This window comes from Rhodococcus sp. IC4_135 (genome assembly GCF_011602025.1).
Classification (GTDB): Bacteria; Actinomycetota; Actinomycetes; order Mycobacteriales; family Mycobacteriaceae; genus Rhodococcus_F; species Rhodococcus_F baikonurensis.
In genome coordinates this window covers 1-56,694 of record NZ_JAAOLG010000002.1, presented here as the reverse complement: position 1 = coordinate 56,694, position 56,694 = coordinate 1, and the positions used below count along the sequence as shown (strand labels likewise).

Sequence of the window (56,694 nt, the reverse complement as noted above, 5' to 3'; positions counted from 1 at the left end):
TCCGCATCCCGTCAGCCCGGACAAGCGCATCCTCTGGCATCAGTCCAACCCGACTCTGTTCGGTAGGCCGGCGATCTTCGAGCCCTATGCAGGCTTGCTGGAGACGGTGACGGGCGAGAACATGACAGCGATCTGCGCAGCCGGTGTGGGCGGCGGATCGCTTGTGTACCAAGGGATGACACTGCAACCGGAAGAAACGGTCTTCAACGCACACTTTCCGGAGGAACTCGACTACGCACGAATGGACCGCGTCCATTACCCGCGGGTGGCGCGGATGCTGCGGGTGGAAACTGCACCCGACGAACTGATTTCCAGCCCCAACTACGAGGCGGCACGCGTATTCGCGCGTAACGCAACGCGTTCCGGTCTACCCGTGTCGAAGATTCCGATGCCCATCGACTGGAACTACGCGCTGGCCGAACTGCGGGGTGAGATGAAGCCGTCGTACACCAACGGTGACGGCGCACTCGGGGTCAACAACGGCGGCAAGCATTCGGTGGACGTCACCTACATTGCGGCTGCGGAAGCGACCGGATTGGTCGAAGTGGAGACTCTGCACCAGGTCACCGACGTCGAGCGGGCAACCGACGGGCGGTGGCGTGTATATGTGGACCGGACCGATATTTCGGGCAAAGTTCTCGAGAACAAGATTTTGACGACGGAAGCGCTCGTCATGGCTGCGGGCAGCATGAACACCACCAAACTCCTGGTCCGCGCAGCGAAAACGGGGCGGATCACGGATCTGCCCGACGAACTCGGCGCAGGATGGGGGACCAATGCCGATCGGATCTACATCTGGTCGGATCTCGCCGAGAATTTCGGTGCGACCCAGGGTGGACCGGTCGTCTACGGCAGTCGGAATTGGGAGGACCCGCACAACGCGTTCACCGTCATTCAGGCGTCGTTCCCGCCGGTGGCGTTCGACGCTCACAGCACGGTAATGGTCGGATTCGGTGTCAGTACCGACCGAGGTCGGTTCGTGTACGACTCGGTGCGGGGTGAGGCGGTGCTCCATTGGCCGAAGGACGGGGATTCGGCGATCCAGCAACGCCACATCGGGCCGGCGGCCCATCGGATCGCGGCCGGAGGTCTCCTGACCGACACGAACGCGATACTGCCGTCCACCTGGCATCCTCTCGGCGGCGCCTGCATGAACTCGGTGTGCGACCTCGATGGCAGGGTTCTCGGTCAGCGTGGGTTGTACGTGCTCGACGGTGCTCTGCTGCCGGGCAACTCCGCCGCGTGCAATCCGTCGATGACCATTGCCGCCGTCGCGGAGCGTGCGCTCGAGAACATCGTGAAAGACGATGTGGGAATCCTCTTCTGAGTCTGCACAAACGCCACGGACGGCGTACCCGAAGGCACGCCGTCCGTGACGGTTCGATCGACTTTCTCAGACGCTGGCAACGCCAGGCGCGAGGAAGCGCTTGCCGTTGACGGCTTCGGAGGTGCCGGTCCGGTCCAGGTACGGCGTGATGCCGCCGTTCCAGAATCCGAATCCGCCGCCGAGCAGCAGGCAGAGGTCGATGTCCTCGGCTGCCGCTACGACGCCCTCGTCGAGCATGATCTGAATTTCCTCGGCGAATGCACGACGTGTGCGCTCGAGGACCTCTTCCGAGGTGGACACCTTGTCACCCTGCGGCCACAGCGCGGCGACCTCGGGATCGACGGCCTGACCGTTCTCGCCCCAGGTCCACACGCCGGGCTTGCGAGCCTCGACGAGTGCTTCGAGTCCCGGTGAGCTCTTGAACCGGTCAGGGTACGACTCCTGCAGGGTCTCACCGGTGTGCAGAGCCACTGCGGGTCCGACGAGGGCCAGCAGCGTGAACGGCGACATGGGCATGCCGAGTTCGGCGATGGCATTGTCCGCGACGTCGAAGGGTGTGCCTTCGTCGACGGCGGACATGACCTCACCCAAGGTGCGGGTGACGAGGCGGTTGAAGACGAAGCCGGCCTTGTCGCCGCAGAGGACGGCGGACTTCTTCAGCGACTTCGCGGTAGCGAAAGCCGTTGCGAGAGTGGCATCGTCGGTCTTGCTGCCCTTGATGATCTCGAGGAGGGGAAGAACGGCCACCGGGTTGAAGAAGTGGAAGCCGACCACGCGCTCGGGATGCTCGAGCCCGGACGCCATCTCCGTGATGGAGAGCGAGGAGGTGTTGGTCGCGAGGATGGTTTCGGGAGCGATGAACTGCTCGAGTTCCGCGAAGACCTTCTTCTTGACGTCCATGTTCTCGAAGACGGCTTCGATGACGAAGTCGGTCTTGGCGAACGCGGCCTTGTCGAGGGAACCGGAAACGAGTGCCTTGAGGCGGTTCGCGGCGTCGGGGGACAGACGCCCCTTGCCCTGGAGCTTCTCGATCTCGGTGTGGACGTAGCCGACACCCTTGTCGATGCGCTCCTGGTCGATGTCGGTCAGGATGACCGGCACCTTGAGCTGGCGGACGAAGAGCAGCGCGAGCTGGCTGGCCATGAGGCCGGCACCGACGATGCCGACGCCGCTGACCTTACGAGCGAGTGAGCGGTCGGGTGCTCCCGCGGGACGCTTGGCGCGCTTGTTCACCAGATCGAATGCGTACAGACCCGCACGAAGCTCGTCCGTCAAGAGGAGATCGGCGAGAGCCTCGTCCTCGGCCGCGAAGCCCTTGTCGAGCGAAGCGGCATCGGTGATGTCGGTGCTGCGAGCCAATTCGAGCAGCTCGACAGCCTTGACCGCGCCGGGAGCGTTGCCCTTGGTCTTGCCGTCGACGATTGCCTTCGCACGAGCGATCGCGTCGTCCCAGCCCTGGCCACGATCGATCTCGGGGCGAGCGGGGGTCACTGTGCCGGCGAGGACCTGCGACGCCCAGGCGAGAGACTGCTCGATGAAGTCGGCGGAGTCGAGAACGACGTCGACCACGCCGAGTTCGAGTGCCTTCTTGGGGGAGAGCACCTTGTTCTGGTTCAGTGCGTTTTCGATCACCACGGTGACGGCGTTGGACGGGCCGATCAGGTTGGGGAGCAATTGCGTTCCGCCCCAACCTGGGACCAGACCGAGGAACGCTTCCGGGAGACCGAGCGCGCCCGCGTTGGCGGCAACCGTGCGGTAGTGGCTGTGCAGGCCTACTTCGAGTCCGCCGCCCAAGGCGACGCCGTTGATGAAGGCGAACGTGGGAACCGAGGACTCACGTAGGCGTCGGAACACCTTGTGGCCCAAGCGACCCAGTTCGAGTCCCTGCTCACGTGAGGTGATCGCGGGAACGCCCTTGAGGTCCGCGCCGGCGGCGAAGATGAAGGGCTTGCCGGTGACGGCGACGGCAACGGGGTTGGCTGCAAAGGCTTCGTCGAGGGCAGCGTCGAATGCTGCGAGTCCGCCGGGACCGAAGGACGACGGCTTGGTGTGGTCGAAGCCGTTGTCGAGGGTTATCAGTGCAAACGGGCCCTCGATGCCGGGGACCGAGATGATCTTCGTGTAGGCGTTCGTCACGACCTCGTCGGCGAATGCTGTTGCAATATCAGACATTTAGTTAACTCCTGCCTGGTAGTCAGCGTGGTTCGGGTTCTCCCAGATGACGGTTCCGCCCATGCCGAGGCCGATGCACATGGTGGTCAAGCCGTAGCGCACGTCGGGACGCGTCGCGAACTGGCGGGAGAGCTGCGTCATCAGGCGAACGCCCGAGGAAGCGAGGGGGTGGCCACACGCGATGGCGCCGCCCCACTGGTTGACGCGCGGGTCGTCGTCGGCGATGCCGTAGTGCTCGAGGAATGCGAGGACCTGAACGGCGAACGCCTCGTTGATCTCGAAGAGTCCGATGTCCTCGATCTTCAGGCCGGTGCGTGCCAGCAGCTTCTCGGTGGCGGGAACCGGGCCGATTCCCATGACGGCGGGGTCGACGCCCTGGTAGGCGAAGCCCACCATGCGCATGCCGACCGGCAGTCCGAGCTCGGCTGCGGTGTCCTCACCGGCGAGCAGGGCGGCGGTGGCGCCGTCGTTGAGTCCGGCGGCGTTACCGGCGGTGATGCGTCCGGCCGGGCGGAACGGCGTCTTGAGCTTCGCGAGATCTTCGACGGTGGTTCCGGGGCGCGGCGGCTCGTCCTCGGTGGCCAGGCCCCAGCCTGCAGAACTGCGGGTGGCGACGGGGACCAGGGTGTCGGCGATGAAGCCGGCCTTCTTGGCAGCGTCGTACTTGTTCTGGCTGTTCACGGCGTAGGCGTCCGTGCGTTCCTTGGTGATGGTCGGGAACCGGTCGTGCAGGTTCTCGGCGGTGTTACCCATCACGAGGGCACTCGGATCGACCAGGCGATCGGCGAGGAAACGCGGGTTGGGGTCTGCGCCCTCACCCATCGGGTGGTGACCCATGTGCTCGACGCCACCGGCGATCACGACGTCGTACTGGCCGAAGCCGATGCCCGACGCGGTGGTGGTGACAGCGGTCATCGCGCCGGCACACATGCGGTCGATGGCGAAGCCGGGAACGGTTTCGGGGAGACCGGCGAGGATCGCGGCCGTGCGGCCGATGGTCAGGCCCTGATCACCGGTCTGCGTGGTGGCTGCGACGGCCACTTCGTCGATCCGCGCGGGATCGAGCTGCGGGTTACGACGAAGCAGCTCACGAATCGCCTTGACGACGAGATCGTCTGCGCGTGTGTCGGCGTACATGCCTTTCGGGCCGGCCTTGCCGAACGGGGTGCGAATGCCGTCGACGAAGACGACGTTGCGTTGGTTGTTTGTGGATGGAGCCACGCGAATTCCTCCTGATGGAGCTGCCCACCGCACCGAAGGGCGGTGAGACGTTGGTTCGGCGATCACGGCCAGGCGTCCGGCCTCGTATCGAGCGTACTACTGCCCATTACTGACCGGTAACTTAACGTGCCGAATTGCTCCAACTTCACACCGGGGTCAGGTCAGGATTCAGGCGCTTCGGCCTCGGGTTCGGCCGGGACCACGGAGTTCAGTGCCTCGGCGAGGACAGGAACCGTCAAAGTGCGTTGCCAGCCACGTGCGCCTCCCGAAGTGAGCTTGGTCTCGATCGCACTCTCGACTTCGGCGATGTCCGAGTCGGGTTCCAATTTCCAGTCCCAGCACAGGCGCCTGACCAGGTCGGGTTGGAGCAGATTCTCCACCGGTACCGACACCTCTTTGCTCAGGTCCGACAGTGCGGCTCTGGCCGCCGTCAAGCGGTCCGCTGCCGCCGGATCCTGGCGGGCCCAGCGACCGGCGGCCGGAGGTCCGACGATGGGCGGGGTCTTCGGCGGAAGCTCGCTGTCGGGGAGCCTGCGCGCAGCTTCCAATGCGTCCATCCAGACACGTGAATACCGGCGTTGACGTGGTCCGCCGAAGACGGGAAGCGAGCGGAGCGCGTCCAACGACTGGGGATCTTTGAGGGCGGCATCGATGATCGCGGAGTCGGGAAGAACTCGGCTCGGCGACACGTCACGCTTGCGTGCGAGATCCTCACGGGCTTGCCACAACGCCCGCACCGCCGCCAACTGGCGCGTGGTCTTGAGCGAGGTGATGTGCGATGTACGACGCCAGCGGTCCGGTTTGGGCTTGGGTGGTCCGGCCAGACGGATGTACTCGAACTCTTCCTTCGCCCATTCGAGCTTGCCTTGGGATTCGAGTTCGGCTTCCATTGCGTCGCGCAATTCGAGAAGCACTTCGACGTCGAGGGCGGCGTAGTTCAACCAGGCGTCCGGCAGTGGACGTGTCGACCAGTCCGCAGCCCCGTGACCCTTGCGAAGTTCCACTCGCAGAGTTCGTTCCACAATCGCGGCGAGTCCAACTCGCTCGAATCCGGCCAGTCGTCCGGCAAGTTCGGTGTCGAACAGCTCGGCCGGTGTCAGGCCCAGTTCGGCGAGGCCGGGGAGATCCTGATCGGCGGAGTGCAGCACCCATTGCAACGGGTTGATCACCTCGGCCAAGGGCCGCAGGTCTTGCGCTGTCGGAATCGGGTCGAGCAGGAACGATCCTGCTCCTTCGCGTCGGAGCTGGATCAGGTACGCCCGTGCCGAATAGCGGAATCCGGATGCCCGCTCGGCGTCCACCGCGAGCGGGCCGTGACCGGAAGCCAGCGCGGCCGCGGCACCGGAGACGCCGGCGGCAGTGGTGATGACTTCCGGAACTCCGTCACGCGGTACGAGCAGCGGAACTACGTCGGAGGTGGGCTCGGTCGCATCATCGGTGACTTCGGACATGGTCATTGACTCTACGTCGCAGTGGGGACAGTGGTTGTCACCTCAGCGTCGAACAGTTCGTCGAGAGCTGCCCCGAAACCTTGCGCGAGCTGGTCCAATTCGGGTGCCAGATCGGAGCAACTGACGATGCCGACGTCGAGTTTTCCGTCGAGCGACATCACCGTGACGTTCAGGCCCGCCCCGTGGAAGATCGGGCCGAGCGGGAACATTCCTTTGATCTGTGCACCGAGGAAGTAGAGCGGGACCGGCGGCCCGGGCACGTTGGAGACCACCAGGTTGGACACGACCGGATGACGCTCGGCGAGCTTGAGTGACGAGTACACGCGCATGGCGGCGCCGAATACCGCCGGTGATGCGAACTGTGACCAGTCCTGGAGCATGTTCGCGCCCAGGGCTTCGTTGTGGTCCTTCGAGGTGGCGTTGTAATCGCTGATCGCGTGCAGGCGTTCGACGGGATCGGCGATCTGGGTGCCCAGTTGCGTGAACATGCCCGAGATCTGGTTCGTGCCCGGCCGGTCGGACTTGCCGTGAACCGAGACGGGAACCATGGCGACGAGGGAGTCCTCCGGTAGTTCGTCCCGGTCCTCCAGATACTTACGCAGAGCTCCGGCGCAGAGCGCCAGGACCACGTCGTTGACCTTCACGCCGTGGCGGTCTTTCACGGCTTTCACCTTCGCGAGATCGAGTTGGCTGAACGCGACGTTGCGGTGGCCGGTGATAGCGCCGTTGAACGAGGTTCGCGGCGCGGTGAACGGCGCAGGCATGGCTTCACCCTTGCGTGCACGCGTCACCCACTTGGGGAGCATGGCGATTCCGCCGGGGACCAGACGGGCAATTCGTGCGGGCCGTGCGATGACAGCCATGAGTCCGCCGATCGCGATGTCGAGAGTTCCGGCGTCGCCCGCGCCCTGGGCATCGGGATCCACGAGAGCCGGCGAATCCGGTTCGAGGCTGCACAGCTGAGCCAGGATGTTTGCGCCGGTGACACCGTCGGCGGCGCTGTGGTGGATTTTCGACATGACGGCGATCTGCCCGTCGGCGAGGCCCTCGATGACCCACATCTCCCACAGCGGACGGGACCGATCCAGCGGCTGGCTGGCGATGTGTCCGGCAAGTTCCGCCAGTTCCGCGTGCGTTCCCGGCGCGGGTACCGCGGTCCGATGGCAATGCCGCTCGATGTCGAAATCGTGGTCGTCGACCCAGACCGGGTAGTCGAGATTGAGGCGAGAATCTTTGAGTTTGCGCCGGAAGGTCGGCATGGTGGCCATCCGCGAGTCCAACTCGCGGAGGAGCTTCCGGTAGTCGTAGCCGCCCGGAATGGTTGTCGGGTCGAGCAGGACAAGTCCACAAACGTGCAATAGCTGGGTCGGTGTTTCCAAGTAGAGGAAGGTCGCGTCGAGTCCGCTGAGACGTTGCATGACTCATTCTAGAACAGGTTCTAGTAATTTTCCGGGGAAATGCGTAAACGAGTAGCGGAGTCAGTCGCTCTGCCGCGACAGCGTGGTTATCCCGGCGGGCGGAAGCCCTGCCGCGTATGCCAGGACTTCGCAGAAGGCCTCCACGTGGTGAGACAGTTCGGAAGAAGTTGCAGTCCAGGACGCTCGCAGCTCGAGCTGATGGGCCCGGGGCGGCCCGGCGATGTCGCCGTACCGCACCGACGTGGTGGCCGTGACCGTACCGCCCAGGGCGACAAAAGGTTCCGGGCCGGCCTCGAGTGCATCCACCAGCCAACTCCAGGCTACTTCGGGAAGCAGCGGATCCGCTGCGACGGCTTCGTCGAGATCGGCTTGGATGTAGGCCACCAATCGCATGGTCCCGTTCCACGCCTCGTCGCCGTCCGGATCGAACAACAGGATCAGGCGGCCGAAGGCGTCACCTTCGGACTGCTCTGCCACGACGTCGGAGTCCGGGTGCAGAACCTCGGCTCCCACGGCGTGACTGTACGGAGCGAGACGCTGCGGCGGACGGATGGGACCGACCTCTATCTCGGGCCGAACCCGCGCAGCGGTCATCGCCTCCACGGCGGCACGGAACTCGGCCGGGTCGGCTGTCGATCCGGATGTCGTCACAGGTCAGGACGTTAGTCGGGGATGTGGGCGGGGAGGTGGAGGCGCGCCGACCGAGAGTGGCCCGGGTGTGTGGCCGCTCACGAACCGCTCGGGTGTCCGATCCGGAGTGTCGGGCATGGCAGCATTGAGTCGATCGAAGACACACGTTGGCGGAGAGCGCGAGGACTGATGAGCGGGTTGGACAACATGAATTCAGGCACCACCGGGTCGGCGGAATACAGCGCTCGGCGAGTCTTGCCCGACGCACCGTTGCTTGCCGCGGCGACCGGACGCACTCCGAGTCGGCGGCCGGTGTGGTTCATGCGTCAGGCCGGGCGTTCGTTGCCCGAGTACCGCGAGATCCGCGCAGGGATCGGCATGTTGGAATCGTGCTTCGATCCGGCGCTGGTCTGCGAGATCACGATGCAGCCGGTGCGTCGTCACGACGTGGATGCGGCAATTCTGTTCTCGGACATCGTTGTTCCGCTCAAGGCCGCGGGAATTGATCTCGACATCGTTGCCGGTGTCGGACCCGTGGTTGCCAATCCGATCCGTTCGATCGCCGACGTCGCAGCGCTCCCGCGACTGGTCCCCGAAGAGGTCGGGGCGATCGCGCAGGCCGTTCGACTTCTCACCACCGAGTTGGGCTCCACGCCGCTGATCGGCTTTGCCGGAGCACCGTTCACCTTGGCGTCGTATCTGGTCGAGGGTGGTCCGAGCCGGAACCACGAGAAGACCAAGGCGCTCATGCACTCCGATCCGAAGACCTGGCACGCGCTGCTCGGAAGCCTGGCCGACACCACGATCTGCTTCCTGCAGGCGCAGCTCGAGGCTGGTGTCGACGCGGTTCAGCTGTTCGACTCGTGGGCGGGCGCCCTCTCGCTCGCGGATTACCGGGAATTCGTACTTCCGCATTCCGAGCGAGTGTTCGCCGAGGTTGCCGCTGCCGGCGTTCCGCGTATCCATTTCGGTGTCGGTACCGGTGAACTCCTCGGGGCGATGGGGGAGGCGGGCGCCGACGTCGTGGGTGTCGACTGGCGGATTCCGCTCGACGTCGCCGCCGGTCGTGTCGGCCCCGGCAAGGCTCTGCAAGGCAATCTCGACCCCGCCGTCCTGTTCGCCGGCCCCGAGGTGATCGATCGCGAGGTGCGTCGGATCGCCGCCGAAGGTGACCGCGCGATCGAAGCCGGCGCGATCGGCCACATCTTCAATCTCGGCCACGGCGTTCTGCCCGACACCGATCCGTCGGCGATCACGTCGGCGGTGGAGCTGGTGCACTCGCTGTGACGACCACTCGGCCGTCGGTCGCGGTGATCGGAGGCGGAATCTCCGGTCTGGTTGCCGCGTACCGGCTTCGGCGCAGTCTGGGCTCCGACGCCGACATCACGGTTGTCGACGACTCGCCGCGACTGGGCGGGAAGCTGCGGACGATAGATCTGGGCGGCGGCCCGGTCGACATCGGTGCCGAGGCGTTCATCGCCCGGCGGCCGGAGGTGCCTGCGCTTCTCGCCGAGCTGGGACTGACCGATCAGATCGTTCATCCTGCTGGGCTGAGCCCGTTGATCTGGTCTCAGGGCTCACTGAACCGGTTGCCGGCCGGAACCCTGATGGGAATCCCTGCGTCGGCCGAGTCGGTGAGAGATCTTGTCGACGGGCAGACCTTGGCGCGCATAGCCGCCGAGGCAGGCGTCCCGTTCGAGTGGACCCGGGGTTCCGATTGCAGTGTTGCCGAACTGGTTTCAGGGCGATTCGGCGATCAGGTGGTCAGCCGATCGGTGGATCCACTGCTGGGCGGGGTGTATTCGGGGCTGGCGGACACCATCGGCGTGCGAGCAGCATTACCGACGCTCGCTGCGGCGCTCGATGCGGGGGCTCGTAGCCTCACGGCTGCAGTCACGGCGGCATTGCCGACGCCTGCACCCGGACCGGTATTCGGAGCGCTCAGGGACGGTTACGGCATCCTGCTCGATGCGCTGCGGGAGGCCGCCGACGCGAGGTTCGTCCGAGGAGAGGCCTCGGGGTTACGCAGAGACGGGACGGGGTGGAACGTCGATCCGCTCGGAAGCGTCGACGCGGTGATTCTGGCTGTCCCGGCTCCGCGGGCAGCGACGTTGTTGGCCGGAGTCGATCCGGGGATCGCGAGTATCGCGGCGCGGATCGAACTGGCGTCGTCCGTGGTGGTCGCGCTCCGCTTGTCCGGGCAGGTCGAACTTCCGCAGAATTCGGGGATCCTGGTTGCCACCGACGCCGACCTGACCGCCAAGGCGTTCACGCTGTCGAGTCGAAAGTGGACGCACCTCGCTGATCGCGGCGAGCATCTCGTTCGGGTCTCGTTCGGTCGATTCGGTGCATCGGAGATCGTCGATCGGCCGGATGGGGAACTCATCGAACTCGCGCGCGCCGATCTCGAGACCGTGACCGGAATCACCGAGGTGCCAACAGCGAGCTTCGTGCAGCGGTGGCACGGAGGTCTTCCCCAGTACGCCCCAGGTCACACGGAAATCGTGGCCGAAATCGAGTCCGGGATGGCGCAGTTCGACGGCCTCGAAGTGGCCGGGTCGTGGCTGCACGGCGTCGGGGTTCCGGCGTGTGTCGCAGTCGGCACGACGGCGGCTACACGGATATTCGAGCGAGTGGCACGATAGACCCATGGCACGCCTTGATTTCGACAAACTGAACTCTGAAATCCGTTACCTCATGTTCTCCGTGTTCCAGGTGGAACCCGGTGTGCTGGGCGATGATCGGGAAGCTGCGGTCAAGGACGCCCGCTTGTTCTTCGAGGGTCTCGAAGACAAGGGCGTCGTGGTTCGCGGCATCTACGACGTCGCCGGCTTGCGCGCCGACGCGGACTTCATGATCTGGACCCACGCGGCCAGCATCGAGGAACTGCAGGCCGCGTACGCGGATTTCCGTCGCACCACGGTCCTCGGTCAGGCGAGTGCTCCCATCTGGAGCAACTCGGCGGTGCACCGCCCCGCGGAGTTCAACAAGAGCCACGTGCCCTCTTTCATCGCGGGTGAGGATCCGGGCGACTACATCTGCGTCTACCCGTTCGTCCGCTCGTACGAGTGGTACCTGCTCCCCGACGAGGAGCGTCGCAAGATGCTCGCCGATCACGGTATGGCTGCTCGTTCGTACAAGGACGTTCGCGCCAACACGGTCCCGGCCTTCGCTCTGGGGGACTACGAGTGGATTCTCGCGTTCGAAGCACCTGAGCTCATCCGTATCGTCGATTTGATGCGCGACCTGCGTGCCACCGAAGCGCGCTTGCACGTTCGCGAAGAGGTGCCGTTCTTCACCGGTCCGCGCGTGGACATCGAGAAGTTGGTTCTTTCCCTTCCCTGATCTACCTCGAAAGTAGTTTCTGTGACAACTGCACCGAACCGGCGTCGTCAACACATGTCCCATTGGGGAATGTTCAGCGCCGAATCGGTCGCCGGCGAGGTGACCGCCGTGCATCCGTACGAGGGTGATTCGAATCCTTCGCCGATGCTCGGCAACCTCGCCGGTTCGGTGCGCAGCCGGTCACGCGTCACGGGTCCGGCGGTGCGTCGGGGTTGGCTCGAGAACGGGCCGGGTCCCAGCGACCGGCGTGGAGCCGACGAATTCGTCTCGGTCACCTGGGACGAGCTGACAGAACTGCTCGCGCGTGAATTGCGTCGCGTGGTCGACACGCATGGAAACAACGCGATCTTCGGCGGCTCGTACGGCTGGGCCAGCGCCGGTCGATTCCATCACGCGCAGAGCCAGGTTCACCGATTTCTCAATCAGCTGGGTGGATACACCAAATCGGTCCACAGTTACTCGCTCGGAGCCACCGGCGTCATCATGCCGCGAGTGGTGGGAACACACTGGAAGTTGTTCGCGCGCTCCACGTCGTGGGACGTCATCGCGAAGCATTCCGATCTCCTCGTCTCGTTCGGGGGAGTTCCGATCAAGAACACCGGCGTCAATGCCGGTGGTACGAGCGGTCATCCGACACTCGGGGCGCTCGACGCGTTTCGGGCTCGCGGCGGAAAGATCGTCTCGTTCAGTCCGCTGCGTGACGACGTCGAGGGTGACTGTGAATGGATCGCACCCGTCCCGGGAACCGATGTGGCGATCATGCTCGCAGTGGCTTTTGTCCTGGCGTCGGAGGGTCTGCACGATCGCGAATTCCTGAACCGCTTCTGCGTCGGTTACGAACGCTTCGAGGATTACCTGCTGGGTCGCGCCGACGGTGTACCGAAGGATCCGCGCTGGGCGCAGGAGATCTCCGGGGTGCCCGCCGAGTTCGTCACCGAATTGGCTCGGCGAATGGCGTCGGGCCGGACGCTGGTCACGGTCACGTGGTCGTTGCAGCGCATCAAACACGGTGAGCAGGCGCCCTGGATGGGGGTGACCCTCGCCGCGATGCTCGGCCAATTCGGGCTTCCGGGTGGCGGTTTCGGGCACGGCTACGGTTCGATGAACGAGCCGGGTCTGGCTCCGGTGCCGTATCCGTTGCCGACCTTCTCTCAAGGTGTGAATCCGGTGTCGGATTTCATTCCGGTAGCCGCGATCTCCGATCTGTTGCTCTCGCCCGGTGAGGAATTCGACTACGACGGCAGGCGCCTGACCTATCCGGATATTCGGTTGGTCTACTGGGCTGGTGGCAATCCGTTTCACCACCACCAGGATCTCCCGAGGCTGCGACGGGCATTTGCGCGTCCGGACACGATCGTCGTTCACGATCCCTACTGGACGCCGATGGCTCGCAGCGCCGACATCGTCGTCCCGTCGACCACTTCGCTCGAACGAAATGACCTGAGCTGCACACGAAATGATCCGCTTCTGGTCGCGATGCAGCAGGTCGTTCCTCCCTTCGCGAACTCGCGTGACGACTATGACACGTTTGCCGATCTGGCTTCCGCACTCGGATTCGGGGAGCAGTTCACCGAGGGGCGATCCTCACAGGAGTGGATCGAGCATCTCTACGATCAATGGCGCCCGTTCGTCGATGCAGACGGCGGCAACACACCGACGTTCGAGGATTTCTGGTCCGACGGGCACTACCGGATGCGAACCGAAGACAACCTCGTGCTCTTCGGTGACTTCCGCGAGGACCCCGAGAAGTATCCGCTCTCGACTCCGAGTGGGAAGATCGAGATCTTCTCCGAGACCATCGAGTCGTTCGGCTACGCCGACTGCGCCGGCCATCCGCGCTGGTACGAGCCCGACGAGTGGTTGGGCGGACCGCGGGCCTTGCAATACCCGCTTCACTTGATCGCCAACCAGCCCAAGACGCGACTGCACAGCCAACTCGATCACGGTGCTGTCAGTCAGGCGTCGAAGGTCAAGGGACGCGAGCCGATTCGTATGCACCCCGATGCCGCGGCCGCGCGCGGCGTGTCGGCTGGGGAGGTCGTGCGCGTGTTCAACGATCGCGGGGCATGCCTGGCTGGTGTGATCGTCGATTCGGATTTGCGGAGCGACGTCGTCCAGTTGTCGACCGGTGCGTGGTACGACCCACTCGATCCTGCCGATCCCGACTCTCTGTGTGTTCACGGAAATCCCAACGTTCTGACGCCGGACATCGGTACGTCTTCGCTTTCGCATGGGTGCACCGGCCAGCACGTTCTGGTGCAGATCGAGAAATTCGAAGGGGTACTGCCACCGGTCAAGGCGTTCGATCCGCCGGTGCTTGGTTCGCGCTGACGGAACCGATCGGGCACCTCCCGCGTCGAACCTCGTGAGCGCCTGAATCAGGCGTCACGATCTATCGAAGGTGGGGGCCATCGTGAATGCAACGGATGTTGGTTCGATGCGGGGGCGGGTCGAAGTTCTTCGGGCCCAGATCGATTCGATGCAGGTCGAACTGTTGGAGCGAACACGATCGCTGGCGGACTTGCAGGAGAAGATCGCTCGAGCGACGGCGACCGTGCATTCGAGCGACGGTAGCGTGGAAGTGGTCGTGGACGCTTCGGGCGCGACCGTGGGAGTCACCCTCTCGGGGAGCGCCTACGGCAAGCATTCGCCGGCAGCGTTGGGGAATCTGATCCTGGCTACCGCCACATCTGCGGCGGAGGACATGCGCCGACAGGTCGCCGAGATGTCGAGTCCGTTCACGGAAGCGGCCGGAATCGATTTGCCTGACCTCGTCCCCGGTGTGCTCGGATTGCGTGAGATTCTCGCCCCTCGTCCGGCGTCGGTGCCGGCAGGCAGCGACGAGAACTGGGACCGCACCGTTCTGCGGAGCTCCGGCAATGTCTGAACTGGGCGTGGACGTAGCCGCGATGAAAAGTGCTGCACCTGCATTCGAGGCAGTTTCTGCCGATCTCGACGAGGCGCGGAGTGCTCTGGAAACAGCGGCAGGCGCCGAAGAGGGTTGCTGGGGAGCTGACCAGTTCGGAACCGCATTCTCGGACGCATATGTTCCCGGTGCGTCGTCAGCGGTCGGTGGGATGACATTGGTCGCGGGTGCGCTTCGAGAATTGACCGCCGCGCTGATCGAGATCACCGATCGGTTCGAAGCGATCGACACCTCGCTTGCCGACGACCTGGCGGGTGGGCTCTGATGGGACTCGAGATTCCGGGCTGGTTACAGGCGGTTGCGTCGGTCGCGGTGGGCAGTGACTGGCCGCAAGGAGACGAAACGGCACTGTGGAGGTTGGGTGATGCCTGGTCAGACGCGGCTGATCGGATCGAGGCTTCGGCCGCTGCCGGTGGTTATGGTTTGCAAGCAGTACTGGCTTCGATCGACGGTCGCGCCGGCGACTCGTTGTCTCGGTATTGGTCGGAGGCCGGGGGAGTTGCGGAGGTCTTCGAGCGGTTGTCCTCTGCTGCAGCCGAACTGGGGCAGTCGTGCACCGATACGGGCACGGACATCGAGTACACCAAACTGTCGATCCTCGCGGCGCTGAGCGCACTGGCGCTCGAGATTGCCGCCATGGTGGCGGCTGCTGTCCCGACACTGGGTGCGAGTACAGCCGGAATCGTGGCGGCTGAGGTCGCAACAACACTCACGGTCCGAATGTTGTTGCAGCAATTGTTGATACGAGTGATCGAGGCTGCAGCAGTGGAAGCTGCCGCAGCCGTCTTCTCCGGTCTCGCCATTCAACTGGGTCAGATGACGATGGATCATCGCCAGTCGATCGACGGTGGCAAGGTCATGACCGAAGGGCGCGACGGTTTCGTCAAAGGACTGGCGAACGGGGGGTTGAAGACGACGCCGGATCGTGTCGGGCCTGACCCGAACCCGCTCCCGACCGGTTCGAGGTTGCAGGAGATCGCACGGGGCGCTTTCGACGACGCGGTGTCGGGAGCGTCCGCTGCGATCGTGACGAAGGAAGTCACGGGCGGCGATGCCTCGTTGACGGACATCACGTCCGGCGCAATCGGTGGTGGGATCGGGTCAGTCAAGGACGGTCTCGTCGCTCGCAACGAGGACCTGAACGCGGCCGGTCTGAGCCCGACCGCGCTGAACTGGGACTTCTGAGTCGAAGTCTCGATCCGTGGGCTACTCCCGTGATTGGGGGGTAGCCCACGACCCGGCTACTGAGCGGGCTCGAGAACCAGCGAGATCGAGTTGATGCAGTACCGCTGATCGGTGGGCGTCGGGTATCCCTCACCCTCGAAGACGTGACCGAGGTGGCTGTGGCACTTCTTGCAGATGACCTCGACGCGGCGCATCCCGAGTGAGCTGTCTTCCTTCAGTATCACGGCATCCGAATCCGCCGGATCGAAGAAGGACGGCCACCCGCAGTGCGATTCGAACTTCTCGGTGCTGCGGAACAGTTCGGCTCCGCACGCCCGGCAGGAGTAAACACCTTCCGTGGTGGTGTCGGTGTACTCGCCGACGAAGGGGCGTTCGGTGCCGGCTTGGCGCAGGACGGCGAACTCCTCCGGAGTCAGCTTTTCGCGCCACTCGCTCTCGGTGTACGTGACCTCAGGTGTGCTGTCGATGCCATCGTGTGAAGAACTCATGCCTCCACGCTAATGCTTTGTCGCCGTTTCGGCTTCGTCGGCAGGTGAGACGGTATCGAGCGGGCGATCGAGGAGGTACGCGGGATCGATTCCCTGATCCAAGCGGCCCTCTCGACGCGCGACCAGATACCGATATCCGAGGACACAGAAGATCACGATCAGCAGAAGGCTCCAGCCGAGGGTGCTCTTGGTGTATTCGGCTGCCCGGCCGAAGGTCGGCCAGCGGTTCGACCACCAGTTGTCGAATGTCATGAAGCCGTAGACGGCGAGCCACGCCGGCCAGTTCCGCATGACCGAGTTCTTGAGCACCACGGACATCAGGAGCGGCAACAGCATCATCGAGTAGTACATCTGGCCGAGCGAGGGCAGTAGGAACGACGCGGTCATGATCACGCCGGTCGCGGTGGTGAGGAAGAAGAGTTCGTCGTTGCGGTAGTAGCGGTACAGAAGCCACAGAGAGACGACGACCATGGCGGCAAACACGACGCGCAACAGCAGGATCAACCATTCGGGCAGACCGAAGTACGCGCCGTTTCCGACAATCGAACTGTTGAAGTAGTCACGGGATTCGAGCAGGTACGGCACGGTGCGGCGGACGAAGTCCATCGGATCCGACGCAAGCGGCCACGCCACGACCGTGAGAATGAACGGGATGCCGAGGGCGGTGACGAACACCTTCCACTGACCGCGGACGAGTGGCAGCAGGAGCAGCGGCGCGAGAGTGGGTTTCACTGCGATGGTGAGACCGATCGCGGCGCCGGCCCACAGATCCTTCTTGCGCATCAGCAGCAGGAGGAAGGCAACTTCGCCGAGCAGGACGAGACCGTTGATGTTGGTGAACACCAACGTGTTGGTGACCGTCTCCGACATGAAAGCGCCGAGTATCAGAATCGGCGCGGCGATGGAACTGATCGTCAGGTCGAACAAGCGCAACAGCAGGTAGAGAGCCACGAGGATGGCGACGGCATTGACACCGATGAACAGCCACCGCGAGCGCTCGGGATCGAGGATCGCCAGGGGCGCCATCAACAACGAACCCGATGGTGGGTACAGGTAATGGGGGTCTACCGAGTTGAAATCTGCGGTGTAGACGTCGCGACCGTTCCAGAACGCCAGCGCGGCGTTGTAGACCGGTCGGAAGTCATCGGTGATGGCGCCGTTGACGGCTGTGACGATGACACGATTGAGCACGGTCATCACGGCGATCGGCCACAAAACGAAGTTGACGACTTGTTGGGTTGTCCGCCCGGTACGCGGCTCGAGCTGTCGAAGGAACACTTCGGCACGGTACACCGGAGCAGGGTGTGATCGGGGGATGCACCCCTTTTCGGTCGTGGTGGACGAGCGCCCGAGTCAGGCCGGGCACACGCTTCCGTTGCTGGGCAGGGAGGCGTCGGTGAGGTATGCCCTCATCGCCTGCTGCGCACAGGTGGATTGTGCCGCGGGGTGACCCGCACCCTGCCAGTCCAGGGTTGCGAAGCGCGACCCTGCGTTGGTGACGACGCCGGTGACGGTCGAGAGTCCGGAGTTTCCGACGGCCGGGTCACCCTGACCGCTCAGCACGAGGACGGCGGGCTTCAACTGGTTGGGCAGGGGAGAGTTGGCGGTCGACGGCCAGCTGGCGCATGCGAGCAAACCGAGCGCGGCTTCTCGCCCGAATACCGGATAGTTGGTGCCCCACGTGTCCGCCAGTTCGCGGGCACGCCCGATCCCCGGCCACTGCGTGCCGTCGGTGCATCGTCCGATGAACTGGCCGTCACCGTCCACCTCGTTCTCTGCCCGGGCGGCACGCTCTCGAATCGGCGAAGCGTTGCCGGTACCGAGCGCGGACAAAGCGTCAGACAGTGAGCGGGTCTCTTGCTCACGGTTGGTTCCGGCAGTCCACAGACTCGCCGAAATCGCGTTCGACACCGCAGCGGCGGACAGCGGCTGGAATTCATCGCCCCGCGCGCGTTCCATCAAACCCGTGACCGATTTCTTCGGATCAGGTCCGAGCGAGCACCCCAGCGCCACACATCGCTGAGCAAATGCGGTCAACGCGGCTTCCTCGCCCTGCACGCGGCTCTCTGCCTCGGTGGCAGCGTCGGTGGCCACCGGAGCGGGAGAATCGAGGATCAACCTCGCGAGGTTGTCCGGGTGGGCCGCCGCATAGCTCAGCGCGATGTCCGAGCCGGACCCTGCCGACCACAGAGCGATGGTCTCGACGCCCCACCGTGCACGTAGAGCGTCGATGTCCTCGGCAGCGGAGTCCGCGCCGAACTTCAGTTCTTGAGGATCGAGGTAGTCGGTACACGCGATGGTTGCGTCGTGACCGAGTGCGGAGACCGCGTCGGCGGCGTCGCCGGTGGAATCCGTGTCGTACTGGCCCAGATCGTGAAGGCCGCGCCGAATCTCCGGCGTCATGCAGTCGATTGCGGTGGACCTGTCGATTCCGCGTCGATCCAGGGCAACGACGGGGTGATCCGCAAGTACCGTCGTCAATCCGGTTGCAGCGAGCATGGCCAGAGACTCTCCCGACGAACGGTCGGTGCCGGAAGTGAACACGATCGGATACGCGTTTGCAGGTGTCGACGAGGTCCGCGCGCGGGTCAAGCCGGCAGTGAAGTTGCCGTCGATGGCACCGGTCACGTCGATGGGGGCACTGAATTCCGCGCATTCGAGGATGACGCCGGCGCTCGACGCCGCGAGAGCCTGGTCCGCTAGTGACGTGCCGGTGCAGTCCCGCCACGGTAGGTCGTCGGTCGGGACGCCAGGGTCAACCGGCGGCGCATCGGGCGACGGTCCCTCGCTCTGGGCAGGGCTGCCGTCGGTGCGGCCTTCGACCGCGACGGCGGGCCGAAGCGACGGTCCGGCGCCGCACGCACAACACGTCGCGAGGACGACGGCCATCAAAGCAACTCTGCGCATGCCGACCAGAGTGCCAGGTTCACCGACGTGGCTGCTGACGAACCCATCGAGTGAGAATCGTGCCGTCCGTATCGCCGAGGATGTGTGCGGGACGCATTGCTGTGGGCATTGCGTTGGGGGAGAGCGAGATTCGGCCGACTTTGCTCCCCACCAGTTGAGGTGAGGTGGTGACGCAGAGTTCGTCGACGGCATTGTCCTCGATCAACTGTCCGAAAAGTGACGGTCCGCCCTCGCACAGCACGCGGCGGAGCTTGCGAGCCGACAAGGCCCTGTCGATGTCGCCGCTGCTGACGTTCGGCGAGTCCGTCACCTCTACCTGCGCTCCGGTAGATCTCAACGCCGAAATCGCTGCAGTGTCCGCGGCGCTACCGACAACAAGGATCGGCGGAGTTTCGGTATCTCGCAGGAGACGACTTTCAGGGTCGATCGACGCGTGCGCCGAGACGACGAGGATCGGTGGGACCGGAGAGAGACCGCCGGCCGAGCGTCGCGCGCGGGCTTCGTCCGAGATCTGCACACCCCCGTAGTTCTCGGCTCGCGCTGTGCCGGCGCCGACCACGACGACGTCACAGAGTTCGCGCAAGATCCCGAATACCGACTTGTCGGCAGGTGTGCCCAGTCCATGGCTCACGCCGTCGACGGAGACGCACCCGTCGATGCTGGAAACGAAGTTCACACGCATCCAGGGTTGCGAGAGATTCTCCGGATAGGCGTACAAGCTGCGGAGCTCGTCTTCTCTGCCTGGTGTGAAGTAGGTCGCAATATCCATACGGTGCACATGAGAGATCACATCACGTAGATACCCTTGACGGATGCATGAACGTCTTGTCGATCGCAGCCCGGTGGTACCCGCCGATCAACTGGTAGCTCAAATGGTGCCTCCCGCAATGTTCGACGAGGTGAGTTTTGCGTCCTACATTCCCGATCCTAAGGAACCGAGCCAGGCAGCTGCTGTCGCCAAGGCCGAGGAATTCTCCAAGCGCGTCACCAAGATCCGCAGTGGTGGACGCCGCGGCCTGTTCGGCAAGAAGACCCAGGCAACCGGCGCCGGCCTGTACCTCGACGGCGGATTCGGTGTCGGCAAGACTCACTTGCTGGCGTCGATCTTCCACAGCGTTCCGTCGCCCAAGGCGTTCGGAACCTTCGTCGAGCTGACGCACGTCGTCGGCGCTCTCGGCTTCAACAAGGCCGTCGAAGCGCTCGCCGACCACAGCGTTCTCTGCATTGACGAATTCGAGCTCGACGATCCGGGCGACACCATGCTCGTCTCCCGCCTCCTCTCGGAGCTCTCCGCACGCGGCGTATCCATTGTCGCGACGTCGAACACGCTTCCCGGCCAGCTCGGTGAGGGCCGCTTCGCCGCGCAGGACTTCCTGCGCGAGATCAAGAAGCTCGGCTCGATCTTCGAGACGATTCGCGTCGACGGTCCCGACTACCGTCACCGTGACCTTCCGCCCGCACCGGAGCCCATCTCCTCGGAGGAGTTGGTCTCTCGGGCCGACGCCATCGACGGCGCCACGCTCGACAACTTCGACGAGCTGTGCAAGCACCTCAGCACACTGCATCCGTCGCGCTACAACAAGCTGGTCGAGGGTGTGAAGGCAGTCTTCATCGACGGTGTTCACCCCGCAACGGATCAGTCGGTCGCTTTGCGCATCGTGGTTCTCGCCGACCGCTTGTACGACGCGAGCATCCCGGTCACCGTTTCCGGCGCACGCCTCGACGAGATATTCACTCCCGAGATGCTCGCAGGTGGGTACAAGAAGAAGTACCTGCGCGCGACCTCGCGTCTGCTCGCGCTTTCTCGTTTCGAGGTCGCGGCCGGCTGATCGGCAGGCCTGTCAGCTGACGGGGCGCTCCATCACGAAATCGTGGTGGAGTTGTGCGCCCACGAGAAAAGTCTTGGTGCCGACCTGCGTGAAACCGTGCTTGGCGTAGAACTTCTGTGCGCGCAGATTCTCCTGATTGACACCCAGCCAGATCCCGGCACTTCCGCCGCGTCGCGCATGGTCGACAACCGCGTCCATCAAGGATGCCGCCGCGCCGGTTCCGTGGTTTCCCGGAAGCACGTACAACTTGCTCAGTTCCGTCGTCGGGCGAAGTGTCACAGCAGCTTTGACGTCCGGATCGGCGGGCTCGTCGTCGACAAGCATCGCGTAACCGACGATCGAGCCGTCACGAATGACCTTGAGAACCGTTCGTGTCGGGTCCGTCAGATACTCGGAGAACTTGTCGACCGAGAGAACGTTGTCGATGAAGGCGCTGATGTCGTCGTCGGATGCGTCCGGTGGGCAGGCCAGCGGAAAAGTCACCGCAGCCACATCGGCGATTGCTTCGGAATCCCAGATCCCGGCCCGGTCAACGGTGATCATCACGTCAGTTTCTACCTCTCGCGCACATGATTCGGTCGATCAAGTACACCACTTTCCTCGGGCACAACGCTCAAGCGGCGTTCTCGGTGACCGGCGTTGTGGCTCGTTTCGGAGCGAACGCGGGAGCAAGAACTATCAAGATCGCGCAGAACGCCAGCGGAATCAGGAACCCGATTCGAAGGTCACTGAAGGCAGCGACCGCGCCGACGATGCCGCCGCCGACCACTGTGCCGACGTAGTTGAAGAGGTTGATGCGTGCGATAACCGCATCGACCTGATCCGGGGGCGCCATTCGCCCGGCGGCGCTGAAGCAGATCGGGGCGATTACCGGTACGCCGAGGCCGACGATCAGGAAGCCGGCGATGGCAACGGCGGGAGATTGTGCGAGGACGACGATCGTCATGCCGAACACGCCGATGAGAGAGCCGATCCGCACGACGGTGGTCTCACCGAACTTGCCGACCCAGTAGTCGCCGGTCAGTCGTGCGATCAGTGCCGCGATTTGGTACGCCGCTACGGAGAGTGCAGCCGTCCCGGCGTCGGCGAGCAGTTCGTCCTTGACGTAGAGCGTCGACCAGTTTCCGACGCTGAAGTCGACCGCGTAGAACAGGGCCATCGCGACGCCGAGGAGGACGAAGGCGCGGGTGGGGACGGTGAATTTCGCGGTGCTCGTGATGTTTGCATCGGCAACCGGAGACTCGGAGCGATCGAGCAGTTGCGGACCGAAGGCCAGAAGCATCAGTCCGACAACAACTCCCGCGATCACCTGCGTCACGCGGATCGAGACGTCGAGGCCTGCGGTAGCAGAGATGAAGAGAGCGCCGACAATCGCTCCGACGCTCCAGGAAGCATGGAAGGAGGAGAGGATGAAGCGGCCCTTGGCGTGTTGGATCGAGACCGCCTGCATGTTGGCGGCCGCGTCGACCATGCCGAGTCCGATGCCGTAGATCGCCAGGAAGACGAAAAACATCGCCGCGTTTGGCGCAATTCCGGTTGCCCCGCCGAAGACTGCGATGACGGCAAGTCCGGTTCGTAGAGTCATCTTGCTCGACGTCCGTACGGCCAGCATTTCGGCGAGCACGCTGCCGAGCCCGGCGATGACGGACACGGTGACAACCGCAACCACAACCAGTGTCTCGCTCAGCTCGAACAAGTCCTTGTACTGCGGAAGCTGCGTCAGTATGGCGGCGAGCAGGAATCCTTGAAGTCCGAAGGCCACCGAAGTGGCGATCCGGGCCCTCGTCAGGGTGCGGGTGTTATCCGTCATCAAGCAGGGCCTTTGTCTCGTTCGTTCGGGTAGGCCGAACGGTACTGGATCTTGATACTGGTCGAGTGTCCAACAAACCTGCGTGTTTTGCACGGTTCTTTGATTAACTGACCGACATGACTCGGCAGCCGACACCAGAATTTCCGTCTTCTTTCGTCTGGGGAACCGCAACTGCGGCCTATCAAATCGAAGGAGCTGTGGCCGAAGACGGTCGCGGGCCGTCGATCTGGGACGAGTTCTGTGGCCGTCCCGGTGTTGTCGTCGGGGGCGACACCGGGACTGTCGCTGCCGATCATTATCACCGCTGGGAATCGGACATCGACCTGATGAAACAGCTCGGGCTCGACGCTTATCGGCTGTCCCTGTCGTGGTCGCGAATTCTGCCCACCGGATCGGGGGCAGTGAATGCGAAAGGGCTCGACTTCTACGACCGACTCGTCGATCGACTGTGTGCGGTGGGAATTACCCCCGCTGTGACGCTTTTTCACTGGGATCTGCCCCTCGCATTGCAGGAGCAGGGCGGCTGGATGAACCGCGACACCTCGTATCGACTGGGGGAGTACGCGCAGGTAGTCGGTGAGCGACTGTCGGATCGAGTCGGAATGTGGATGCCGCTCAACGAACCGGTGGTGCACACGCTCTACGGACATGCCTTGGGAGTTCACGCCCCCGGACTCGCTCTGGGGTTCGAGGCTTTCCAAGCCGCACATCACCAACTGCTCGGGCACGGCCTCGCTGTCGAAGCGCTTCGGGCAACCGGATGCACGAACATCGGAATCGCCTCGAACCATGCGCCGGTGCGCGCCGCTTCGGATTCCCCGGTAGACGTGATGGCTGCCGACATCTACGACCACGTCGTCAATTGGATGTTCGCCGACCCGGTTCTGGTCGGGAAATACCCCGCCGACGAATTCGCTCAGCTTCTCAGCGGTCCGGTCGACGAGGACTTGAAGATCATCGGGGCGCCGCTCGACTGGTACGGGATCAACTACTACGAGCCGACGATGATTGCCGCTCCGGTGGAAGGCCAGGGGACCGAAGGTGTGCTCGAAGTCGACCTGCCGCCGGGCCTGCCCTTTGCCCCCGTCGCGATTACCGGTTATCCCACAACAGATTTCGGTTGGCCGATCGTTCCTGAGGGACTAGGTGAGATATTGCGGACGTTCCAAGCACGCTTCGGTGACGCACTGCCGCCGATCTACATCACGGAAAGCGGGTGTTCGTTCCACGATGCTCCGGATGCCGCAGGAGTTGTCGAGGACGAAGCACGAATCGACTATCACGATGCGCACCTTCGCGCCCTCCGATCGGCCATCGACGACGGTGTCGATGTACGCGGCTATTTCGTGTGGTCGCTTCTCGACAATTTCGAATGGGCTGCGGGGTACAAGGAGCGTTTCGGCCTGGTACACGTCGATTTCGACACCCAGAAGCGCACACCGAAGGCCTCGTTCGAGTGGTATCGCGCTCTGATCGCCGAGCACAAAGCGGCTCAGGTCTGACCTGCAGCGGAGGCGGTCTGGGTTGCTTTATGGAACCAGGCCACCTAGCCTCGTCTCTCATGAAGCGAATTCTCGTAGTAAGCCGCCGTAGCGGGGTCTGAATCGGACCGACCCCTCGCTGCGGGTCGTCTTGCTACCAGTTGGTCCTCCACTTCATTCCAGGAAGACCACGATCATGACTTACAACTTCGCTTTCGCTTCTGATTCTTCTTCTACCGCTGCTGATCCCTTCGCGGCGCGTCACGGAAAATCCCTGCCCGCCGGCCTGCGTGCCGAATGCTCAGCGATGTCGTGGACCGAGTTCGAGTCCACGTATGCGGCTATGAGCGGCCCGATCCGTCTGGGTGCGTGGTCCTCCGAGAAGATCGCACCGGGTCGTTGGACCTTCGAAGCGACACTCGGGCTGGGGGAGCGCATCCAGAAGGCGTCCGCCACCTCGACCGGCGCGATCTCGGCCATGACGTCGATGCTGCACGACGCGGGAATCTCGCTCGAGATCCTGTCTTTCCATCAGCACCAGATCGGCCACCGCACTGCGACGTTCATCTTCACCGAGTGCGACGGACGTCGGAGCTGGGCGATGGGTATTGCGGAGTCGTCGACGGAGTCCTCGCTGCGCGCGATGACTTCGGCAGCGAACCGCTTCTCTCACTGAGCAGTGACAACAATCTGATCAGCTACATCAACCGCGGTACTGACACGGAGCGCCCGAGGGGCCCTGCGTCAGTACCGCGGCCCCGTATGTTTGGCGCTCGAACGCAGAAAGCCGGAACCCTGAGGTTCCGGCTTTCTGCATTCTCAAATGGTGCGCGATACTGGGATTGAACCAGTGACCTCTTCCGTGTCAGGGAAGCGCTCTCCCGCTGAGCTAATCGCGCGGGTTCTGGAGAAAAATGGAGCGGACGACGGGATTCGAACCCGCGACCCCAACCTTGGCAAGGTTGTGCGCTACCAGCTGCGCCACGTCCGCATGAGCAATGAACTCCGTTACCGGAACTCAGTACTTTTCTAACTTATCAGACCTGCAAGCAGGTCTTGACCATCAGGCCCGAGGGCCTGACGTGGTGCGCGATACTGGGATTGAACCAGTGACCTCTTCCGTGTCAGGGAAGCGCTCTCCCGCTGAGCTAATCGCGCGAGGTGGAGACGGGAATCGAACCCGTGTGCACGGCTTTGCAGGCCGTTGCCTCACCACTCGGCCACTCCACCGTAAAAGGTTGAGTCACACCTCTCGAGCGGACGACGGGATTCGAACCCGCGACCCCAACCTTGGCAAGGTTGTGCGCTACCAGCTGCGCCACGTCCGCATCGCACCGTGTTGCTTGGGGAGCAGCTCGCTCTCCTCGGTGCGTTGGAAACATTAGCCGACCGTGTCGGATACACACAAATCACCAGCTCAGTGGCGTGTTCGACGTCGAATCGACCCGTCGCGGGCGTTGCAACAGTCCGACTTGGCGATGAATACGGCCTGAAATCGGTTCGAATTCGTGGATTTCGGGGTCTCCTCGGGCAAAACGAATGCCAACCTGGTGATTCGTGTTCGCCGCGCAGCCGTGTTAATGTTCCAACTCGTTCGAGCGCATGCGTTCGGATGACTTACGGTCCCGTGGCTCAGTGGGAGAGCGTCCGCTTCACACGCGGAAGGTCGCTGGTTCGATCCCAGCCGGGACCACAGAAAATACTGAAGGCGTTCCCGATCATCGGGGACGCCTTCAGTCGTTTGAGAGCACAGCTGTTCGAGGGCGCGGTGGTTTCGGCATGCAGACCGTCGTCGCAGGTCGCCGGGCGACGATTTCGGTAGCCTGGTCGAAGAGACATTTCGCGACCGAAAAGGTGACTGACTTGAGTACCGAAAAGGTCGATTCTTCCGTCGACGATTCAGACCTGTCCGTCTTTCAAGAGGCAGAGTCCCGCTGGGAGCGGTGGCGTGCTGGAATCGCCGCGCGGCCCACACTCAATCTTGCGTACCGCATCGGCGTCGGAGTCGTGGGCACGATCGTGTTCGCCGCCGGCATCGTGGCTATTCCGTACCCCGGGCCCGGTTGGCTCATCGTCTTCGCCGGCCTCGGCATCCTGGCGTCGGAGTTCGCGTGGGCACATCGACTCCTTCATTTCGCGAAGGCTCGATACGACAGGTTCATGGAATGGTTCGGCAAGCAGTCGTTGTTCGTCAAAGGATTGGGCGTTCTGTTCACCACAGTGATCGTCCTGGCGACTTTGTGGGTGCTCGGCACCTTCGGCCTGATCGGGACATGGGTGGGCCTGGACTACTCGTGGCTCGAATCGCCACTGTGAGCTGAACGCGGCCGATTTCCTTCACTCGGTTGTCTCGACATGTCGGTAGGGCCGATAACATGATCGTGCGCGTGCTCGCAGTGGGTACGACGCCTGTCTTACTTGTCGCAATACCTTAGGAGCACATCGCCGTGACCAGTCCCGCGCCAGAGCACTCAGCCGCCCCACTTCGGGTGCCCGCGGGGACGACCGCCGGGACTGCAGTGCGTGAAGCCGGATACCCCACAAAGGGGCCCGACGTGATCGTCGTTGTCCGGGATGGCGAGGGAACGCTCAAGGATCTGTCGTGGACACCTGAGGCCGATGTCGACGTCGAGCCGGTGGCGGCTTCCACCGAAGACGGCCGCAGCGTCATCCGACACTCCGCGGCCCATGTCCTCGCGCAGGCGGTCCAGAAAGAATTCCCCGACGCGAAGCTCGGGATCGGTCCGCCGATCAAGGACGGCTTCTACTACGACTTCGCGGTGGATCGTCCGTTCACTCCGGAGGATCTGGCCAAGCTCGAAAAGCGTATGAAGCAGATCATCAAGGGATCGCAGCGTTTCTCGCGTCGAGTGGTCGATTCGATCGAGGACGCTCGGGTCGAGTTGGCCGACGAACCTTTCAAGCTCGAACTGATCGACGACAAGTCCGGTATCGACGATCCCGAGATCATGGAGGTGGGTGGCAACGAGCTGACCATCTACGACAATCTCGATCCTCGTACCGGCGACAAGATCTGGTCCGATCTGTGCCGCGGCCCGCATATTCCGACCACCAAGCACATCCCGGCCTTCAAGTTGACCCGAAGCTCGGCCGCTTACTGGCGTGGCAACCAGGACAACGCCGATCTTCAGCGTGTCTACGGCACCGCGTGGGAGTCCACCGAGGCTCAGGACGAGTACCTCGAGTTGCTCGCCGAGGCAGAGCGTCGTGATCACCGCAAGCTCGGGACCGAACTGGACCTCTTCAGCTTCCCCGACGAGCTCGGTTCGGGTCTGCCGGTGTTCCATCCCAAGGGCGGCATCATCCGCACGGAGATGGAGAATTACTCGCGCAGCCGCCACATCGAGGCGGGTTACGAGTTCGTCAACACTCCGCACATCACCAAGGGGCATCTGTACGAGGTCTCCGGTCACCTCGACTGGTACCGCGACGGCATGTTCCCGGCGATGCACGTCGACGAGGAGCTCAACGAGGACGGCACTGTGCGCAAGCCGGGCCAGGACTACTACCTCAAGCCGATGAACTGCCCGATGCACAACCTGATCTTCCGTGCTCGCGGACGCTCGTACCGTGAATTGCCGTTGCGGCTCTTCGAGTTCGGCTCGGTCTACCGCTACGAGAAGTCCGGCGTCATCCACGGACTGACCCGTGTGCGTGGCATGACTCAGGACGACGCTCACATCTACTGCACCCGTGAGCAGATGCGCGACGAGCTGACCACCACGCTGCAGTTCGTGCTGAACCTGCTCAAGGACTACGGCCTCGACGACTTCTACCTCGAGCTGTCCACCAAGAACCCGGACAAGTTCGTCGGTAGCGACGACGTCTGGGAAGAGGCGACCGCAACGCTCGCCGAGGTCGGCGAAGCTTCGGGCCTGACACTGGTTCCGGATCCGGGCGGAGCCGCGTTCTACGGTCCCAAGATCTCCGTTCAGGTCAAGGACGCCCTCGGCCGCACCTGGCAGATGTCGACCATCCAGCTCGACTTCAACCTGCCGGAACGGTTCGAACTCGAGTACACCGGCAGCGACGGCGTCAAGACTCGTCCGGTCATGATCCACCGCGCGCTGTTCGGCTCGATCGAACGGTTCTTCGGTGTGCTGACCGAGCACTACGCCGGAGCCTTCCCAGCGTGGCTGGCACCGGTGCAGGTCGTCGGAATTCCGGTGGCCGAGGCGTTCGCCGATCACCTGTTCGACGTCACGAAGAAGCTCAAGGCAGCCGGTGTGCGCGCCGAAGTCGACTTCAGCGACGACCGTATGCAGAAGAAGATCCGTAACCACACCACGCAGAAGGTCCCCTTCATGCTCCTCGCGGGCGAGCGTGACGTGGAGGCCGGCGCGGTCAGCTTCCGTTTCCGCGACGGCACGCAGATCAACGGAATTCCCGTCGACGACGCCGTCCGGATCATCACCGAGTGGATCGGCCGCCGCGAGAACGCCTCGCCGACAGCCGAACTGGTGCAGCCAAGTGTGGCGCAGTGAGCGCCCCCGGTGACGAGGGGCCAGGTTCGCTGATCGACCACGGTGTCGGCGACCCTGACCATTTGCAGCGCATCTGGTCGCCGCATCGGATGTCGTACATCACCGAGGCGCCCAACACCCCGGGTACGACGGGTGAACCGTTCATCGACATTCCGAAGATGTCGGACGAAGAAGGGCTCATCGTTGCCCGCGGTGAGCATGTCTATGCGGTTCTGAACCTGTACCCGTACAACCCGGGGCACCTGATGGTGGTTCCGTACCGCAAGGTCGCGGCACTCGAAGACCTGACGCCGGAGGAGAGCGCCGAGTTGATGGCGTTCACCCAGCAGGCGTTGCGGGTGATCAAGAGCGTGTCGAATCCTCACGGATTCAACGTGGGCCTGAATCTCGGTGCGGCTGCGGGCGGTTCGCTGTCCGAGCACCTTCACCAACACGTAGTGCCACGTTGGGGCGGCGACGCAAATTTCATCACCGTGCTCGGTGGGGTCAAGGTGATGCCGCAATTGCTGCGGGAGACCAGGGGACTACTCGCCGGTGCCTGGCAACAATAGGTTGACGCATCCGGCTTCATGGCAGGATGCATTGCTGCAACGAGTTCCGAACCGGAACTCACGACGGGGAGGGTTCCTGCGGTGTTGAGCTTCTTCGGGCGCGCATCGGTGTCCAAGGTGACGGCACCTATGGGGAAGGCGCTGGTCAAGACCGGTCTGACGCCGGACTCGGTGACAGTGATCGGCACGGTGGCAAGCGTCGCCGGTGCGGTGACGCTGTTTCCGTCCGGACATCTGTTCTGGGGAACCATGTTCATCTGGTTCTTCGTCATGTTCGACATGCTCGACGGCGCAATGGCTCGTGCTCGCGGCGGCGGAACGCGGTACGGGGCGGTACTGGACGCGACCTGCGACCGCGTGGCCGACGGCGCGATTTTTGCCGGCCTCGCCTGGTGGGCGGTCTACCACGAGAACAGCAAGTGGCTGCTAGTCGCGACGCTCATCTGCCTCGTCACCTCGCAGGTCATCTCGTACGCGAAGGCGCGCGCGGAGGCGAGCGGGCTGACTGCGGACGGCGGGTGGATCGAGCGCCCGGACCGACTGATCATCGTGCTGGTCGGATCTGGCCTGACGGGTATGGGTCTACCGTGGGCGATCCACATCGCGATGTGGGTACTTGCCGCCGGAAGCATCGTGACGGTCTTCCAGCGAGTGCTCGCGGTGCGCAATTCCCCTGGCGCCCGGGAACTTCTGCCGATCGCCCCGGCCGCATCGACGGTCGAAGGCGCGCCGAACACCGATGGCGAGCCTAAAACGGACGGCGAGGCAGAGAAATGAGCTTTGCCGAGCGTGCAACCGATCTGGGATACGCCGCGGGTTGGCGTCTGGTGCGAGGCCTGCCGGAATCGGTGGCGGTCAAGCTGTTCGACGCCGGAGCGGATTTCGCGGTACGCAAGGGCGGTCCCGAACAACTCAGGAAGAACCTCGCGAGAGTTCTGGGCACGACACCGGAGCAAGTTCCGGATCAGTTGATCAAGGATTCGATGCGCTCGTACGCCCGGTACTGGCGTGAGGCGTTCCGACTTCCGTCGATGGACCTGGTCGCCACCGGTAAAGCGCTGCATGCGCTGGTCGAAGGCCAGGAACATCTGGAAAAAGCGATGGCGGCAGGTCATGGCGCAGTGCTGGCGTTGCCGCACAGTGGCAACTGGGACATGGCCGGGGTGTGGTGTGTTCAGCAATGGGGTGGGTTGACCTCCGTTGCCGAGCGGCTCAAGCCCGAATCCCTCTACGAACGGTTCGTCGACTATCGCGAGAGTCTCGGCTTCGAGATCTTCCCGCTCAGCGGCGGGGAGCATCCTCCGTTCGTCGAACTCTCCAAGCACCTGCGAGAGAACAAGATCGTGTGCCTGTTGGGGGAGCGCGATCTGGCGAAGAAGGGTGTACCGGTCACGTTCTTCGGAGAACCGACTCGCATGCCCGCCGGCCCGGCGAAGCTCGCGATCGACACCGGCGCGCCGCTGCTACCGGTTCACTGCTGGTTCACTCCCGACGGATGGGGTTTCAAGATCGACCCACCGATCGACGTTTCCGGCGGCGTCGGCCCGGCCACACAGGCACTCGCCGACCGTTTCGCGGTCAACATCGCAGCGCACCCCGCTGACTGGCACATGCTTCAACCTCTGTGGCGCTCGGACCTCTCCGAATCGCGGCTCGCCCGCATGGAGGGTGAATGAAAATCGGCATGATCTGCCCGTACTCCTTCGACGTCCCCGGCGGCGTGCAGGCGCACGTGGTGGATCTGGCCGAGGTGCTGATCGAACGTGGCCACAAAGTGAGTGTGCTGGCGCCGTCGTCCGACGACGACGAGTTGCCGGATTTTGTGGTTTCCGCCGGTAAAGCCGTCGCGATTCCCTACAACGGTTCTGTTGCGCGGTTGTCCTTCGGCCCGACGGCGAACGCCCGCCTCCGCAAGTTCATCGCGGAAGGTGACTTCGACGTTCTGCATATCCACGAACCCAATGCGCCGAGTCTGTCCATGCTCGCGTTGCGTATCGCGGAAGGCCCGATCGTCGCCACCTTCCACACGTCGACCACGAAGTCCTTGGTGCTGAGCACTTTTCAGGGTGTCTTGGCTCCGTATCTCGAGAAGATCAGCGGCCGGATCGCAGTCTCGGAGTTGGCGCGTCGTTGGCAGGTCGAGTCCCTCGGATCCGACGCGGTCGAAATTCCCAACGGCGTCGACGTCTCAGCGTTTGCCGAGGCCGACATGTTGCCCGGCTACCCGCGCGAAGGTGGAACCATTCTGTTCCTCGGTCGCTACGACGAACCGCGGAAGGGGATGGCTGTCCTCCTCGGTGCGCTGCCGGAGTTGGTCGAGCGTCATCCGGATCTCGAAGTGATCGTGGTCGGACGCGGCGACGAGGAAAAACTCCGCAAAGAGGCGGGCAAATACTTCAAGCATCTCCGCCTGCTCGGGCAGGTCAGCGATGAGGAGAAAGCGTCGGCGCTTCGCAGTGCGGACGTCTACTGCGCGCCCAATCTCGGCGGTGAGAGCTTCGGGATCGTGCTGGTCGAGGCCATGGCGGCGGGCACTGCCGTCGTGGCGAGTGAGTTGGACGCTTTCCGCCGTGTTCTTCGCGACGGTCAGGCAGGCTTGCTGGTCCCCATCGGGAGCTCCGATGCCTTGGCCGAGGCAATCGATTCCGTTCTCGGTGACCCGGATCGACGACGCGCGCTCGTCAACACCGCGACAAGTGTTGTTGCCGAATACGACTGGCCGGTGGTGGCCGAACAGATCCTGCGTGTCTACGAGACCGTCACGGTCGGCGGCACCGGCGTACGCGTGGTGGGTTCATGACCTTCTCCGCTCTGACGATCTTCATTCTCGGGCTCGTCGCTGCCGTCGTCCTGGTCGTCGGACTGTGGGCGTACGGGACGGCGAACCGACTCGATCGGCTGCATGTGCGTTCGGATCAGTCGTGGCTGGCGCTCGATGCGGCACTGTCTCGTCGTGCCGCGGTTGTCCGCGCTGCGGCGGTGGACATGAGCGCCGACGACGCTCGCAGATTCGTCACCTTGGCGGACGCTGCCGAACGAGCGGATCGTCAGGATCGCGAACTGGCCGAAAACAGGCTCTCCAACGCTCTTGCCGCCTATGGCACGACGTCGCTGCGACCTCAACTGGTGGCCGAGTTGGCCGATGCCGAGGCGAGGGTGCTGATCGCTCGGCGGTTCCACAACGACGCGGTGCGAGACACTCTCGCGTTGCGTACGCGTCGACTTGTTCGCTGGCTCCACCTCGGGGGAACGGCACCGCTGCCTCAGTACTTCGAGATATCGGAGCGCACGACCGCGGCGGCGGTGCCCGAGGGCATCACCGTCGACACGTCGCGGACCTCCGCCCGGGTGGTGATGCTGGACGAGGAGGATCGGGTGCTGCTGTTGCGCGGCCACGATCCCAAGATCCCGAACACTTACTTCTGGTTCACCGTCGGTGGCGGGCTCGAACGCGGCGAACATCTGCGAGCGGCCGCGGTTCGTGAGATCGAGGAGGAAACGGGGTTCAAGGTAGCGCCGGAGAACCTGCGAGGTCCGCTCTGGCGTCGCGTGGCGATCTTCCCGTTCGACGGTGAGCTGATCCGTTCGGAAGAGCTGTTCTTCGCCACACGCACTCACGGCTTCGAGCCGGTGTTCCAAGGCCACACGGAATTGGAGCAGCGCGCGATCACCGGCCATCGCTGGTGCAGCGCCGACGAGATCCGCCGACTGGCCAAGTCCGGTGAGCCCGTCTACCCGTTGGATCTGGCAAACCTCCTGGTGGAGGCGGCGACGATCGCGGACGGTTCCGAGGATCCGGAAGTGCGTTCCATCCGTTGAACCGGTCGGCCGTTCAGCGGTCGCGGCCGTTTAAGGCCAGCAATGCCAAATTGGATACGGAATCGAAGGCCGGTTAGTCCTAGAGTTCTGGCCAGAGGCCTCCGAGCGAACGAACTCGTGTGTTCGCCGTGCCTCGTTTCTTTTGTCACGCCACTACTGCAGGAGTTTGCTGTGAGCACCCCCGACTCTGCCCCCACCACCGCCGTCGGCACCGCACGCGTCAAGCGCGGCATGGCTGAAATGCTCAAGGGCGGTGTGATCATGGATGTGGTCACCGCTGAGCAGGCCAAGATCGCCGAAGACGCAGGCGCCGTCGCCGTCATGGCACTCGAGCGGGTCCCCGCGGACATTCGCGCGCAGGGCGGCGTCTCCCGCATGAGCGACCCGGACATGATCGACAGCATCATCTCCACCGTCAGCATCCCCGTCATGGCGAAGGCACGCATCGGTCACTTCGTCGAAGCGCAGATCCTGCAGAGCCTCGGCGTGGACTACATCGACGAGTCCGAGGTCCTGACCCCGGCCGACTACGCCAACCATATCGACAAGTGGAAGTTCACCGCTCCCTTCGTCTGTGGCGCCACCAACCTCGGCGAAGCACTGCGTCGCATCAACGAAGGCGCGGCCATGATCCGCTCGAAGGGTGAAGCCGGCACCGGCGACGTCTCCAACGCCACCACCCATATGCGCACTATCCGCGGCGAGATCCGCCGGTTGACCTCGCTCAGCGAGGACGAACTGTACGTAGCCGCCAAGGAACTGCAGGCCCCGTACGAACTGGTCGTCGAGGTCGCCAAGGCCGGCAAGTTGCCTGTCACCATGTTCACCGCCGGCGGCATCGCCACCCCGGCAGATGCTGCGATGATGATGCAGCTCGGCGCCGAAGGCGTGTTCGTCGGATCGGGCATCTTCAAGTCCGGCAACCCGAAGCAGCGCGCCGAGGCCATCGTCAAGGCCACCACGTTCTACGACGACCCGGACGTGCTCGCCAAGGTCTCACGCGGACTCGGTGAGGCAATGGTCGGCATCAACGTCGACGACCTGCCCGTCGGACACCGCCTCGCAGAGCGCGGTTGGTGACAGCAGGTCCGACGACCGGGCTCAGTGCCTGAAAGTCTTTACACAAGAAGGGGCGGCGGTTGCATTGGCAACCGCTGCCCCTTCGGGGTCTGGCGGACCGTCAGATGCTGTCCGATACCTCGAACACGAACTCGACCTCGACGGCACTGTTTCGGGGGAGTTCGGCCACGCCGATCGCCGAGCGGGCGTGCTGTCCAGCGGTACCGAAGATCTCGGCCAGCAGGTCGGACGCACCGTTGATCACCTGGGGTTGCTGCGAGAATCCGGATCCCGAAGCAACAAATCCAACGACCTTGACGACCCGAACGATGCGGTCGAGACCGACCAAGGCATCAACGGCCGCGAGTCCGTTGAGAGTGCACAACCGCGCCGCCTGGGCGGCGTCTTCGACGGAGACGCCCTCGCCCAACTTGCCGATGCACGTCGTAGTGCCCTCGACGAGCGGCAATTGCCCCGACGTGTAGACGTATGACCCCGTCTGAACGGCGGGAAGGTATGAGCCTGCGGGGGTGGCAACAGGCGGGAGGGTCAGGTCGAGTGCGGCGAGTCGTGCGGTCCAGGTACTTGCGTCGTTCATCGGTTCCTCAATGGGTTCTTTTGTCCGGGAATGGTGTTCGAGTCTGTCATCGGCGGTGTCTGCAAGTCCAAGTCGTATTTGCGCCCACCCCATCACTTTTCGTGATACTCGCTGTCGTCGGATTCAAAATGGTGTTCGATTCGGCCACCTAAGCTTTGTTGTATGTCGTCAATTCGCAACATCTCGCTGGGGCTACCTGTCCGTTCCGGTCACGTACTCATGCTCGACGGCACGGACTCTGTCACGGGGGAGAACTTCCATCGATTGATCGGTGGCGGTATCGAGTTCGGTGAGACGGCCGAGGCGGCGCTGCGACGCGAGTTCGCGGAGGAACTCGGCGTCACGTTGGGGAGCGTCGAGTTGCTCGAGGTCGTCGAGAACATCTTCGAGTTCGAGGGGCGACTTGGGCATGAGATTGTCCATGTCTTTGCAGTCGACTCGGCTGACATCGATGCGATTCCGCTCGACGTGCAACTCCGAGTCCTCGACGAAGGTAGTCCAGTCCACTGGGTACTGACAGGTGGGTCCGACCGCCCCATCTACCCGGCCGGAGTCGCCCGCATTATCGACGCCCTGATTCAGTAGTGGAATCCGTTGCCGAAACAAGAGTGGCTGCAAATGTTGCTCCGCAACAATTTTCGGTCAATCGGGATTCTTCGGACTGATTTCCGGAAACCATAGAGATTCGAACAGAGTTTCGAATATGGTTGAGGAATGTTCGATGACGGAGTAGGAAGTTCAGGTACCGCAGCGCAGCTGCCCGGTGCCGAATCCGACTGCGCCCTGATCGATCTCATCGCCGACCTGCATGCGCGTGAATCGATGCTCGTGGAACGGAAACTCGCCGCCATTGCCGAGTTCTTCGAGCGTCGCAGCGCTGACCACTCCGATGCCGGCGCGTGGTCGTCCACCGCTCACGAACTGGCTGAGGCAGAGCTCGGCGCGGCGTTGACCATGGGTCGTGCCGCGGCGGGAAAGTTGATCGGTCTCGGCTTTTCTCTCAAGACTCGCCTCCATCGCACGCGTGCCGCTATGGCGCGTGGAGAACTCGATCTCTATCGAGTGGGCTTGATCGACTCCGCAACGGCCAACGTCGCCGACGATGTGATCGACGAGGTGGAACGGCAACTCCTCGAGAAGATTTCGGCCCCACCGATTCCCGGCGGTACGGGCCTGACCGGTCGCCGATTGACAGCGGCTATCGACCGGATCGTCGCCGTGGTGGATCCCGAGGGAATGAGGGAACGTCGACGCCGCGCCCTGGCCGATCGGTTCGTGGGTGTTAGCGCTGCCGAGGACGGAATGGCCCGGATCTTGGGGAGTATTCCGGCGGAGGACGCACGGGCTTTCGACGGTCGGTTGCGGGAGTTGGCACTGTCGGTGTGTCGACATGATTCCCGTAAGTACGAGCAGCGACGAGCCGACGCATTGGGAGCATTGGTAGCAGGGTCGACGATTCTGCCGTGCGATTGCGGCCGGGCCGACTGCCCACAAGATCGAAGCGGGATTGTTGTGGTGAGTCGGCCGTTGGTTCATGTGGTCGTGCTTGAGTCCGCGCTTCAAGGTGGTGAAGCACCAGGCGCAGACGAACCCGCTCACCTCGACGGGTACGGAGTGATCAGTGCGGAGCATGCGCGTGACATCGCTGCGGGTGCGGTGATTCGGAAGGTGAAGGTTCCAGCCGACGCGGAGCGTGAGTCTGCCGGTGCGAGCGAGCAAGCACCTTCGCCCGTAACCCCTTCGGCGTTCGTGTACCGCCCGGGCGCTGTCCTCGACACCTGGTTGCGGGTGATCGCAGGAAGCTGCCAGTGGTTGCACTGCGATGTCGCGGCATGGAATTCAGATCTCGATCACACTGAACCTTTTGATCATCGCGATCCCACTCGTGGTGGAAAGACCGTGGCGTCGAATATGAGTGCTTACTGTCGAAACCATCACCGCCTCAAGCATTCCGGTCAGTGGATGCACACCTCGAACCCGGACCGCAGCGTCATGCTGACCTCGCCGACCGGACATTGCTACCGAACGAGGCCGTCAGGTCTGCTGTCGGGAATGCTCGAGCCAGTACCGCCCGAGGGCGGTCGGCGTCGGCGCACACGTCTGGAAAACAAGGCTGTGCGCGTCAAAGGTGAACGCCGGCGGCAGCGGTTACGAATGCACCTGCGAATGAAGAAGAGGGGCCGACGGAAGACCGTCGAGCACGGAGACGATCCACCACCATTCTGAGTAGATCGGCGTGTCAATCCTTGATTTTGGATGCCCACTTTGGTGGCGGGGGGTGCGTCAGGCATTGTGTGAAGGTCGGTAGACGTCGGTACACGGGAAGATGTGGAGCATCGATGGCGAGGATCGAAGAAATTCTGGAGTTGGAACGCCTCGAGCGGGACATCTTTCGAGGAATCATCGCGGAGACCACCCTGACCCGCACTTTCGGCGGCCAGGTCGCCGGCCAGGCATTGGTATCGGCGGTACGCACAGTCGATCCGGCCTACTCGGTACATTCGCTGCACGGGTACTTCCTGCGTCCGGGCAATCCGATGGAACCGACGGTCTTTCTGGTGGATCGAGTTCGAGACGGTCGATCGTTCGCGACCCGACTCGTCACCGGAATCCAAGACGGACAAGCCATTTTCACGATGTCGGCATCCTTCCACGTCCAGGACGAAGGCATCGAGCACCAGGACGAGATGCCACCGGTCCCCGACCCCGAGACCTTGGCCATTGCCCAGGATTCGGAAGACCCCGAAACTGCGTGGTTGGCGCGCGAGTGGTCCGACTGGGACCTGCGAATGGTGCCGAAGGCCGACATCAACAAACGTCCGGGCGCTGCCGCGCAGCAGCAAGTGTGGTTCCGTTCCCGCGAGGCTCTCCCGGACGACCCGGTATTTCACGTGTGCACGCTTGCGTACATGAGCGACATGACGCTGCTCGGATCTTCCCGCGGCCCTCACATGGACGTCGCCATGCAAAGCGCGTCGCTCGATCACGCCATGTGGTTCCTGCGTCCGTTCCGGGCCGACGAGTGGCTGTTGTACGACCAGACGTCGCCGTCAGCGGGCTTCGGTCGCGCACTGACGCAGGGACGAATCTTCGACAGCCGAGGAAATATGGTTGCTGCAGTCGTCCAGGAAGGCCTGACCAGGCTCTATCGGCCGAAGTGACGTCGCCTGAAGTGAGGCCCATCGCAGTGAGACCCTTCAGGGGCGAGACCGCACCGCAGGCCGAGCTGGATGGTCGTACCTGACCTCGAAATCGACCTCCTCGGACACCTCTGAGCGGTGTTCGAGGAGTGCGTCGACGGTCCACAGATCCGCCTCCGGAGTGTGCCGTCGCATGGCAGGTTCGCTCATGTCCAGGCGGACGCTGACGTCGAACTCCAGCCCACGCCCGAGCAACATCGGACCGGCGATCACGATGACCGCGCGCTCATGGACAGGGACCCGGATCGAGCGAGCCGATCGATCGGTGGGTTCGTCCCAGAGTTTCGGCAACAGCGTTCGTTTGGTGCGGGCCGCGGTGATCACTTCGCGATCGAGTGCCGGATAGTCGAACCAGATGGTGCGGTAACTCAACCCATCCTCGTGCCCGAACTCGTATCGCAGCGAGGCCGGTCGCACGTAGTCGTGCAGTGACACAACAGCGCTCGGTCTGTTGTGGGACTCGACGGCGGCGCCGACCAGTTCCGCGAGCCGAGACGGCTGCGCACAATCAGGTCCGTCGATCGCTACTACCGCCACCGACGGAAGGGATCCGCTCAGCCTTGCAATCTGCTCGGCCAGGGCGAGGGGAGTGGACGGGATGAATGTACTCACGCCCACCATGGTGCCGTGCCCGCTCGCCGAGGCGATATTGTGAACCGTCATCGCGCCCAGTGTGGCGGTCTATGTTTTCGGAGGACTCATGGTTGGTATCGAGGAGATCCTCGCGCTCGAACACCTGGAGAAGGACATCTTCCGTGGTGCAGTCCATCCCACCGCCCTTCAGCGGACGTTCGGCGGGCAGGTTGCCGGGCAGTCGTTGGTTTCTGCCGTGAGCACCGTTGACGAGAGCTACCACGTGCACTCGTTGCACGGATACTTCCTGCGTCCGGGCAACCCCAAGATTCCGACGGTCTACCTGGTGGACCGCATCCGCGACGGACGCTCGTTCTGCACCCGCCGGGTGAACGCAGTCCAGGACGGCAAGACGATCTTCACGATGTCGGCCTCGTTCCACGTCGACGACGAAGGTATCGAGCACCAGGATCGGATGCCCTCCGTCCCGGCGCCGGAGGACTTGCCGGACGCCCAGACTGTTCCCAAATTGGCTGAATCGCAGTTCTACCAGGAGTGGAAGAACTGGGACATCAGAATTGTGCCCGCTGAGCAGAGCGCGTCAGCGCCGGATCTCGCCGCGCAACAACGCGTGTGGATGCGCTACCGCGAGGCTCTGCCGGATCGTCCGCTGCTGCACATCTGCACGCTTGCGTACCTCAGTGACATGACCCTGCTCGGAACTTCGAAAGTCCCGCACCGGGGCGTGAAGACGCAGACTGCTTCGCTCGATCATGCGATGTGGTTCCTGCGTCCGTTCCGGGCCGACGAGTGGTTGCTCTACGACCAGACGTCACCGTCGGCAGGTTTCGGTCGCGCGCTCACTCAGGGGCGTATCTACGATCGCGATGGCAACATGGTGGCAGCGGTGGTTCAGGAGGGTTTGACGCGTCTGGAACGCGAACCCGACGGCGATGAGAGCAAGAACAGCCGTGAGAACAAGACAGGAACTGTGTGATGACGCGTCCTTTGATCGGTGTACTCGCTCTCCAGGGTGATGTTCGCGAGCACCTTGCCGCACTTGATGATTCGGGTGCCGATGCCGTGGGTGTCCGTCGGCCGGAGGAGTTGGACAAGGTAGACGGAATCGTGATTCCGGGTGGCGAATCCACCACCATGAGCCGGCTTCTGCAGGTGTTCGAACTGTTGGAACCGCTTCGTGAGCGACTCCGCGGCGGGCTGCCGGCCTACGGTTCGTGTGCCGGCATGATTCTGCTCGCCAGCGAGGTACTCGACACCCGGCCGGACGCCGAACATCTCGGCGCCATCGACATGACGGTGCGCCGCAACGCTTTCGGCAGGCAGGTCGATTCTTTCGAGTCCGACCTGGAGTTCGAGGGCATCATCGGTGATCCCATCCGCGCCGTCTTCATCCGCGCCCCGTGGGTGGAGCGAGTCGGTCCGGGCGTGGAGGTCCTTGCGCAGGTTCCCGCCGCTGCGGGAGAGGCCGCGGGCCGGATCGTCGCGGTTCGGCAGGGCTCGGTGATCGCCACGTCATTCCATCCCGAGGTGACCGGTGACCGTCGGGTGCACGAGTTGTTCGTCGATCTGGTGCGCGGATAACGACGCATACTCAGCCTCGGCCGAACCTACAGCTCCAGTTCGCGGGCAAGGATCGCCGCCTGGACGCGTGAGGTGAGGTGCAACTTCGACAGAACTCGCGACACATGCGACTTCACCGTCGGAGCACCGACACCGAGTTCCCGCGACAGTTCGGCATTGGACAGACCGGTCCCCAGCAGCGCGAGCACCTCACGTTCACGGTCGGTGAGCTCGCTCAATCCCATCGGTTCGGTGGGTTTGGGTGCACGCTGGACGAACTCGCCGATCAGTGCACGCGCCGCGCGAGGAGCGAGCACTGCATCTCCGGCTGCGACATTGCGGATAGCGCTGGTCAGCTCGTCCGCGGTCGCAGTCTTGAGCAGGAATCCCGACGCACCAGCGCGCAGGGCCGCGAAGACGTATTCGTCGAGATCGAAGGTGGTCAACACCAGTACGTGGCTTCGGGTAGTGCCGACGATCTGACGTGTCGCTTCGATGCCGTCGGTGCCTGGCATCCGGATGTCCATCAGCACGACGTCGGGTTGGTGCGTGCGAGTGACGGTGATCGCCGACGCTCCGTCACCGGCCTCCGCGACGACATCGATGTCGTCGTGCTGCCGCAGGATCATCGACAGTCCGGAACGGATCGCGGCGTGGTCGTCGACCAGGGCGACGGTGATCACCGATCCGTTCCGCTCGGTGCGGGGACCGGTAGCTGCGCGCATACCGTCCATTCTCCGTCGACCGGAAGTGCGTCGAGTGAACCGCCCAGCAGCTCGGCGCGGTGACGCATGTTTGCAAGTCCGTGCGTTCCTGCCGGCACACTGGATGTGCCGCGACCGACGGGGTTTCGGATCTCGATCTGTAATGCATTGTGCTGGAGAGAGATCGACATCGAGATCGGTGCACCAGGCGCATGCTTGAGCGCATTGGTCAACGCCTCCTGGGTGATCCGATACGCGGTGTGATCGACGACGCTCGGCAGGTCGGCAGCATCGATGTCGATCGCAACGTGCACGGCTGCGCCGGCTGCCCGAACTGCGTCCAGGACGACGGGCAACTCGGTCAGCCTCGGGGGAGAGGAACGCGGGTCCGGGGTCTCGTCGTCTCCGGCGTGGAGCAGTTCGATCATCGACTGCATCTCGGAAAGGCCCGCGAGACTGCTCGATCTGATCGCTCCGATCATCTCCCTCAAGCCAGTTTGTCGTTCATCGTCGGGTTCGCCCCGTTCAGCGGAGAGAGCTGCGGTGGAGAGTGCGGCCTCCGAGTGGATTGCGATGGCGGAGAGATGGCTCGCGATCACGTCGTGCAGATCGCGCGCCATGGTCGCGCGTTCGTGAGCGACTGCGGCCTCGCGGTCCAGAACGGCGAGTGCCTCGTGGACTCGGGAACGCTCACGTTCGGCCTCGGTCAGTTCGACCTGTCGACGGATGACCAGTGCCCACCACACCGGCGTACCGAAGAACAGAGCGGTCACGACGCCTGCTCCGGCTGCAGCGCGGACGTCCTGGGTGGACAGGTAAACGAGGGCAGTGAGCGCGGCAACCGTCACCGCGGTCAGAGAACACACCACGCGGCCCAGCCGAGCCGTCCCGTACAGAACTGCGGCGTAGGTGAGATCCGAGAGAACCAGCCACATCGGCAGAGTGGGGCCAAGGGCGGCGTCGACCGCGACGATGACGGTCCCCGCCGCCAGGGCCGTGGCCGGGCGCACCCGCCGGAACGAGTCGATTGCACACAGCAGAGCCAGCATCCCGATCCGGACTCCGACGGGGACGTCGGCGACAGCTCCGACATCGGTCCACATTTCGTACAAGCCGACGAGGTAGAGGAGCGCCCCGATCGCGAACAAGCCGAAGGCGATGAGCGGATCGTTCCACTTGCCGACACTCCGACTTCTGGTCACCACAGACTTATCAGAGCACATCGGGGCGCTCGACTTGTCATACCAAATGATGAGATCGGCGTTGTTCCGATGACTGATGTGCGGATTCGAGAGAGAAGACACGCTGGAGGCATGAAAATTCGATTCGAGTTGATGATCGGCATTCTCTTGGTCGTCGGTGGCGGCTGCCTGTGGCTGTTCGCGCGTGACGCCGAGTTCTTCTGGTTTCGCGGCGGGCCACTCGGCGTGATCCTCGCGATCATCGGTGCTTTCGACATCGTGAATGCAGTCCGAACGAGGGAGACGGCGATACCCGAGCGACGAAACGACTGACGTGGACCTCGTCCTACTCGTGACCCTGGGCGGACTCGCCCTGCTGGACAGTACGAGCATCGGAACGTTGGTCGTCCCGGTCTGGATGTTGTTGATGCCGGGACGACCGCACGTTCGCAGGCTGCTGATCTATCTGGTGGTCATCACGACGTTCTATTTTGTTGTCGGGGTGGCAGTCTGGACGACGGCACGGGCAGGCATGCCTGTCGTCGCCCCGCTGCTCGAAACCCCCGCAGCCCGCGGTGTGCAGTTGATTCTCGGTATCGCGTTGTTCGCGTGGAGCTTTCGATTCGATTCCGAGAAGAGGCGCACATCCGGTCAGGCCGATCGAACTCATGTTTGGCGAGAGCGGGTGCTGGGCTCGGCGAGTTCCGCGAGAAGTGTTGTACTTCTGGCGATTGCTGCCGGAACTGCTGAATTGGTGACGATGCTGCCTTACTTGGCGGCAATCGCGATGATCACCGCTGCTGGGTTGTCCGCAGTCACGTCTGCGTCGATACTTGCCGGTTACTGTCTGATCATGGCCGCGCCAGCGGTCCTTCTTCTGTTCGGGCGGGTCGTGGCCGGCCACCGCCTCGACAAGCCGCTGCGCCGAGTGGATTCGTTCATCTCTCACCACGGCGACAGCGCAATGGGTTGGGTGTTCGGCATTGCCGGCTTCTACCTCGCCGGCAATGCCGCTGCCGTGTTGTTCGTGAATTGACGTTGTTCGTGAATCAACCAGCCTGAACCAGCGAATTGATCAGCTTCACACCGTCTTCCGGGTGATCGACGGTCACGGCGAACAGTCGTCCGTTCTCGAGAGTGACCACGATGGCCTCGCCCGAGCGGAGCGTGACGGCTGTTCCACGAGGTGTGATCCGGTACCCCCATCCACCCCATTCGGCCGGACGTATCGCGTCGACCGACGCGGACTTCACTTTCGAAATGGGGATCTTCTTCCATCGAACGCCCCAGGAACTGATGCCGACACCGTGACGGTCGACGCGCACGGTGACCGACGCGAATGCTGTGACGGCGAGGGTGGATACACCCAGGATCACGGCAACCCACCAATCCGAGTACGCGGCAGTCGCGATGACGAGAACTACGAGGCCGGCGGTAGCGATCCACGGCCAGACGCTGCGGACCTGCCCGACCCACACTGCACGTTCGGAGGACGTCAGTGGAGTATCGAGCGTCGGAGTCGGCAGGGGCGACTTCGGGCCGTTTCGTTGCTGGTCAGGCAGCGCGTATGCCAGAACTCCCACGAGTACCGCCGCGATCGGCGCAAGAATCCACCAGCCGATACGTGCGTCTGCCGGCGTTCCGGCATCGAGCGTCAGGGCAACGCTCAGAATCCAGATCGTCGCCAGCGTTGCGCTCGAGATCGAGGTGACGGCGAGAAACAGGGGGGCGTTGTCACTCGAACGGGCCGCGACAACACACGCGATAACGACTGCCACCAGTGATATCGCCAGCGCGATGGAGAAAAAGGTCGTCGTGGTGCTGAACCCGTCCGGGTTCGACCCGGACCAATGGCTCGCGACGGTCTCGGGTAGGCGGTCACCCCACGCGAAGCGTGCGATAACCAGGATCAGGGTCGGGATCAGAGTCAGCGAAGCTGCTGTCCAGAGTCGGATCTTGCTGGTCGTCATTGTGTGCTGGTCTCCTTGATGAGGTCGAGCATGTGCGCGGTGTCGAGTCCGAGATTTCGCGCTTGCCGTACGAACTCGCGCGCAGATTCGTTGAGAGCTGTTCTTCCCGAGTCGAATTCGGCGCGAATGACGGCGCCACGTCCGCGTCGGAGATCGAGCAGGCCTTCGTCGCGCAGTGTTGCGTACGCACGAAGAACCGTGTGGAGATTGACGTCGATCGACTCGGCAAGGGCGCGAGCGGACGGCAGGCGGTCACCTGGACCGATCTCACCGCGGATGACCGAGCCACGAACCCCGGCTGCAATCTGCTCCGCGAGTGGAGTTGTGGAGGCGTGATCTATTCGGACCAACATGTTTGCATTCTATGCAAACAATGCGAGGTTTGACTAATTCGTGTCGGGGGATGCAGCGAGTTGTGACGTGGGACGGGTAACATCGGCAGAGCTGAAAGACGCGCATTCGGCGTGCGCAACGCAGCAGGAAAGGGGCTTGAATCGCATGAGCGGCCACTCAAAATGGGCCACCACCAAGCACAAGAAGGCTGTGATCGACGCACGTCGTGGCAAATCCTTCGCGAAGCTGATCAAGAACATCGAGGTGGCGGCACGAACCGGCGGTGGCGATCCCACGGGCAACCCCACCTTGTACGACGCCATCCAGAAGGCGAAGAAGACGTCAGTTCCCAATGACAACATCGAGCGTGCGCGTAAGCGCGGCGCCGGTGAAGAAGCGGGCGGCGCAGACTGGCAGACCATCATGTACGAGGGCTACGGACCCAACGGCGTCGCCGTTCTGATCGAGTGCCTCACCGACAACCGCAATCGCGCAGCCGGTGAAGTTCGCACCGCGATGACCCGCAACGGTGGAAACCTCGCAGACCCGGGTTCGGTGTCCTACCTGTTCGCTCGCAAGGGCGTCGTCACGCTCGAGAAGAACGGCCAGTCGGAGGACGACGTCCTGATGGCTGTGCTCGACGCCGGCGCCGAAGAGGTCACCGATCTCGGTGAAACCTTCGAAATCGTCAGTGAGCCACAGGATCTGGTTGCAGTGCGTTCGGCGCTGCAGGAAGCCGGCATCGACTACGACTCAGCCGAAGCTGATTTCCGCGCTTCCGTCGAGGTTCCCCTGGATGTCGACGGCGCACGCAAGATCTTCAAGCTCGTCGACGCGCTCGAGGATTCCGACGACGTGCAGAACGTCTACACCAACATCGATCTGTCCGACGAGGTTCTCGCGGCTCTCGAAGACTGATTGCTTTTCAACTCAACCCGGCCCTGACGTCCGCGTCTGGGCCGGGTTGCGTGTTGATGCGGGGTAGTAGTACCGCACACCGCTAAGCTATCGAACAGCTGTTCGGTATGGAGAGGTGTGACAAAGTGCGCGTGCTCGGAGTGGACCCAGGGCTGACTCGCTGCGGGTTGGGCGTGGTCGACGGGAGCAACGGCAGGAAAGTGCGCCCGATTGCAGTCGACGTGGTGCGGACCCCGGCAGAGATGGACCTCGGTTCTCGGCTCCTGCGGATTTCCGATGCGGCCGAACTGTGGATCGAGCAGTACAAGCCCGAGGTGGTTGCGATCGAGCGAGTGTTCGCGCAGCACAACGTCAGTACCGCGATGGGAACGGCGCAAGCGGGCGGTGTTGTGGCACTCGCGGCAGCCAGGCGCGGAATCCCGGTGTGTTTCCACACGCCCAGTGAGGTGAAGGCTGCCGTCACCGGTAGCGGTAACGCAGACAAGGTGCAGGTCACCGCGATGGTGACTCGAATCCTGAATTTGAAGACTGCGCCGAAACCTGCTGATGCCGCCGACGCGCTGGCGCTGGCGATCTGTCACTGCTGGCGAGCTCCCATGATCGAGAGAATGGCCCGCGCCGAGGCGATGGCCGCTGAACAAATGCGTAAGTATCAGGCAAAATTGGCCGAGACGAAGAAGGCAGGTTCACGATGATCGCGTCGGTACGCGGCGAGGTACTCGATATTGCGCTCGACCATGCGGTCATCGAAGCGTCGGGCGTCGGCTATCGGGTCAATGCCACCCCGGTGACCCTCGGTGCGCTGCATCGGGGAAGCGAAGCACGACTGTTTACGACGATGATCGTTCGCGAAGACTCGATGACGTTGTACGGCTTTTCCGATACCGAGTCGAAGGATCTGTTCAGCCTTTTGCAAACGGTCTCGGGTGTCGGGCCGCGCCTGGCGATGGCAACTCTCGCAGTTCTCGAACCCGACGCATTGCGGCGGGCACTTTCGGAAGGCAACCTGACGGCGTTGACGAGGGTCCCCGGTATCGGAAAACGCGGCGCTGAGCGCATGGTCGTCGAATTGCGCGACAAGGTCGACGCGGTCGCGACGACGGCCGGCGCGGCTTCCGGTGTGGTCGCCGGCAGTTCGATCCGCGATCAGATCGTCGAGGCTCTGGAAGGTCTGGGCTTCCCGATCAAGCAGGCCGAGCAGGCCACGGACTCGGTTCTGGCGGAATCACCCGAGGCCACCACGTCGGTCGCGCTGCGTTCTGCCCTGTCGTTGCTCGGTAAGACTCGATGAACTTCGACCCGATCGACGATTTCGAGGACGAGTCGCAGGTCTCCGCCGAATTGGTGGCAGGGGACGGCGACGTCGAAGCGAGTTTGCGTCCCAAGAGTCTCGACGACTTCATCGGGCAACCTCGTGTTCGTGAGCAATTGCAGCTGGTGCTCACCGGTGCAAAACTTCGTGGCAGCACGCCTGATCACATCCTGATGTCCGGTCCGCCCGGGCTGGGTAAGACGTCGATGGCGATGATCATCGCGGGGGAGTTGGGCTCTTCACTGCGGCTGACGTCCGGGCCCGCGCTCGAACGCGCTGGAGACTTGGCCGCGATGCTGAGCAATCTGGTCGAAGGCGACGTGTTGTTCATCGACGAGATTCACCGCATCGCGCGTCCGGCGGAGGAGATGTTGTACCTGGCGATGGAGGACTTCCGTGTCGACGTCGTCGTCGGCAAGGGGCCGGGTGCCACGTCGATTCCACTGGAGGTTGCACCGTTCACGCTGGTCGGTGCGACTACCCGATCCGGTGCGCTGACCGGTCCGTTGCGCGATCGTTTCGGATTCACCGCGCACATGGATTTCTACGAACCCGAAGAGCTGCAACAGATTCTGATGAGGTCGGCCGGAATTCTGGGCGTCAATCTCGAAGTTGACGCCGGGGCCGAAATCGCGCGACGCTCGCGCGGGACGCCGCGTATCGCGAACCGCTTGCTGCGCCGGGTTCGTGACTTCGCCGAGGTCCGCGCCGACGGAATCGTCACCATGGACGTCGCTCAGGCAGCCTTGGCCGTCTACGACGTGGACCAGTTGGGCTTGGATCGTCTCGACCGATCCGTTCTGAGTGCGTTGGTGCGGTCGTTCGGCGGCGGGCCTGTCGGCGTGTCGACGCTTGCGGTGGCCGTCGGCGAGGAACCGTCGACGGTGGAAGAAGTGTGCGAGCCGTTCCTGGTCCGTGCCGGGATGATCGCCCGGACGCCGCGAGGACGTGTGGCTACCGCCGCTGCCTGGACGCAACTCGGAATGACACCGCCGCCGGATGCCGCAGCGGGCGGTATCGAGGTTCGTGTCAACGAACCGCAGGCCACCTTGTTCGATCCGAACGGAGAGTGAATTTCGACTGGAAAGGCCTACTTGAACGGCCGATCTGTCAGGAATCCTCAGCAACTAATGGCACACTGGTGTATTGCGTAGGTCCATCCGGGACCATCGCGGCGTAAAACGTGCAACACAACCGAGGTTGATCAACACATGTCGAGTTTGCTTTTCCCACTCTTGATCCTCGCACTGCTGGTGCCCATGTTCCTGGGCATGCGCAAGCAGAAGAAGGCTTTGGCTGCCACTTCCGAGATGCAGGACTCGCTGCAGGTCGGCGATCGAGTGCAGACCACGGCCGGGCTCTATGCCACGATTGCTTCTCTGGACGACGACACCGTGGACCTCGAGATCGCCGACGGCGTCATCACCACCTGGTCGCGTCTGGTCATCCGTGAGCGCGTGGTCGAGACGACCGAGACCGACGAGTACGACGACGACTCGATTTCGGAGATCGAAGAGTCTGCTGCCGACACCGAAATCCGGCTCACCAAGGAGTCCTGACTTCGTCGACCTGGTACGTGTTCTAGAGTTGTGAACTCGGACACACGTCCAGGTCAGTTTGTCCGTGGTAGTTCTTTCGTGAGAATGGTTCTTTCGTCAGAGCCGTTCTTTGACCAGCAGCTCAGTTCATCCCGTTGATCAATCGTTGCAGTTCGAACGCCGCAGCTCGGGTGGTTGTCGACCGCCCGAGCCCTGCATTTACTGAAGCTCTGCACCTACTGAGGAGACTTAAAGATCGTGGCACCTTCCACCGGAACGGTGCATCCGGTCCGCTACCTGGCCCTTTTCGGGGTCCTGGTGGTGGCACTGTATGCCCTGGTGTTCTTCACTGGCGACAAGTCGACTACGCCGAAGCTCGGTATCGACCTGCAGGGTGGAACGCGCGTCACGTTGACCGCTCGTACCCCGGACGGCAGCGCTCCCAGTCAGGACAGTCTGAAGCAGGCTCAGGAAATCATCGAGACCCGCGTCAACGGTCTCGGCGTTTCCGGCTCCGAGGTCGTCGTCGACGGTGACAACCTCGTCATCACCGTTCCCGGCGACGACAGTGCGCAGGCTCGCTCGCTCGGCCAGACCGCGCGTCTGTACATCCGCCCGGTGACGGGTTCGATCGATGTCGCCACCCGTGACGCGAATCGGACAGCTACGCCCGAGGCGCCGGCGGCCGAAACTCCGGCCACCGATGCTCCGGCTCCCGAAGCGCCCGCTGACGGGACCCAGACTCCGCAGAATCGTCCGTTCCTGGCTCAGGACCCGACTACCCCGGAGGCCACCCCGGCGCCGGAGACGACAACGCCGGCTCCCACCGGAGACGCGCCGAGCGACGGCACCGACGAAGGCGACGCAGCAGCAGCGGAAATCGCCGCAGCGCGCGCCCTTCGACAGAGCACCGACCAAACCGTGCAGCAGCAGGCACTGGCCAACCTCGACTGCTCGGTTGCAGATCCACTTCGTGGCAACGACGACCCGACCCTGCCGCTGGTCGCATGCTCGCAAGACGGACTGAACATCTACCTTCTCGGTCCCTCGATCATCGACGGCCAGGAGATTGCCGACGCGTCGTCGGTCTTCAACTCGCAGCAGTCGCGCCACGAGATCAGCCTCTCGTTCAAGACGACCGGCAGCAACACCTGGGCCGAGTTCACCTCAGCCAACATCGGCAAGCAGGCAGCGTTCACGCTCGACTCGAAGGTCGTCAGCGCTCCCACGATTCAAGGCGCAACGCCTGCGGGTAGCGCCACTTCGATCACCGGCAGCTTCACTGCAGAAAGCGCCAAGGAGCTGGCCAACACACTGAAGTACGGTTCGCTTCCGCTCTCGTTCGCTGCCTCGGAAGCCGAGACGGTCTCGGCCACGCTCGGCCTGGCCTCACTGCAGGCGGCATTGATCGCCGGAGCAGTCGGTCTCGTACTCGTGCTGCTGTACTGCCTCGTCTACTACCGCATGCTCGGCGTTCTGACGGCGTTGTCGCTGATTCTCTCCGGAGTCATGGTCTACGCGATCATGGTTCTGCTCGGCAGATACATAGGCTTCACACTCGACTTGGCCGGCATGGCCGGTCTGATCATCGGTATCGGTATGACCGCCGACTCCTTCGTCGTGTTCTTCGAACGCATCAAGGACGAAATGCGTGAGGGTCGTAGCTTCCGCTCGGCGGTGCCACGCGGTTGGGCGCGAGCGCGCCGAACCATTCTTTCGGGCAACGCGGTGAGCTTCATCGCCGCTGCAGTTCTGTACGTACTGGCGGTCGGACAGGTGCGAGGATTCGCCTTCACCTTGGGTCTGACCACCATCCTCGACGTGATTGTCGTGTTCCTCGTGACGTGGCCACTGGTCAGCATGGCGTCCCGTTCGGCGTTCTGGTCCAAGCCCAGCGTCAACGGTCTCGGCGCAGTGCAAGAGGTTGCCCGCGAACGTAAGGTTGCCGCCGCTGCGTCGGCTAAGGAGACACGAGCATGAGCGAGTCCAACAACTCCCCGATGGGGTCCGACAACAGTTCCTCGGCCGCGTCCTCCGATGCCGCAGCCCGATCGGAGATCACCGACTCCGGCGTCGACCAGGGCGCGATGCCCAAGCACAGCTGGCTCTCGCGTCTGTACACCGGAACGGGTGCGTTCGAGGTCGTCGGCAAGCGTCGCTTCTACTACGGACTGACCGGCGCTCTGGTCGCGATCGCGTTGCTGAGCATCATTCTGCGCGGCTTCACCTTCGGTATCGACTTCGAAGGCGGATCGCGCATTCAGTTCCCGGCCGAGGGTGGAGTCGAGACGTCGGCGGTGGAAACCGTGTACTCCGACACACTCGGCTTCGAGCCCGTCAGCGTGCAGACGGTTGGCTCGGGTGCCAGCGCCACCGTCCAGATCCGGTCGGAGACGTTGAACGCGACGCAGATCAACGATCTTCAGTCGGCTCTCTTCGACGAGTTCCAGCCCAAGGACAAGAACGGGAACCCGTCGGCGCAAGCCATCAGTTTCGCGGACGTGAGTGAAACCTGGGGCGGCCAGATCACCAAGAAGGCGCTGATCGCGCTGATTGTGTTCCTGGTGATCGTGAGTATCTACATCGCCATCCGCTTCGAGCGCGACATGGCGGTAGCAGCCATCGTCGCGTTGTTCTTCGACATCATCGTCACTGCCGGCGTCTATTCGCTTGTCGGTTTCGAGGTGACGCCCGCGACGGTGATCGGTTTGCTCACCATTCTCGGCTTCTCGCTGTACGACACAGTGGTGGTGTTCGACAAGGTCGAAGAGAACACCCGCGGTGTTCTGCATCTGACGCGTCGTACGTACGGCGAGCAGGCCAACCTCGCGGTGAATCAGACCTTGATGCGATCGATCAACACGACCGTCATCAGTGTGCTTCCGGTGATCGCGCTGATGGTCGTCGCGGTCTGGATGCTCGGCGTCGGCACGCTCAAGGACCTTGCGCTCGTTCAGCTCGTCGGCATCATCGTCGGTGCGTACTCCTCGATCTTCTTCGCGACGCCGCTCCTGGTGTCGATGAAGGAACGCTGGGGACCCGTCGCCGCACACACTCGTAAGGTGCTCGCTCGCCGGGCTACGCTGGCCGAGAAGGGTACGCAGGCGGTTGCCGTCGGCGCACCAGTTGCACGTCGTGCGCCGGTTGCTCCGCAGCCGGGTGCGCGGCCGACCGGAAAGCGAAACAAGAAGGGGCACTGAACATGCTCCCAAGGACACGCACACTGGTTCGATCGATGACGTTCGTTGCAGCCACTGCGGTGGCTGCGGGTTCGTTGGCGGCCTGCTCGGAAAGCTCCGAGCAGGTTCCCTCCATCGGATACGCCATCGACAACTCCATCTCCACGTACAACGCCAACACGACAGCCGGATCGGTGTCCGGGGCGATGGCCGCGTTCGGCCGGGTGCTTCCCGGCTTCACGTTCACGGGCCCGGCCGGGGCACCGGTGTCGGACACCGACATCGGAACGGCGTCGGAGTTGCCCGGTGACGTCCTCACTGTCTCGTACAAGCTCAATCCGGCGTCCGTGTACTCCGACGGAATTCCGATGTCCTGTGACGATCTGGTCCTCACCTGGGCGGCGTCGAGTGGCAAGTTCACCAAAGACGTCGATGGGGTCGTGAAGCCCATGTTCGACACGGCGAACAATCTCGGATATGCGGACATCGACCGGATCGACTGCCAGAGCGGGTCGAAGGACGCGACTGTCTTCTTCAAACCCGGGCGATCGTTCACCGATTGGCGATCTTTGTTCGGTGCGACTGCATTGATGCCTTCACACATCGTGACGCAGCGCGCCGGCGTCGGCGACGTCGTGAGTGCGGTGAATGCCGGTGACACCGAAGCGTTGTCGAAGATCGCGGACTTCTGGAACACCGGGTGGAACCTGACTCCCGGGCAAGTGGACACCTCCGTACTGCCTTCCGCTGGTCCGTATCGAATCGACTCGTACAGTGCCGATGACGGTCTGGTACTGGTCGCGAACGAGCGGTGGTGGGGTAACAAGCCGGCGACCGATCGCATCGTCGTCTGGCCACGTGGTGTGAATCTGACCGAGGACCTCGACAAGAACTCGATCGAGGTCGTCGACGTCGCTTCCGGGTCGGCAGGCGAACTCGGCACGCCGTCCGGGTTCGATGTCCAGCAAATTCCGTCGCGGTCGATCGAGCAGTTCGTTCTCGCGACTTCGGGCGCGCTGGGGGACGAGGCCGCGCGCCGTGCCTTCGCGCATTGCGTTCCGCGGACATCACTTTTCGAGAAGTTCGGGCAGACGGAGAATGCGCCGCAGGCCGGTCTGGGTTCCGGCGTGGTTGATTCACGACTGATGGCGCCGGATTCACTCGTCTACGGCGACGCCGCCGCGGTCGACGGTGATCGGTACGCCAACGCCGACGTCGAGGCCGCGAAGACGTCGTTGTCGGAAGCCGACCTCGATCAGTTGACCGTCCGGGTCGGGTACCTCGCACCGGACCCGGTGCGGGCGCAGATCGTCTCCGAGGCGAAAGCCGCGTGTGCTCCGGCGGGAATCACGATCGAGGACGCGAGTAGCGACGGCTTCGATCCGGCGAGTCTGCAGTCCGGGGGAGTCGACGCTGTGCTGTCCGGCATGGCAGGCAAGGTCGGTGCAGGCGGCACAGCGAGCATGATCGACGCGCGCGGAGCATTGCGATCGGGCAACGGCGCAAACCTCGGAACGTACGGAAACGCAAGGATCGATCAGATCATCGATCAGTTGAACGTGGATGCGAGCACCAGTGCGCAATTGGGACTCGCGGTGGAGGCGGAGAACATCCTGTGGACCCAGGTGCCTACGATTCCACTGTTCAATCAACTACGAACTGTCGCTGTAGCCCCAGGCATGTCGGCAGTGTTGGTCAATCCGACTCGGGCCGCTACCGGCTGGAACATGGACAGATGGGTACTACGCAGATGAGCGTCTTGAACGGTGTTGCCTTGCACACGACTGAAGAATTGATCGCAATCCACCGGGCTGCCGGAGACGCCGTTGTTCGGCTGACCCGCTGGGCGGACAACTTTCCCGGTCCCGGTGTTCGGTTCGCCGATCTGACTCCGGTGTTCGCCGACGCCGAGGGATTCGGAGCCGTGCTCGACGCTCTTGTCGCCTGCGCTCCGGAAGCCGACACGATCGCCGCCGTCGATGCTCGCGGTTTCCTGCTCGGTGCCGGCGCGGCCGCGAAGATGGGCGCGGGAGTAGTTGCCGTGCGGAAGGTCGGCAAACTGCCGCCACCCGTGCTCTCTCGTTCGTACAGCCTCGAGTACGGATCGTCGACACTCGAGATCCCGGCAAACGGCTTCGATCTCACCGGACGGAATGTTCTGGTGATCGACGACGTTCTGGCTACCGGAGGGACACTCGAGGCGGCTGTACAGTTGGTTGAGTTGGGTGGAGCTAACGTCGTCGGCGTCGCAGTGGTGCTCGAGATCGAGGAATTGCGCGGCCGTGATCGCTTCTTGAAGTACCCACTGACATCCCTGGTGAAGGTCTGAGTATTAAAGTTGTCTCCTGGGGGTCGAGTTAGACCTCCAGGGCAATTACCCGATGCAGGGCGGTTGCCTCATCCAACTCGGTGGTAGGAGGTGGCGACATGACGTCGAATCTTGATCGATCACAGAACTCGGGTGCAGTGTCGCAGGAGACGGGTGCAGTTCCCGCTCCGGAGACGACACCATCGAAGTCCGCGGTTCCTGACGTTTCGGGATCAGCGCAAACTACCGGCAATCGGGGTGGGCAGAATCTGGCGGTTCCCGCTTCGGCCTCCCGTAGGGTGCGTGCCCGGCTTGCGCGGCGCATCACCGGTCAGCGCAATGCCACCATCCGCCCGGTACTCGAGCCGTTGGTCAGCCTCCACCGTGAGCTGTATCCGAAGGCCGACCTCGCGCTGCTCCAGCGTGCGTACGACGTCGCCGAGGACAGACATTCGAGCCAGCGGCGCAAGTCCGGCGATCCGTACATCACGCATCCGTTGGCCGTCGCGAGCATTTTGGCCGAGTTGGGTATGGACACCACCACCCTCGTTGCAGCCCTTCTGCACGACACCGTCGAGGACACCGGTTATTCGCTCGAAGAGTTGACCAAGGACTTCGGTGACGAGGTCGCTCACCTCGTCGACGGAGTCACCAAACTCGACAAGGTCGTTCTGGGCACCGCAGCCGAGGGCGAAACCATCCGCAAGATGATCATCGCGATGGCGCGGGACCCGCGCGTGCTCGTGATCAAGGTTGCGGATCGTCTGCACAACATGCGCACGATGCGATTCCTGCCGCCCGAAAAGCAGGCACGTAAAGCCAGAGAGACTCTCGAAGTCATTGCGCCACTTGCGCATCGGCTCGGAATGGCGACCGTCAAGTGGGAACTCGAGGACCTCTCGTTCGCAATCCTGCACCCGAAGAAGTACGACGAGATCGTTCGACTGGTCGCTGACCGCGCACCTTCTCGTGACACCTATCTCGCCAAGGTTCGCGCCGAGATCAACTCGACTCTGTCCGCCTCGCGGATCAATGCCATCGTCGAGGGCCGGCCCAAGCATTACTGGTCGATCTATCAGAAGATGATCGTCAAGGGCCGCGATTTCGACGACATCCACGATCTGGTCGGCGTGCGCATTCTGTGTGAAGAAGTGCGTGACTGCTACGCCGCGGTCGGCGTTGTCCACTCGCTGTGGCAGCCGATGGCCGGACGCTTCAAGGACTACATCGCGCAGCCGCGCTACGGCGTCTACCAGTCGCTGCACACCACCGTCGTGGGACCGGAAGGCAAGCCCCTGGAGGTCCAGATCCGGACCCAAGACATGCACCGGACCGCGGAGTTCGGTATCGCCGCGCACTGGCGGTACAAGGAGACCAAGGGCAAGCACGCCGGCGACATCGCCGAGGTCGACGACATGGCGTGGATGCGTCAGCTACTCGACTGGCAACGTGAAGCGGCCGATCCGGGGGAGTTCCTCGAATCGTTGCGTTACGACCTCGCCGTCAAGGAGATCTTCGTCTTCACGCCGAAGGGTGACGTCATCACGTTGCCTGCCGGATCGACTCCCGTTGATTTCGCGTATGCGGTGCATACCGAGGTCGGCCACCGGTGCATTGGTGCCAGGGTCAACGGCCGACTGGTCGCACTGGAACGAACTCTCGAGAACGGCGAAGTCGTGGAGGTCTTCACGTCGAAGGCTGCCACCGCCGGGCCGAGCCGAGATTGGCAGACATTCGTCGTCTCGCCGCGCGCCAAGGCGAAGATCCGTCAGTGGTTCGCGAAGGAACGCCGCGAAGAGGCGCTCGAGTCCGGCAAGGATCAGATCGCGAAGGAAGTCCGCCGTGTGGGACTTCCGTTGCAGCGGTTGATGAATGCCGAATCGATGAGCACGATCGCGCACGAACTTCGCTATCCCGACGTCTCGGCATTGTACACGGCGGTAGGCGAGAGCCAGGTGTCGGCGCACCACGTCGTGCAGCGTCTTGTTGCTCATCTGGGCGGCGTCGGCGCCGTCGAGGAGGAATTGGCCGAGCGTTCGACGCCGTCGACCATGCCGGTACGCACCCGCAGTACGGGCGACTCCGGAATTCTCGTTCCCGGAGCGCCGGGCACGGTGGCCAAACTGGCAAAATGTTGCACGCCGGTTCCGGGCGATTCGATTCTGGGCTTCGTCACGCGCGGCGGAGCGGTCAGCGTGCACCGTACCGACTGCACCAACGCCAACTCGCTCCACGATCAGGCGGAGCGAATCATCGACGTCGAATGGGCACCGTCAGCGACGTCGGTGTTCCTGGTCGCGATCCAGATCGAGGCGCTCGATCGTCATCGGTTGCTTTCCGACGTCACCAAGGCGTTGGCCGACGAGAAGGTGAACATCCTGTCTGCCTCGGTCACCACGTCCGGCGACCGAGTGGCGATCAGCAAGTTCACCTTCGAGATGGGCGACCCGAAGCATCTGGGTCATGTGCTGAATGTGGTTCGCAATGTGGAAGGCGTTTACGACGTCTACCGCGTGACCTCTGCTTCGTGACTGCTGTGCGCCTTTATTAACCGCGGGCGGTTAATAAAGGCGCACAGTGGGTCAGGCGACTACTGCAGTCTCGATGGTGATCGGGGTGTTGGGTGCACCGCCGCCGGTTGCGCCCATGCCACCGTCGTCGCCGTCGGCTGCGATTTTCTCGATTGTCGCCAGGCCGGCGTCGTCGATCTTTCCGAAGACCGTGTAGTTGGGCGGCAAGACCGAATCCTCGTAGACGAGGAAGAACTGACTGCCGTTGCTGCCCGGTACACCCGAGTTGGCCATTGCCAGCGTGCCGCGGGGGTAGACGGCAGGCAAGGAGAGTGCCGGATCGTTAGCCGGGTAGGCCGTGGTCGGGTACTCGTTGTCGAAGCCGTAGCCCGGTCCGCCCGTGCCCTTGCCCGAGGGATCGCCGCACTGCAGGATCTGCAACCCAGGGCTGGTCACGAGTCGATGACACGGAGTGTCGTCGAAGTACTTCTGCTCGGTCAGGCTCACGATGCTGTTGACCGTGCAGGGGGCTTCTGCCGGGTAAGTCCCCTGGGGTGGTGGACATTCGGTGAGACAGCGTAGCCGCAGGTGGGGCGTGTCGTTCCGGTTCTGTGGGTGGGCCATCGCGTAGTGATGAACGAGTTACCTGACCAGTGACTCGACCA

General features: G+C 63.3%; 53 protein-coding genes, 6 tRNA genes and 1 pseudogene (1 of these 60 only partly in view). 37 read left to right on the top strand and 23 right to left on the bottom strand.

The window, feature by feature from the left end; translation table 11 throughout:
* Positions 1 to 1,327 carry the 3' portion of a GMC oxidoreductase gene (locus G8767_RS05075; RefSeq protein ID WP_166809534.1) on the top strand. It extends 245 nt beyond the left edge of the window, so 1,327 of the gene's 1,572 nt are visible here — the last part of the coding sequence; the start codon falls outside the window, past its left edge; the stop codon is at positions 1,325 to 1,327.
* 66 nt (positions 1,328 to 1,393) lie between these two features.
* Here G8767_RS05075 and G8767_RS05070 read toward each other — a convergent pair whose 3' ends face one another.
* The 5 genes from G8767_RS05070 to G8767_RS05050 form a co-directional block, all read right to left on the bottom strand.
* Complete coding sequence (locus G8767_RS05070; protein ID WP_166809533.1) at positions 1,394 to 3,499, bottom strand: 3-hydroxyacyl-CoA dehydrogenase NAD-binding domain-containing protein; 2,106 nt, start codon at positions 3,497 to 3,499, stop codon at positions 1,394 to 1,396.
* A complete protein-coding gene (locus G8767_RS05065) occupies positions 3,500 to 4,720 on the bottom strand; it encodes a thiolase family protein (protein ID WP_095970517.1) in 1,221 nt (406 codons plus the stop codon).
* A gap of 161 nt (positions 4,721 to 4,881) precedes the next feature.
* A complete protein-coding gene (locus G8767_RS05060) occupies positions 4,882 to 6,171 on the bottom strand; it encodes a ribonuclease D (protein WP_166809532.1) in 1,290 nt (429 codons plus the stop codon).
* Between the two features lie 11 nt (positions 6,172 to 6,182).
* Positions 6,183 to 7,589 carry a wax ester/triacylglycerol synthase family O-acyltransferase gene (locus tag G8767_RS05055; protein ID WP_166809531.1) on the bottom strand — a complete coding sequence of 469 codons (1,407 nt, stop codon included), beginning with the start codon at positions 7,587 to 7,589 and terminating at the stop codon, positions 6,183 to 6,185.
* A gap of 60 nt (positions 7,590 to 7,649) precedes the next feature.
* Positions 7,650 to 8,240, bottom strand: a complete 591-nt coding sequence (locus G8767_RS05050) for a DUF3000 domain-containing protein (protein WP_166809530.1) — start codon at positions 8,238 to 8,240, stop codon at positions 7,650 to 7,652.
* Positions 8,241 to 8,408: 168 nt separating this feature from the next.
* Here G8767_RS05050 and hemE point away from each other — a divergent pair, with 168 nt between their 5' ends.
* The 7 genes from hemE to G8767_RS05015 all read left to right on the top strand — a co-directional run bounded on the left by hemE (position 8,409) and on the right by G8767_RS05015 (position 15,675).
* On the top strand, positions 8,409 to 9,506 hold the full coding sequence (gene hemE / locus G8767_RS05045; protein ID WP_124569718.1) for a uroporphyrinogen decarboxylase: 1,098 nt from the start codon (positions 8,409 to 8,411) through the stop codon (positions 9,504 to 9,506).
* Entirely contained in the window at positions 9,503 to 10,864 is a 1,362-nt protein-coding gene (locus G8767_RS05040; RefSeq protein ID WP_166809529.1) for a protoporphyrinogen oxidase, read from the top strand. Before hemE ends, G8767_RS05040 begins: the two co-directional genes overlap by 4 nt.
* 4 nt (positions 10,865 to 10,868) lie before the next feature.
* Positions 10,869 to 11,564, top strand: coding sequence for a hydrogen peroxide-dependent heme synthase (gene hemQ / locus G8767_RS05035; protein WP_019748269.1), 696 nt, complete (start codon positions 10,869 to 10,871; stop codon positions 11,562 to 11,564).
* Between the two features lie 54 nt (positions 11,565 to 11,618).
* Positions 11,619 to 13,895: a molybdopterin guanine dinucleotide-containing S/N-oxide reductase gene (locus tag G8767_RS05030; RefSeq protein ID WP_166809793.1), complete on the top strand. Its 2,277-nt coding sequence runs from the start codon at positions 11,619 to 11,621 to the stop codon at positions 13,893 to 13,895.
* Between the two features lie 82 nt (positions 13,896 to 13,977).
* A complete protein-coding gene (locus G8767_RS05025; protein ID WP_346842959.1) occupies positions 13,978 to 14,451 on the top strand; it encodes a YbaB/EbfC family nucleoid-associated protein in 474 nt (157 codons plus the stop codon).
* Positions 14,444 to 14,755, top strand: coding sequence for a hypothetical protein (locus G8767_RS05020; protein WP_166809527.1), 312 nt, complete (start codon positions 14,444 to 14,446; stop codon positions 14,753 to 14,755). The genes G8767_RS05025 and G8767_RS05020 overlap by 8 nt, the downstream gene beginning before the upstream one ends.
* Positions 14,755 to 15,675 carry a hypothetical protein gene (locus tag G8767_RS05015; protein WP_124569713.1) on the top strand — a complete coding sequence of 307 codons (921 nt, stop codon included), beginning with the start codon at positions 14,755 to 14,757 and terminating at the stop codon, positions 15,673 to 15,675. The genes G8767_RS05020 and G8767_RS05015 overlap by 1 nt, the downstream gene beginning before the upstream one ends.
* A gap of 56 nt (positions 15,676 to 15,731) precedes the next feature.
* Here G8767_RS05015 and msrB read toward each other — a convergent pair whose 3' ends face one another.
* Genes msrB through G8767_RS04995 form a run of 4 tightly spaced genes read right to left on the bottom strand, consistent with a single transcriptional unit; the run spans position 15,732 to position 19,839 of the window.
* Entirely contained in the window at positions 15,732 to 16,163 is a 432-nt protein-coding gene (gene msrB / locus G8767_RS05010; RefSeq protein WP_166809526.1) for a peptide-methionine (R)-S-oxide reductase MsrB, read from the bottom strand.
* A 9-nt stretch (positions 16,164 to 16,172) separates the two neighbouring features.
* Positions 16,173 to 17,456: a glycosyltransferase family 87 protein gene (locus tag G8767_RS05005; RefSeq protein ID WP_166809525.1), complete on the bottom strand. Its 1,284-nt coding sequence runs from the start codon at positions 17,454 to 17,456 to the stop codon at positions 16,173 to 16,175.
* Between the two features lie 60 nt (positions 17,457 to 17,516).
* Positions 17,517 to 19,070: an alpha/beta fold hydrolase gene (locus tag G8767_RS05000; RefSeq protein ID WP_166809524.1), complete on the bottom strand. Its 1,554-nt coding sequence runs from the start codon at positions 19,068 to 19,070 to the stop codon at positions 17,517 to 17,519.
* 19 nt (positions 19,071 to 19,089) lie between these two features.
* A complete protein-coding gene (locus tag G8767_RS04995; protein ID WP_166809523.1) occupies positions 19,090 to 19,839 on the bottom strand; it encodes a pyrimidine reductase family protein in 750 nt (249 codons plus the stop codon).
* A gap of 43 nt (positions 19,840 to 19,882) precedes the next feature.
* Here G8767_RS04995 and zapE point away from each other — a divergent pair, with 43 nt between their 5' ends.
* On the top strand, positions 19,883 to 20,899 hold the full coding sequence (gene zapE, locus G8767_RS04990) for a cell division protein ZapE (RefSeq protein WP_003942629.1): 1,017 nt from the start codon (positions 19,883 to 19,885) through the stop codon (positions 20,897 to 20,899).
* Positions 20,900 to 20,911: 12 nt separating this feature from the next.
* Here the strand turns inward: zapE and G8767_RS04985 are convergent, their stop codons facing one another.
* Complete coding sequence (locus G8767_RS04985) at positions 20,912 to 21,445, bottom strand: GNAT family N-acetyltransferase (RefSeq protein WP_166809522.1); 534 nt, start codon at positions 21,443 to 21,445, stop codon at positions 20,912 to 20,914.
* A 67-nt stretch (positions 21,446 to 21,512) separates the two neighbouring features.
* Positions 21,513 to 22,709, bottom strand: coding sequence for an MFS transporter (locus tag G8767_RS04980; RefSeq protein WP_095970504.1), 1,197 nt, complete (start codon positions 22,707 to 22,709; stop codon positions 21,513 to 21,515).
* 116 nt (positions 22,710 to 22,825) lie between these two features.
* On the opposite strand from G8767_RS04980, the gene G8767_RS04975 reads away from it, so the two are divergent.
* Both G8767_RS04975 and G8767_RS04970 read left to right on the top strand, forming a co-directional pair.
* Positions 22,826 to 24,211, top strand: a complete 1,386-nt coding sequence (locus G8767_RS04975) for a GH1 family beta-glucosidase (protein ID WP_166809521.1) — start codon at positions 22,826 to 22,828, stop codon at positions 24,209 to 24,211.
* Between the two features lie 175 nt (positions 24,212 to 24,386).
* Positions 24,387 to 24,866: an alpha-isopropylmalate synthase regulatory domain-containing protein gene (locus tag G8767_RS04970; RefSeq protein ID WP_166809520.1), complete on the top strand. Its 480-nt coding sequence runs from the start codon at positions 24,387 to 24,389 to the stop codon at positions 24,864 to 24,866.
* Between the two features lie 148 nt (positions 24,867 to 25,014).
* On the opposite strand, the gene G8767_RS04965 is transcribed toward G8767_RS04970, so the two are convergent.
* The 5 genes from G8767_RS04965 to G8767_RS04945 form a co-directional block, all read right to left on the bottom strand.
* A tRNA-Val gene (locus tag G8767_RS04965) sits at positions 25,015 to 25,089 on the bottom strand.
* A gap of 16 nt (positions 25,090 to 25,105) precedes the next feature.
* Positions 25,106 to 25,181 (bottom strand) — tRNA-Gly (locus tag G8767_RS04960).
* 92 nt (positions 25,182 to 25,273) lie between these two features.
* Positions 25,274 to 25,348 (bottom strand) — tRNA-Val (locus tag G8767_RS04955).
* A gap of 1 nt (position 25,349) precedes the next feature.
* Positions 25,350 to 25,420, bottom strand: a tRNA-Cys gene (locus G8767_RS04950).
* A 25-nt stretch (positions 25,421 to 25,445) separates the two neighbouring features.
* A tRNA-Gly gene (locus G8767_RS04945) sits at positions 25,446 to 25,518 on the bottom strand.
* A 293-nt stretch (positions 25,519 to 25,811) separates the two neighbouring features.
* Here G8767_RS04945 and G8767_RS04940 point away from each other — a divergent pair.
* From G8767_RS04940 to pdxS, 9 genes are all read left to right on the top strand, one after another.
* Positions 25,812 to 25,883 (top strand) — tRNA-Val (locus tag G8767_RS04940).
* Between the two features lie 212 nt (positions 25,884 to 26,095).
* Positions 26,096 to 26,506: a TIGR02611 family protein gene (locus G8767_RS04935; RefSeq protein WP_166809792.1), complete on the top strand. Its 411-nt coding sequence runs from the start codon at positions 26,096 to 26,098 to the stop codon at positions 26,504 to 26,506.
* 131 nt (positions 26,507 to 26,637) lie between these two features.
* A complete protein-coding gene (gene thrS / locus G8767_RS04930; RefSeq protein WP_166809519.1) occupies positions 26,638 to 28,695 on the top strand; it encodes a threonine--tRNA ligase in 2,058 nt (685 codons plus the stop codon).
* Positions 28,692 to 29,246 (top strand): HIT domain-containing protein, encoded by a 555-nt coding sequence (locus G8767_RS04925; RefSeq protein ID WP_095970499.1) that lies wholly within the window; start codon positions 28,692 to 28,694, stop codon positions 29,244 to 29,246. Before thrS ends, G8767_RS04925 begins: the two co-directional genes overlap by 4 nt.
* 81 nt (positions 29,247 to 29,327) lie before the next feature.
* Positions 29,328 to 30,023 carry a phosphatidylinositol phosphate synthase gene (gene pgsA / locus G8767_RS04920; protein WP_166809518.1) on the top strand — a complete coding sequence of 232 codons (696 nt, stop codon included), beginning with the start codon at positions 29,328 to 29,330 and terminating at the stop codon, positions 30,021 to 30,023.
* Entirely contained in the window at positions 30,020 to 30,922 is a 903-nt protein-coding gene (locus G8767_RS04915) for a phosphatidylinositol mannoside acyltransferase (RefSeq protein WP_166809517.1), read from the top strand. Before pgsA ends, G8767_RS04915 begins: the two co-directional genes overlap by 4 nt.
* Positions 30,919 to 32,046 (top strand): glycosyltransferase family 4 protein, encoded by a 1,128-nt coding sequence (locus tag G8767_RS04910; RefSeq protein WP_166809516.1) that lies wholly within the window; start codon positions 30,919 to 30,921, stop codon positions 32,044 to 32,046. Before G8767_RS04915 ends, G8767_RS04910 begins: the two co-directional genes overlap by 4 nt.
* On the top strand, positions 32,043 to 33,065 hold the full coding sequence (locus G8767_RS04905) for an NUDIX domain-containing protein (RefSeq protein ID WP_042951805.1): 1,023 nt from the start codon (positions 32,043 to 32,045) through the stop codon (positions 33,063 to 33,065). The genes G8767_RS04910 and G8767_RS04905 overlap by 4 nt, the downstream gene beginning before the upstream one ends.
* Before the next feature lie 171 nt (positions 33,066 to 33,236).
* Positions 33,237 to 34,145 carry a pyridoxal 5'-phosphate synthase lyase subunit PdxS gene (gene pdxS / locus G8767_RS04900; protein WP_124569700.1) on the top strand — a complete coding sequence of 303 codons (909 nt, stop codon included), beginning with the start codon at positions 33,237 to 33,239 and terminating at the stop codon, positions 34,143 to 34,145.
* A gap of 100 nt (positions 34,146 to 34,245) precedes the next feature.
* On the opposite strand, the gene G8767_RS04895 is transcribed toward pdxS, so the two are convergent.
* Positions 34,246 to 34,722 carry a RidA family protein gene (locus G8767_RS04895; RefSeq protein ID WP_046379901.1) on the bottom strand — a complete coding sequence of 159 codons (477 nt, stop codon included), beginning with the start codon at positions 34,720 to 34,722 and terminating at the stop codon, positions 34,246 to 34,248.
* A gap of 162 nt (positions 34,723 to 34,884) precedes the next feature.
* Between G8767_RS04895 and G8767_RS04890 the strand changes: the two genes are divergently transcribed.
* From G8767_RS04890 to G8767_RS04880, 3 genes are all read left to right on the top strand, one after another.
* The gene (locus G8767_RS04890; protein WP_124569698.1) at positions 34,885 to 35,307 is read left to right on the top strand and encodes an NUDIX domain-containing protein; all 423 of its coding nucleotides are present in this window, start codon (positions 34,885 to 34,887) and stop codon (positions 35,305 to 35,307) included.
* A gap of 129 nt (positions 35,308 to 35,436) precedes the next feature.
* Positions 35,437 to 36,948 carry an HNH endonuclease signature motif containing protein gene (locus G8767_RS04885; protein WP_166809515.1) on the top strand — a complete coding sequence of 504 codons (1,512 nt, stop codon included), beginning with the start codon at positions 35,437 to 35,439 and terminating at the stop codon, positions 36,946 to 36,948.
* A gap of 113 nt (positions 36,949 to 37,061) precedes the next feature.
* Positions 37,062 to 37,883 carry an acyl-CoA thioesterase II gene (locus tag G8767_RS04880; RefSeq protein ID WP_019748291.1) on the top strand — a complete coding sequence of 274 codons (822 nt, stop codon included), beginning with the start codon at positions 37,062 to 37,064 and terminating at the stop codon, positions 37,881 to 37,883.
* 36 nt (positions 37,884 to 37,919) lie between these two features.
* Here the strand turns inward: G8767_RS04880 and G8767_RS04875 are convergent, their stop codons facing one another.
* Positions 37,920 to 38,585: a hypothetical protein gene (locus tag G8767_RS04875; protein ID WP_240951933.1), complete on the bottom strand. Its 666-nt coding sequence runs from the start codon at positions 38,583 to 38,585 to the stop codon at positions 37,920 to 37,922.
* A gap of 37 nt (positions 38,586 to 38,622) precedes the next feature.
* Between G8767_RS04875 and tesB the strand changes: the two genes are divergently transcribed.
* Positions 38,623 to 39,492: an acyl-CoA thioesterase II gene (gene tesB / locus G8767_RS04870; RefSeq protein WP_166809514.1), complete on the top strand. Its 870-nt coding sequence runs from the start codon at positions 38,623 to 38,625 to the stop codon at positions 39,490 to 39,492.
* Entirely contained in the window at positions 39,492 to 40,097 is a 606-nt protein-coding gene (pdxT, locus tag G8767_RS04865; RefSeq protein WP_166809513.1) for a pyridoxal 5'-phosphate synthase glutaminase subunit PdxT, read from the top strand. Before tesB ends, pdxT begins: the two co-directional genes overlap by 1 nt.
* Before the next feature lie 26 nt (positions 40,098 to 40,123).
* Here the strand turns inward: pdxT and G8767_RS04860 are convergent, their stop codons facing one another.
* Entirely contained in the window at positions 40,124 to 40,801 is a 678-nt protein-coding gene (locus G8767_RS04860; RefSeq protein WP_166809512.1) for a response regulator transcription factor, read from the bottom strand.
* The gene (locus G8767_RS04855; RefSeq protein WP_346842958.1) at positions 40,756 to 41,982 is read right to left on the bottom strand and encodes a histidine kinase; all 1,227 of its coding nucleotides are present in this window, start codon (positions 41,980 to 41,982) and stop codon (positions 40,756 to 40,758) included. The genes G8767_RS04860 and G8767_RS04855 overlap by 46 nt, the downstream gene beginning before the upstream one ends.
* Before the next feature lie 111 nt (positions 41,983 to 42,093).
* Between G8767_RS04855 and G8767_RS04850 the strand changes: the two genes are divergently transcribed.
* Complete coding sequence (locus G8767_RS04850) at positions 42,094 to 42,294, top strand: hypothetical protein (protein WP_003943331.1); 201 nt, start codon at positions 42,094 to 42,096, stop codon at positions 42,292 to 42,294.
* A gap of 1 nt (position 42,295) precedes the next feature.
* On the top strand, positions 42,296 to 42,997 hold the full coding sequence (locus G8767_RS04845; protein WP_166809510.1) for a GAP family protein: 702 nt from the start codon (positions 42,296 to 42,298) through the stop codon (positions 42,995 to 42,997).
* A gap of 13 nt (positions 42,998 to 43,010) precedes the next feature.
* Here the strand turns inward: G8767_RS04845 and G8767_RS04840 are convergent, their stop codons facing one another.
* Together G8767_RS04840 and G8767_RS04835 are read right to left on the bottom strand one after the other, a co-directional pair.
* Positions 43,011 to 43,931: a hypothetical protein gene (locus G8767_RS04840; protein ID WP_166809509.1), complete on the bottom strand. Its 921-nt coding sequence runs from the start codon at positions 43,929 to 43,931 to the stop codon at positions 43,011 to 43,013.
* Entirely contained in the window at positions 43,928 to 44,284 is a 357-nt protein-coding gene (locus G8767_RS04835) for a GntR family transcriptional regulator (protein ID WP_030536855.1), read from the bottom strand. The genes G8767_RS04840 and G8767_RS04835 overlap by 4 nt, the downstream gene beginning before the upstream one ends.
* Before the next feature lie 145 nt (positions 44,285 to 44,429).
* On the opposite strand from G8767_RS04835, the gene G8767_RS04830 reads away from it, so the two are divergent.
* The 10 genes from G8767_RS04830 (at position 44,430) to G8767_RS04785 (ending at position 56,050) form a co-directional block, all read left to right on the top strand.
* On the top strand, positions 44,430 to 45,182 hold the full coding sequence (locus tag G8767_RS04830; RefSeq protein WP_007732951.1) for a YebC/PmpR family DNA-binding transcriptional regulator: 753 nt from the start codon (positions 44,430 to 44,432) through the stop codon (positions 45,180 to 45,182).
* Between the two features lie 125 nt (positions 45,183 to 45,307).
* A complete protein-coding gene (gene ruvC / locus G8767_RS04825) occupies positions 45,308 to 45,877 on the top strand; it encodes a crossover junction endodeoxyribonuclease RuvC (RefSeq protein WP_166809508.1) in 570 nt (189 codons plus the stop codon).
* Positions 45,874 to 46,473, top strand: a complete 600-nt coding sequence (gene ruvA / locus G8767_RS04820) for a Holliday junction branch migration protein RuvA (protein WP_003943318.1) — start codon at positions 45,874 to 45,876, stop codon at positions 46,471 to 46,473. The genes ruvC and ruvA overlap by 4 nt, the downstream gene beginning before the upstream one ends.
* Entirely contained in the window at positions 46,470 to 47,567 is a 1,098-nt protein-coding gene (gene ruvB / locus G8767_RS04815) for a Holliday junction branch migration DNA helicase RuvB (RefSeq protein ID WP_095973598.1), read from the top strand. The genes ruvA and ruvB overlap by 4 nt, the downstream gene beginning before the upstream one ends.
* A 138-nt stretch (positions 47,568 to 47,705) precedes the next feature.
* A complete protein-coding gene (gene yajC / locus G8767_RS04810; RefSeq protein ID WP_003943339.1) occupies positions 47,706 to 48,053 on the top strand; it encodes a preprotein translocase subunit YajC in 348 nt (115 codons plus the stop codon).
* Positions 48,054 to 48,290: 237 nt separating this feature from the next.
* Complete coding sequence (gene secD, locus G8767_RS04805) at positions 48,291 to 50,012, top strand: protein translocase subunit SecD (RefSeq protein ID WP_095973599.1); 1,722 nt, start codon at positions 48,291 to 48,293, stop codon at positions 50,010 to 50,012.
* Positions 50,009 to 51,232 carry a protein translocase subunit SecF gene (secF, locus tag G8767_RS04800; protein ID WP_200314972.1) on the top strand — a complete coding sequence of 408 codons (1,224 nt, stop codon included), beginning with the start codon at positions 50,009 to 50,011 and terminating at the stop codon, positions 51,230 to 51,232. Before secD ends, secF begins: the two co-directional genes overlap by 4 nt.
* 2 nt (positions 51,233 to 51,234) lie before the next feature.
* Complete coding sequence (locus G8767_RS04795; protein ID WP_166809507.1) at positions 51,235 to 52,965, top strand: ABC transporter substrate-binding protein; 1,731 nt, start codon at positions 51,235 to 51,237, stop codon at positions 52,963 to 52,965.
* A 41-nt stretch (positions 52,966 to 53,006) separates the two neighbouring features.
* On the top strand, positions 53,007 to 53,540 hold the full coding sequence (locus G8767_RS04790; RefSeq protein ID WP_296556109.1) for an adenine phosphoribosyltransferase: 534 nt from the start codon (positions 53,007 to 53,009) through the stop codon (positions 53,538 to 53,540).
* Positions 53,541 to 53,638: 98 nt separating this feature from the next.
* Positions 53,639 to 56,050 carry a RelA/SpoT family protein gene (locus G8767_RS04785; RefSeq protein WP_166809506.1) on the top strand — a complete coding sequence of 804 codons (2,412 nt, stop codon included), beginning with the start codon at positions 53,639 to 53,641 and terminating at the stop codon, positions 56,048 to 56,050.
* A 51-nt stretch (positions 56,051 to 56,101) separates the two neighbouring features.
* Here the strand turns inward: G8767_RS04785 and G8767_RS04780 are convergent.
* Positions 56,102 to 56,566 (bottom strand): annotated as a pseudogene (locus tag G8767_RS04780) (peptidylprolyl isomerase); the annotation flags it as partial.
* Positions 56,567 to 56,694 lie beyond the last annotated feature (128 nt).

What these genes read in the sequence shown, in the direction of transcription:
- G8767_RS04835 (WP_030536855.1), bottom strand. Translation starts at nt 44,284, where the DNA reads ATGTTGGTCCGAATAGATCACGCCTCCACAACTCCACTCGCGGAGCAG.
- zapE (WP_003942629.1), top strand. Translation starts at nt 19,883, where the DNA reads ATGCATGAACGTCTTGTCGATCGCAGCCCGGTGGTACCCGCCGATCAA.
- G8767_RS04830 (WP_007732951.1), top strand. Translation starts at nt 44,430, where the DNA reads ATGAGCGGCCACTCAAAATGGGCCACCACCAAGCACAAGAAGGCTGTG.
- pdxT (WP_166809513.1), top strand. Translation starts at nt 39,492, where the DNA reads ATGACGCGTCCTTTGATCGGTGTACTCGCTCTCCAGGGTGATGTTCGC.
- G8767_RS04980 (WP_095970504.1), bottom strand. Translation starts at nt 22,709, where the DNA reads ATGACGGATAACACCCGCACCCTGACGAGGGCCCGGATCGCCACTTCG.
- ruvA (WP_003943318.1), top strand. Translation starts at nt 45,874, where the DNA reads ATGATCGCGTCGGTACGCGGCGAGGTACTCGATATTGCGCTCGACCAT.
- G8767_RS04840 (WP_166809509.1), bottom strand. Translation starts at nt 43,931, where the DNA reads ATGACGACCAGCAAGATCCGACTCTGGACAGCAGCTTCGCTGACTCTG.
- G8767_RS05055 (WP_166809531.1), bottom strand. Translation starts at nt 7,589, where the DNA reads ATGCAACGTCTCAGCGGACTCGACGCGACCTTCCTCTACTTGGAAACA.
- G8767_RS05060 (WP_166809532.1), bottom strand. Translation starts at nt 6,171, where the DNA reads ATGTCCGAAGTCACCGATGATGCGACCGAGCCCACCTCCGACGTAGTT.
- G8767_RS04890 (WP_124569698.1), top strand. Translation starts at nt 34,885, where the DNA reads ATGTCGTCAATTCGCAACATCTCGCTGGGGCTACCTGTCCGTTCCGGT.
- tesB (WP_166809514.1), top strand. Translation starts at nt 38,623, where the DNA reads ATGGTTGGTATCGAGGAGATCCTCGCGCTCGAACACCTGGAGAAGGAC.
- G8767_RS04915 (WP_166809517.1), top strand. Translation starts at nt 30,020, where the DNA reads ATGAGCTTTGCCGAGCGTGCAACCGATCTGGGATACGCCGCGGGTTGG.
- G8767_RS04905 (WP_042951805.1), top strand. Translation starts at nt 32,043, where the DNA reads ATGACCTTCTCCGCTCTGACGATCTTCATTCTCGGGCTCGTCGCTGCC.
- G8767_RS05015 (WP_124569713.1), top strand. Translation starts at nt 14,755, where the DNA reads ATGGGACTCGAGATTCCGGGCTGGTTACAGGCGGTTGCGTCGGTCGCG.
- msrB (WP_166809526.1), bottom strand. Translation starts at nt 16,163, where the DNA reads ATGAGTTCTTCACACGATGGCATCGACAGCACACCTGAGGTCACGTAC.
- yajC (WP_003943339.1), top strand. Translation starts at nt 47,706, where the DNA reads ATGTCGAGTTTGCTTTTCCCACTCTTGATCCTCGCACTGCTGGTGCCC.
- G8767_RS05000 (WP_166809524.1), bottom strand. Translation starts at nt 19,070, where the DNA reads ATGCGCAGAGTTGCTTTGATGGCCGTCGTCCTCGCGACGTGTTGTGCG.
- G8767_RS04875 (WP_240951933.1), bottom strand. Translation starts at nt 38,585, where the DNA reads ATGACGGTTCACAATATCGCCTCGGCGAGCGGGCACGGCACCATGGTG.
- G8767_RS04895 (WP_046379901.1), bottom strand. Translation starts at nt 34,722, where the DNA reads ATGAACGACGCAAGTACCTGGACCGCACGACTCGCCGCACTCGACCTG.
- G8767_RS04795 (WP_166809507.1), top strand. Translation starts at nt 51,235, where the DNA reads ATGCTCCCAAGGACACGCACACTGGTTCGATCGATGACGTTCGTTGCA.
- G8767_RS04850 (WP_003943331.1), top strand. Translation starts at nt 42,094, where the DNA reads ATGAAAATTCGATTCGAGTTGATGATCGGCATTCTCTTGGTCGTCGGT.
- G8767_RS04785 (WP_166809506.1), top strand. Translation starts at nt 53,639, where the DNA reads ATGACGTCGAATCTTGATCGATCACAGAACTCGGGTGCAGTGTCGCAG.
- hemQ (WP_019748269.1), top strand. Translation starts at nt 10,869, where the DNA reads ATGGCACGCCTTGATTTCGACAAACTGAACTCTGAAATCCGTTACCTC.
- G8767_RS04885 (WP_166809515.1), top strand. Translation starts at nt 35,437, where the DNA reads ATGTTCGATGACGGAGTAGGAAGTTCAGGTACCGCAGCGCAGCTGCCC.
- ruvB (WP_095973598.1), top strand. Translation starts at nt 46,470, where the DNA reads ATGAACTTCGACCCGATCGACGATTTCGAGGACGAGTCGCAGGTCTCC.
- G8767_RS04910 (WP_166809516.1), top strand. Translation starts at nt 30,919, where the DNA reads ATGAAAATCGGCATGATCTGCCCGTACTCCTTCGACGTCCCCGGCGGC.
- G8767_RS05020 (WP_166809527.1), top strand. Translation starts at nt 14,444, where the DNA reads ATGTCTGAACTGGGCGTGGACGTAGCCGCGATGAAAAGTGCTGCACCT.
- G8767_RS04880 (WP_019748291.1), top strand. Translation starts at nt 37,062, where the DNA reads ATGGCGAGGATCGAAGAAATTCTGGAGTTGGAACGCCTCGAGCGGGAC.
- G8767_RS05070 (WP_166809533.1), bottom strand. Translation starts at nt 3,499, where the DNA reads ATGTCTGATATTGCAACAGCATTCGCCGACGAGGTCGTGACGAACGCC.
- G8767_RS04995 (WP_166809523.1), bottom strand. Translation starts at nt 19,839, where the DNA reads ATGGATATTGCGACCTACTTCACACCAGGCAGAGAAGACGAGCTCCGC.
- G8767_RS04860 (WP_166809512.1), bottom strand. Translation starts at nt 40,801, where the DNA reads ATGCGCGCAGCTACCGGTCCCCGCACCGAGCGGAACGGATCGGTGATC.
- G8767_RS04970 (WP_166809520.1), top strand. Translation starts at nt 24,387, where the DNA reads ATGACTTACAACTTCGCTTTCGCTTCTGATTCTTCTTCTACCGCTGCT.
- secF (WP_200314972.1), top strand. Translation starts at nt 50,009, where the DNA reads ATGAGCGAGTCCAACAACTCCCCGATGGGGTCCGACAACAGTTCCTCG.
- hemE (WP_124569718.1), top strand. Translation starts at nt 8,409, where the DNA reads ATGAGCGGGTTGGACAACATGAATTCAGGCACCACCGGGTCGGCGGAA.
- G8767_RS05030 (WP_166809793.1), top strand. Translation starts at nt 11,619, where the DNA reads ATGTCCCATTGGGGAATGTTCAGCGCCGAATCGGTCGCCGGCGAGGTG.
- G8767_RS04975 (WP_166809521.1), top strand. Translation starts at nt 22,826, where the DNA reads ATGACTCGGCAGCCGACACCAGAATTTCCGTCTTCTTTCGTCTGGGGA.